The sequence below is a fragment of the Haloarcula montana genome (assembly GCF_035666295.1).
In the GTDB taxonomy this organism is placed as follows: domain Archaea; phylum Halobacteriota; class Halobacteria; order Halobacteriales; family Haloarculaceae; genus Haloarcula; species Haloarcula montana.
On sequence record NZ_CP142027.1, the window covers coordinates 2,820,451 to 2,875,949 of the forward strand.

Here is a 55,499-nt window from a genome sequence, read left to right on the forward strand (position 1 = left end):
ACGCTGGCGTGCAGGAGATCTCCCAGGCGACGGACGAGCAGGCCGACGCCGCCCAGCAAGTGGCTTCGATGACCGACGAAGTGGCCGACATCGCCGACGAGACCTCGGCCGAGACCGAACGAGTGGCCGCTGCTGCCGAGGAACAGGCGGCACAGGTACAGGAAGTCAGCCAGCGGATCGAGGCACTCTCCGACCAGGTGGCGGAACTCCGGACGGAACTCGATGCGTTCGAGACCAGCGACGCAGCGACGACGAGCGTCACGCCGGCGAGCGCCGACGGTGGCTACCCGGACGAGCGCACCGACTGAGACGAATCGTCCTCGGCGCTCCCCGTCAGCGCCTGGCCACACCGGCGGACGTGACGGGACCGTTCGACATCGACCACCCGAACGTTTAATTATCTGTCAACCCCCGATTCGGGTGTGGTTTACGAGACGGGCAACCGCACGGTCGACGACGCAGTCGCGCGCGTCCTCGACGGCGAGCGACTGGACCGCACGGACGGAATGGCACTCATCGCACAACCGGTCGATGCGCTCGCAGCGGGCGCGGACTACGTCCGGAGCCAGTTGGGCGACGGGTCCGTCGACGCGTGTTCGATCGTGAACGCGAAGGCGGGCAACTGCGCGGAGGACTGCGGGTTCTGTGCCCAGTCGGTCCACTTCGATACCGGCATCGACAACTACGGGTTCCTGGGTCCTGAGACGGTCCTCGAAGCCGCGAAACGGGCCGAACGTGACGGCTCCCAGCGGTTCGGGATCGTCGTCGCCGAGAAGGGCGTCTCCAAGGAACAGCGCCCGGAAGAGTGGGAGGACGTCCTGGAGGCGATCCGACTGGTTCGGGACGAGACAGACGTGGAAGTCGATGCCAGCCTCGGTATCCTCACCGAGGAGGAAGCCACGATCCTCGCCGAAGAGGGGCTCAACCACTACAATCACAACATCGAGACCTCGCCGCGGTACTTCCCCGAGATCGTCGACACCCACTCCTTCGAGGACCGGGTCCACACCCTGGAAGTGGCCAAGGAGGCCGGGATGGACCTCTGTGCTGGCGTCATCCTGGGGATGGGCGAGACGCCGACCGACCGCGTGGAAGCCGCGATCGCCTTACAGGAGATCGGCGTCTCCTCGCTGCCGGTCAACATTCTCAATCCGGTCGAAGGGACACCGCTCGCAGCGCGTGGGTTGCCAGACATCACGACCGAAGAGGTCATCAAGACCATCGCGGTCTACCGATTGCTCCACCCCGAGGCCCGCGTTCGGCTGACCGGCGGGCGCGAAGTGAATCTGGACACCGAGGGCCAGGTGGCCGCTCTGGAGGCCGGCGCCGACGGTATCCTCACCGGCGACTACCTCACGACCGAGGGCCAGTCCGCCGCCGACGATCTGGAGATCGTCGAGGCTGCGGGACTGGAACCCAACACCGAGACCAACGAGTTCGACCCCGAGGACGTGAAGGCACGCGCCGAGGAGGGGACCGACACCGAGACGGCCGCCGGCACCGCACAGACGAAATCAGAACTCCAATCCGACGACTGACTGACCGTCGACGACCGCTGGTGGCAATCGAGAGCAGACGGCAGTGGACTTCGAGACGGCCCGGACGACGATGGCGAGACTGGCGGCAGCGTAGACCAGCCAGTCCCGTTTCGGCGAACCGCGTTCGGACAAAGGGTCGAATGGGGGTGGATAGCCCCCAGCGTGTGACACTACGGAGCCTTGCGGCTCCAGACTGGATTATGACGGGCGATCGTATAAGTATCTGGTACGTTTCACGTGGAGATTGGTGGTAGACACCACCATACTACCCCAGCAGCGAGCGGGGGATGCGCAGCCGAAACGGGGGATCACTCCAGTGAGAGGAGCTTGTCGATATCGACGCCGTCAGTCAGTAGTTCCGCCATCCGCTCGACTGTGGCCTCGTTGCGGGTTCGTCCGGACCGAAGAACGTCTTCCAGTCGGTCGATCGTCCGTCGGGTGTCTGATTGGACCAGCAACACCGGGATGTCTTCTTCCTCGGCCCGACCGAGGACGGCGCTGGCCGGCCGGAACCCGCCGGTCAGTAACAGCGCCTTGATCCCCGAGGCCTCCAAGGCGGCCGTCTGGACCTCCGAGCGGTCGCCGCCGGTGACCATCACCGCGTCGCGGGTCCGCCGGAACTGGTCGAGCGCACTGTTGCCGCCCATCGCACCGACCGAGAACCGTTCGACGTGTGCGTCCATCGAGGCGCCCGTCGTGAGCACGTCGGCACCCACGCTCCGGGCGAGATCCTCGACGGTGACCCCCGCCAGTTCCTGTACCCGTGGGAGCGAGCCATACACCGGGACGCCCTTGCCTTCGAGGAACGGCAACACGTCGTCGACGAGTTCGCCCATCGCGGTGTCGGTGACGCCGTTGAAGAGGACGCCGGCCAGACGGTCACCGATGGTTTCTGCCGCTGCCAGCACCTCGTCGGCGTCGCCGGGGGTGGCGTAGCCACAGACCAGCAGGACGCGGGCGTCCATCGCCTCGGCGATGTCGACATCGGTCAGGTCGACGATGCCGCCGGTGTCGAGGCGGTCGCTCCCCTCGACGACCATCAGGTCGGTCTCGGCCGAGAGCGACTCGAAGTTGTCGAGGACGCGAGTCCGGAGTTCCTCGGGGTCTTCACGGCCCCGGATCGCCTCCTGGATGAACGTCGGCGAGTAGACGATCGGCTCCATCTCGTGCATCTCCGCGTCCAGGTCCAGCAGGCTGCGCGCGAGCATCGGGTCCTCGTCCCGGGTCTTCCCGACGGCGCTCTGGAGCCGCGTCCCCTTCGGTTTCATGTAGCCGACCTCGTGGCCGGCGTCGTGTGCGTGTTTCGCGAGCGCGAGCGTGATCGCGGTCTTGCCGATACCTTCCTCCGTAGACGTGACGAGCAGCGTGTTCTGGTCGGTCATAGTTCGTCCTGGTCGATGGTGAGTCGCAGGTCGACCGCCTGCACCCCGTCGGGGGTCGCGACGAGTGGGTTGATGTCCAGTTCGACGATGGCCGGGAAGTCAGTGACGAGCTGTGAGAGCCGCTGGACGGTCTCGACGAGGGCGTCCTCGTCGACGGGCTCCCGTCCGCGTGCGCCACGCAACAGCGGCGCCGATTCGATGTCGTCGAGCATCTCACGTGCCTCGGGTTCGCTCACCGGTGCGACCCGCACGGTGTTGTCTTCGAGTACCTCCACGAAAATACCACCGAGGCCGAAGAGGAGCAGCGGGCCGAACTGCGGGTCCCGGTTCATGCCAAGGATGGTTTCGGTGCCGGAGTCGAGATCGACCATCTCCTGGACCTGGACGCCCAGCACGGTCGCGTCCCGCTGGTAGTTGCGGGCACGGACCACGAGGTCCTCGAAGGTGTCCCGCACGTTCTCGGGGGAGACACCGACCTCGACGCCGCCGATGTCCGATTTGTGGAGGATGTCCGGGCTGACGATCTTCATGACCACGTCATCGCCGATCTCCTCGGCGATGGCCTGGGCCTCGGAAGGCGTCGTGACCACGTCACCCTGTGGCGTCGGGATACCGTAGGCGTCCAGCAGGTCCATCGCCTCGACGCCCAGCCGGTTGGTGTCCCGGCGCGTGGCGGATTCGAGAATCTCACGTGCGCGCTCGCGGTCCACGTCGAAGGCCGCCGGCTCCTCGAACTCCCGGGCCTGGATTCCTCGGTACTCCCGGAGGACGTCGAGGCTGTCGACGGCCCGTGCAGGGTCGAAGTAGTTCGGGATACCGGCCTCGCTTAGCACGTCTTGACCCGCGCCGACGGATTTCCCGCCCATCAGCGTCGTCGCGATGGGGACGCCCGACTCCTGTTGTTGTTCGACGACAACGCTTGCAAGTTCCTCGAACGACAACACCGCGGTCGGACAGGCGACGACGACGGCCATCGAGACGTTGTCGTCGGAAAGTACCGTCTCCAGCGCGATCTCGAAGCGCTCTGCGGGAGCGTCGCCGATGATGTCGACGGGGTTGTAGATGTTGGCCTCGTCGGGCATCACCTCGCCCAGGCGGTCCAGGGTGGCGTCCTCGAACTCCGCCAGCGAGAGCTCCGAATCGCCGACGGCGTCGGTCGTCATCACGCCCGGGCCACCGGCGTTCGTGACGATCGCGATCTCGTCGCCCTCCGGGAGCGGCTGGCCCGAGAGGATCTGCGCGTAGTCGAACAGTTGCTGGACGGATTCGACACGCACCGTGCCGGCCTGTTCGAGCCCGGCTTCGTAGGCGCGCTCGGAGCCGGCCATCGCCCCGGTGTGTGAGGCGGCGGCGGTCGCTCCGGCGTCAGTCCGGCCGGACTTGACGAGCACGATCGGCGTGTCCTGTGTCACCTCCCGGGCCGTCTCGATGAACTCCGTCCCGTCGCTGATGTCTTCGAGATAGCCCAGGATCACGTCGGTCTCGGGGTCCTCACCCCACTCGGCGATGAAATCGCCCTCGTCGAGGATCGCCTTGTTCCCCAGCGAGACGATATCCTTGAACCCCACGTCGCGTTCTGCGGCCCAGTCCAGGACGGCAGTGACGAAGGCCCCCGACTGGCTCATAAACGAGATGTCCCCTTCGGTGGCCATCTCGTTGCCGAAGGTCGCGTTCAGGCCGACGGGCGTCGACATCACGCCGAGACTATTGGGGCCGACGAGGTTGAGATCGTACTTCTCGGCAGCCGCTCTGAGTTCCCGCTCGCGAGCGGCCCCCTCGCTGCCAGTCTCTCCGAACCCTGCGGTGATGACGACCACGTTCTCGATGCCGGCCGCACCGGCGGTTTCGATGGCATCGACGGCGACGTCCGGCGGTACGACGACGACGGCGACGTCGACGGTCTCGGGCGACTCGACCGACGTGACCTCGTCGTAGCAGTGCAACCCCAGAGCGGACTCCTTGTAGGGGTTGACCGCGATGACCTCGCCGTCGAACGATTCGAGCAGGTTCGACGTGATCGCACGGCCCACCGACCCTTCCGAGTCTGTGGCGCCAATCACGGCGACTCGTTCCGGCGCAAACAGCGTCGATAGTCGTCCCATTCCTCTAGGTGGGGGTACCGGTGCCTCGTGGAAATAACTGCCGAGGTGTCCCACGTGTTGGGAACTATACTGGTAAATTCTGTACGTTTCGAGTCCGCAAGCGTCAGTCTCGTCGACGACGGGGACCTTTTGAGGGCGCTGTACGTACGGACCGCTATGACGGACGAAGGCCTGTTGGACCCGTTCCACCTCGCGGTCATCCGGAGCGTGGCGAACGAATCGGACGTTCCCGAACCGACCCTCCGTGACGCGCTCGAAGCACACCAACAGACGATGCGGGACGCTCCTGGTATCGACGAACTGGTCTACGAGTGGCGAAAGCGATTCGACGCGCCGGTGCTCGCACAATCGGAGTCAGTTTACATCGTCGCGGTCCGTCCGGGCGTCTGGGAGGAGTACGGGGAGTACCTCGATCTGGAGGAGGCCGTCCTCGGCGCGGTCGCGGCCGTCCATCAGGAACAGACGCTTCGAGACGACCGTGTCGCGTTCGAAGACATCGACCCCGACGCCGTTCCGTTGATCGTCGCTCGGCCAGCGTGAGTGGGCCACTCGACTCCAGTACTGGAAAGTATTATTATTGATACGCAAAATCTATTTTTCTCGTTCGCAAACGCTTAAGTGGTTGCCGGTCATACTTCAAATCGAACATGGCGACACAAGAACACGTCCGTCGAGAGTTCGGTGCTGTCGAAGAGAACGAACTCCGGCTCGACAAGGAGAAGTCCGAGCAGATCATCACCGCGCTCAACCAGGATCTCGCGGACACGTACACGCTGTACCACCAGCTCAAGAAACACCACTGGAACGTCGAGGGTGCCGAGTTCCGCGACCTCCATCTGTTCCTGGGCGATGCGGCCATGAACGCCGAGGGAGCCGCCGACGAACTCGCGGAACGCGCCCAGGCTCTCGGCGGCACGCCGATCGCCGGCGGCAAGGCCCAGGAGGAACACGCGACAGTCGAACCCGAGGGCGAGGATGTCTACGACATCCGGACGTCCCTGAAGAACGATCTGGAGCTGTTCGGCGACGTGATCGAGTCGCTGCGGGACCACATCGAACTGGCCGAGAACCTCGGCGACCACGCGACCGCTCAGATCCTCCGGGAGATCATCGTCCAGACTGAGGAAGACGCACACCACATCGAACACTACCTCGAAGACGACACGCTGGTCCAGTAAGCGCGATCCGGCGGACGGTTCGGTATCCACTGACCGGTTTTTCGGGAGACAGGGAGAAACGAGGAGCGCTATTGCCGGAGGTCGACGGTGAGGTCCGTCGCGATCCAGCCGTCGGTGTTTCCATCTTCGGTGAACACTGTGCGCTCTTGCCCGCAGTCCAGGGCTGTCACCAGCGGGTTCTCCGCCTCGTCGTCCTCGGATACGACGTCGTCCGTCTGTGGTGCCATTACCGGGATTAGGCAACCCTAAAGACATAAGGGTTTTGGTACACCTAGTCAGTCCCCGAGTACCGACAGGCGAACTTTTGTATTCGACCCTGTTAGGGCGACACATGAGTACCAGTCCGGACGAGGACATTACCGCCCTATTGACCGACCTCGTTTCGACGCTCCGGGAACTCGAGACGGAGGTCGAACCGACCACGGAGAGCGGTGTCCCGCGACCGCCGACGCCGGAGGAACTGCTGCGGTTCACGAGCGACGTGACTATTCCGGCCGCGATCCTCATCCTGAAGACGAACATCCAGGCGCTGAAACTCCTCCGTCGCGCCCTTCGGATGGCCGAGGGGCGACCCACCTCGACCGGCTCTGCCTCCACCGAGGTGAAAGACCGGGCGACGAAACTGAGCAAGGCGACACTCTCGCGTCTCGACGAGGCGCTCACCGACATCCAGAGCGCCGTCGAGGGTCGACCCGAGGACGAGGACGCGCGCGAACTACTGGAGGAGGCCCGTCAACTCCGTTCGGACCTCGAAGAGCGCCTCGACGAGGAGGCCCCGGAGACGAACGGTGGCGTTCCTGCGGACGACGAGACCGACGACGTCGCCGTCGATGTCGATGCGGAACTGCGCTCGATCAAGGACGACCTCGACGATCTCGACGACCCTGGCCGTGGCGAATCTACCGATGGTAACGACGACGAGGACGACGAAGCGGGTTCGTAAAGCCGGATTCTGGCGACTGCCTAAATATAATATAAAAAACATAATGTTTTATTATTATGGGACGTGACATACAGGTACCGATGCCGGAAACAGAGTGTCCTCCAACACGGCGTGTCGAACTGTTCGTCAGAGCCTCGCTGCCGACACCGTCCTGTGAGCGTCGGACGGCGATCGAGGCAGAACTCGAAGCGTTGGCACGGACCGACGCCGTCGACGAGACGGACACGACTGTCTGGGAGAAACGCGTTCCCGTCGAGGACTGTGAGGAACGGATCGAACGGGACCGCTACAACGAGTTCGCGGCGTGGGCGCGCGAGGAAGGCGTTCGGCTCGCGCCGTTTTTCGACACCCGGACGTGTTACAGCCTGCAGACCGGACGGAAACGCGAGGAACTGGTCATGCCGGTGATGTGTGTCGCGGTCTACGAGGACGGCGACCTCCGACAGGTCGCGCCCGTGGCCGGCGACGACGGTCCGATCTCGGTCGAGGACTGTCTCACCGACCTCACTGCCCACACGGAGACCAGGCGGCCGAACACGAGAACCGTCTCGACGGCCGACTGAGCATGCCTGGAGCGTACACCGATACGGCTATGCTCTCACCTGCCGTAGGACACTCAGGAATTGGTGTACGATACCATGACATATACTCGCCGAGCAGCGGTGTACATTCGCTCGCCCGCTCCGGCGGCCACTGAACAGCGCCAGGAGACAGTTCTCGCTCGGTTGCAGTCGCTCCGTACGGCCGGCGTACTCGAGGATTTCTCGGTAACCGACTGGGTCCGACAGGCTATCGACGGTGATCCGGCGCTCCCTACCGTGACGGCCCTCCAAGCGTGGGCAGACGACCACGGCGTCTCGCTGGCCCCTGCCTTCGACAGCCACGACCGCCACAACTGGTACACCGGGATCGACGATGCCGTGACTGCGCTCCCGGTCGTCTGTCTAGCTCTCTACGAGGACGACGAACTGACGGCGGTGTACCCACACGTCTGTGACGACGGCCCCCGCAGCGTCGCCGACGGGATGGAGCAACTCGAAGCGGAGGCAGCACCGGAGGATCGTGACCGAGTCGATCAGACCGGGTCCCAGCGGTAGCCGTCCCAGGGTTGGCTCTCGGGATTCGGACTCTTGAGGCCGACCTCGGGGTCGCGCAACTCTTCGACGTAGACCGGCTCGACGGTGTCACCGGTCTCGACCTCGTCGGTGGTGACCTGCCCGAGCGCGCGGACGAACTCGTCGTCGGTGTCCAGATCGGAGATGTCGAACTCGACGAACGCCAGCGTGTTTGGCTCCCGGACGCCCGGCGGCGTCGCCGTCGATTTCGTCCAGGTGACGACCTCGGCGGTCCGGTCCGAGAGGTCGAGGCTGTCGTCCTGTGGTTCGCCACAGTCGGGACAGCGCGGATGGGTCGGATACGACACGTGACCGTTCGGACAGATACCGGCTTCCAGGGTCATTCTGCGGCCTCCATGATGGTGGTGATGACACAGTTCCCGAAGCCGCCGACGTTACAGGCCAGCCCGGTCTCCGCGTCGACCTGGCGCGGGCCGGCCTCGCCGACGAGCTGTTCGTAGATCTCGACACCCTGTGCGACGCCGCTGGCACCCAGCGGGTGGCCCTTGGACTTAAGTCCGCCGGAGGTGTTGATCGGCAACTCGCCGTCTTTCGCCGTCGAGCCGTCCATGGCCATCTCCCAGGCGGTCCCCTGGTCGGCGACGCCGATCCCCTCCAGCTGGAGGAACTCAAGAATGGTGAACATGTCGTGGAGTTCGGCCACGTCGAGATCGTCGGGGCCGAGGTCGGCCATCTCGTAGGCCTCCTTGCTCGACTCGACGACCCCGCCCATGATCGTCGGATCGTCGCGTTCGTGGACGACGTGGGTGTCGGTTGCCCCGCCGATCCCGGAGACGACCGCGTACTCGTCGGCGATCTCCGCGGCCCGTTCTTCGGTCGTGAACATCATCGCCGCGCTCCCGTCCGTGATCGGACAGAAGTCGTACAGTCGGAGCGGGTCGGCGATGATCGGCGACTCCAGGGCCGTCTCGACGGTAATCTCTTTCTGGAACTGTGCGTTCGGGTTGTCGACGCCGTTCTCGTGGTTCTTGACGGCGACCCGGGCGAGTGACTCCCGGGGCGCGTCGAACCGTTCGAGGTAGTGGCGCGCGGTCAGACCCGCAAACGACGGCAGGGTGATCCCGTGTTTGTACTCGTCGGGGTGGGTGATCGAGGCGATGATATCCGTCGCCTCGCCCGTGGTCTTGTGGGTCATCTTCTCGCCGCCGACCAGCAGCGTCATCTCACTGGCGCCGGAGGCGATCGACTGCCAGGCCTCGTAGATCCCGGCCCCGCCTGAGGAGGAGGTCTGATCCACCCGTTCGCTGTACGCCGGCAGCAGCCCCAGATCGTGGGCGAGCGCATTCATGACGCCCGTCTTGCCCTCGAACTCGCCGCTTGCCATGTTCGAGACGTACAGGTGCTCTACTTCGTCGGATGTGACGCCGGCATCGTCCAGACACTCCTCGCCTGCCTGCGTGAGGAGTTCCTGGAGCCAGGCGTCACGCTGCCCGAACTTCGTCATCGACGCGCCGATTACTGCGACTCCCATGGCTACGTCCACTCAGGGGTCTGGTGTATTCGTTACGGTCCCTTCGGTGGTCATCCCGACGGGACGACGGCCAGCGGCCCCTCGGGTGTCTCCGCTCCAGATCTGAGGTGAACTGTCCACCCGTCTCTGGTCCGGGCGACGTGGCCAAACTGCGGCGGTGGCGACTGTCGACGGAGGAGTTCGACGGCGACGGGCAGGACGATACAGTCCCCGTCCCGGTCGTCGACGCGGTAGCCGTGCAGCGTCACGCGGTGCCCGTCGTCGGGGACCGGGTTGAGTTCGAACGAGCGGAGTATGTCCGTCGAGCGCAACACGGAGAGGGTGTCTCGAAGCGGTGTCTCCGTCCCGGGCGACCGCGGTAACCGGTCCGCGGTCGCCCGAAGCAAGTCGTACTGCTGTCTGGCCGTGTAGTGTGCGTCGATGGCTTCGGCGAGACTCTCGATCAGGAGCAAGGAGAGTCGGTCCCTGTCGGGGGTGTTCTCCGCGGCGTCCAGATACCGGTCCATGACGCTGCGCTGGACGCGGCCGTCCCGTCGGGACAGGATCTCTAGTAACGCGGCCGTGACCGAGTGACAGTACTCGGGGAGGTCCTCGGCCGGGAACTGCTCTTCGGTGGGGGACAGTCCCTGATCACAGACGATCAGATCTTGCACGTGGACCGCCGGATCGTACCGCCTGAGCGCGGTCCGGTAGGCGGTCGCGACACTGGCTGCCTCTGCTGCTGTTGCCCTCGTCGGGAACTGGAGCCCGCTGACGGGGATGGGGGAGTGGCCCGTCTTCGCACTGACGACTCGATAGGGACCGACGGCCACACTCAACTCCTCCAGTCGCGTCCGAATGTCCAACAGTGTGTGTCCGACCATCGCTACAGGACAAGTCCGTCCGACATATGCGCTGTTGCTCTGGCGCTGTCCGTCGTTCTCTCGGCGTCGGTACCAGCCGTCGGCGAGTCGGAGCAGTTCATCGGATATCACCCAGTTGGTTTCGCGTGTCCAGCAAAGCGGGTCCACTGAACACTCCCGCTCCCGTGGGAACAGTTCACTACCGATCCTGACAGTCCACTCCCGCTTGATCGAACGAAGCCACGGAGACCCATATTGTTTTAGGCTCACCTAACTATCTTAAGCTTTCTCAATCTTAGGCGTGCCTAATTCTCGGCCGTGACGGTCTCGGGAGACGGGAACCCACACAAGATTCTTTACCGACTGTCTGTCACTCACAGGCATGCAGGAAGCATGGGTCACTCTGCAGTGTCCCGATTGCGAGGCGAACTGGGAAGCTCAGGTCGGCGATCTCGCGGCGCCCGACGCCGACTTCGACTGTCACGGCTGTGAGACGGCCGCCCCGCTCGCGGAGTTCATGCAGACGACGAGAGATCTCGAAGTGCTTCAGGAGTTTCACTGATCAGCCGGTCGACCCCTGTGGAAACGATCGGCAACTGATTCTCGCGGTTCGACCGGTTACAGCGGGATGTTCCCGTGGTCCTTTGGCGGGGTCTCCTCGCGCTTGCGCTGGAGCAGGTCCAGATCCTCGATGAGTCGCTTCCGGGTGTCTTTCGGTTCGATGACGTCGTCGAGGTAGCCGCGCTTTGCCGGCCCATAGGGGTGGGCGAACTCCTCGCGGAACTCGTCCATCAGTTCCTGACGCTTGGCGTCGGGGTTGTCGGCGTTGGCGATCTCCTTCCGATAGAGGATGTTGACCGCACCACGGGGACCGAGCACTGCCATCTCCGACCCGGGCCAGGCGTAGTTGACATCGCTGCCCAGGAACTTCGAGGACATGACGATGTAGGCACCGCCGTAGGCCTTCCGGACGACCACCGAGAGCAGCGGCACCGTCGCCTCGGCGTAGGCGTAGATGAGTTTCGCGCCACGGCGGATGATCCCGTTGTGCTCCTGGTCGGTCCCGGGCATGAATCCAGGGACGTCGACGAAGGTGAGGATCGGGATGTTAAAGGAGTCACAGAACCGGACGAAGCGGGCGGCCTTCTCCGCGGCGTCGATGTCCAGGGTGCCGGCGCTGACCCGGGGCTGGTTGGCAACGACGCCGACAGCCTTGCCGTCCATCCGCGAAAATCCCGTGATGACGTTGCGCGCCCAGTTGTCGTGGACCTCGAAAAACGATCCCTCGTCGACGATGCTGTCGACGACCTGAGTCATGTCGTAGGGTTTCCGGGGAGCCGAGGGGACGATGTCGGTGACCTCGGGCACTTCGCGGTCGGGTTCGTCCCACGGGGTGACCGAGGGCGGGTCCTCCATGTTGTTCTGGGGGAGATACGAGAGCAACCGGCGGATGTTCTCTAAGACCTCCTCCTCGGAGGGGTACGAGAAGTGGGCCACGCCGGATTTCGTTGAGTGGGAACTGGCCCCACCGAGTTCCTCCTTCGAGACCTGCTCGCCGGTGACGGTCTCGATGACGTCGGGGCCGGTGATGAACATGTGGCTCGTGTCCTGGACCATGAACGTGAAGTCCGTCAGCGCGGGGCTGTAGGTCGCACCGCCGGCACACGGCCCCATGATCGCCGAGATCTGGGGAATGAGTCCGCTGGCCTTTGTGTTGCGCTCGAAGATTTTGGCGAAGCCGACGAGCGAGTCGACCCCCTCCTGGATGCGTGCGCCGCCGGAGTCGTTCAGGCCGATGACCGGGACGCCGTTCTGGATGGCCTTGTCCATCACCTTGCAGATCTTGTCGGCGACGACCTCGCCGACGGACCCCCCGAGGACGGTGAAGTCGTGGGCGAATAGGAACACCTTCCGGCCGTCGACCTCGCCGTAGCCGGTGACGACGGCGTCGCCGGGGTAGCGTTTGTCCTCCATCCCGAAGTTCGTTGAGCGGTGTTCGACGAAGGGATCGACCTCGTTGAACGTCCCCTCGTCGACGAGGAAATCGATCCGCTCGCGGGCGGTCATCTTGCCTTTCCCGTGTTGGGCCTCGATGCGAGCCTCTCCGCCCCCCAGGCGTGCCTCCTCTCGTTTCTCTCGGAGCTCTTCGACCGGATCTGTCGCTTCTTCGTCGTCTGGTTCTTCCTGTTGACTCATGTTACCACTCCATGCCGCCGTTGACCCCGAGTACTTGGCCTGTCATGTAACTGGACTCCTCGCTGGCGACGAACCGGACGATCCCACTGATATCCTCGACGCGGGCGAACCGGTCGAGCGGGATCTCCCGGAGGATCTTCTCCTGGACGCGCTGGGGGACCTCTTCGAGCATATCGGTCTTGACGAAGCCTGGTGCGACGCAGTTGGCGGTCGACCCCGTGTGTGCCAACTCCAGGGCGAGCGTCCGGGTAAAGCCAAAGAGTCCGGACTTCGTAGTCGCGTAGTTCGCCTGGCCGATGTTGCCCTGCTGACCGACGACACTGGAGATGTTGATAAGACGGCCGTGGTCGGCGTCACGGATATCGTCGTAGAACGCCTTCGTACAGTTGAACACGCCGCCGAGGTTCACGTCGATGACCGTCTCCCAGTCCTCGCGGGTCATGTTCTCGAACTTCTTGTCGATAGTGATGCCGGCGTTGTTGACGAGTACGTCCGCGCCGCCGAACTCGTCGGCCACGGCCGCTTGCATCGCCCGGACTTCCTCCAACTTCGAGACGTCGGCCTGGGCGGCGACGGCGGTGCCGCCGTCCTCGCGGATCTCGTCGACGACTGCCTCCGCCTCCCGCTCGGAAGATCGATAGTTCACCACGACGTTCGCGCCGTGGGCGCCGAGGTCCTTTGCGATGCCCCGGCCGATCCCCCGTGAGGAGCCCGTAACGACACAGGTCTGGTTGTCCAGATTCATAGCAGACTCGTCCGTCCTCGTTCGGTTCCCGTACTCATCTCTTACGTCTACAGGCAGAGCACAGCCAAATAATAGTTCGCCTCGAAAAGTATAGATTGTTGATAGTTTCGGCTGGGGACGATCGGAGGGGTACACACGTGGGCACCGATTCGATTGCGACAGACATTTTAGGGTTGCCTAAAGAGGTGGTACTACCGATGGATTCGGACATCTGTGTCGTCATCCCGACGATACGAAACCCCGACTGTTTGCGCACCTACGTACAGAACGCCCGCGATCACGGATTCGAGACCGATCGGCTCTTCTTCGTGCTCGTCACGGAGGAGTTCTGTGACACAGAGGGCATGGAAGCGATGCTCGACGAGGAAGGCGTCGACGGTGCTATCTTCGACGGTGCCGCCCGCGACGAGTGGTTCGCGGACCACGGCGCCGCCGAGTACGCGGATCTGATCCCCGAGGCCAGTCACGCACAGACCTCTTTCGGACTGCTGTATCTCTGGGCCAACAAGTTCGAGTACGGCGTGTTCATCGACGACGACACGGCTCCACACGAGGACGTGGACTTCTTCGGTACCCACATGGAAAACCTCGCGTTCGAGGGCCAGATCGAGACGGTCAGTTCCGACGAGCGCTGGGTCAACGTCCTCTACCAGAACGAGGACGAACACGGCCTCTACCCGCGTGGCTACCCCTACGCGGCGATGGACGAGACCGTCGAGACCGAGTCCACCTACGTCGACGACGTGGTCGCTTCCCAGGGGCTGTGGACCAACGTTCCCGACCTCGACGCCGTCCGTATCCTGATGGACGGCGACCTCCAGGGACAGGCCCAGACCCGGACCGAGGCGAGTGACTTCGGCACCGATTTCGTGGCCGCCGAGGGCAACTACCTCACCGTCTGCTCGATGAACCTGGCCTTCCGTCGGGAAATCGTTCCGGCGTTCTATCAACTGCCGATGGACGACAACGAGTGGGACGTGGGCCGGTTCGACGACATCTGGTCCGGACTGTTCCTCAAACGGGCCTGTGACGTGTTGGGCAAGCAGATATACAACGGCGATCCGCTCTGTGAACACAACAAGGCCCCGCGATCGACGTTCTCGGACCTGACAAACGAGGTCCACGGGCTGGAACTCAACGAACACGTCTGGGAGATCATCGACGCGGTCGGCGACGACGCCGATTCCTACGCCGAGGTGTTCGAAGCGATGGGTACCGCGATGGCCACCGGCGATTTCAGCGACTGGGAAAACGGTGCCTTCCTTAACTACTGCGGGGAGTTCATGCTCGACTGGCTGGACTGTCTCGACGTGGTCGAATCCACCGAAGCGGGCCGGGTCCCGGCGGCAGCGGACGACTAAAACACAAACCATTTAGGCAAACCTAAAGAAATATCGACAGATCATGACCGACAACACTCATCTCGATACGTCCCGGCGACGGTTCCTCGTCGCCAGCGGTGCGGCGGCGACGACCGCGCTGGCCGGTTGTTCGAGCATCTTCGGAAGCGAGACCAGCGGCTCTGACGGCGGAAGCGGCTCCGACGGTGGGAGCGGCTCCGGCGGTGGCTCCAGCAGTACCGACACCCCCGGCGGCGAAGTCACGCTCGCCAACTTCCGTGGCTCCGGTCCGCTCGTCGACCAGCGCGCGGCACCCGGCGGGACATCCATCGACGACCTTCCGGATCTGGATGGTGAACTGACGCTGTATCTCGGCGGGGGCGAAGGCGGTCTCTACGTCGAGCTGATCGACCTCTTCGAGCAGAAATATGACGGATTCACGGCGAATCATCGACTGGAACCCTCTAGCGATCTGGCGAACACGATCATCCAGGAGACGGAGGCAAACGCCAGCCCGGCCGACGTGTTCATGGCGGTCGACGCCGGTTCGCTCGGTGCCGTCGCCAACGCTGGGGCGACCGCACAACTCCCCTCCGAAGCGCTCTCGGCCGTCCGTGACGAGTTCAAGGACGACCAGGGACGGTGGGTCGGTATCGCCGGCCGTGCCCGTGCGATCCCCTACAACACCAACCAGCTCTCCGAGTCGGACATCCCGTCGACGGTCCAGGAGTTCCCGGAGACGGCCGCCCTCGAAGGAGCGATGGGCTGGGGTCCCAGTTACAGCGCGTTCCAGTCGTTCATCACGGCGATGCAACTGTTACGGGGCGAGGACGCGACCCGCTCGTGGCTCCAGGCGATGCAGGACCACGGGATCAGCCAGTACCCCGACGAGTTCCGGGTCTCGAACGCCGTCGCGGACGGCGAACTGGCCGCCGGGTTCGCCAACCACTACTACTCGCTTCGGGTCCGATCGGCCCGCCAGAACGCGCCGCTCTCGCTCGCGTTCACGGAGGGCGACGCGGGCGCGCTCGTCAACGTCTCGGGACTTGAGATCGTCGACGGGACCGACAACGCCGAACTCGCGGCGAACTTCGTCCGGCACGTCCTCTCGGCGGAGGCCCAGGAGTTCTTCGCCACGCGGACGTTCGCCTACCCGATGATCGACGGCGTCGCGCCGGTCGGGGACCTTCCGCGAGTCGACGACCTGAACCCCCCGGACATCGACCTGACGGAACTGGCCGACGTGGCGGGGACCGTCGATCTCCTGCGGGACGCGGGCGTCCTCTAAGCGATGGGAACGAGTGATCGATACGAACGGTTGAAAGAGCAAGCGAGCGCGACCGACAGCGACGGGACCGCCCCGACTCTGCTGTCGGTCGTCGCGCTCGCTATCTCGCTCGTCGTCCTCTCGCCGCTGGTGTGGCTCTTCCTCCAGGCCGGCGAGATCGAGTTCGCGCGAGCGGTCGAGTTGCTGACGAGCGAGACAACCGTCTCGGTCACTCTCAACACTGTGGCCCTCGTCGGCGGTGTCACCCTCTTCGCGATCGCACTCGGGGTGCCGCTGGCGATCCTGACCGTCCAGACCGACCTCCCGTTCAAACGGTTCTGGACGATCACGTCCGCGCTTCCGCTGGTCGTTCCCAGCTACATCGGCGCGTTCGCGTTCGTCTCGGCGTTCGGGCCACACGGGGAACTGGCCGATCTGCTGGCACCGCTGGGGATCGAGCAGATCCCGACGATCTACGGGCTCCACGGGGCGATCCTCGTGTTGACCCTGTTTACGTACCCCTACGTCTTTCTGACCACCCGCGCCTCGCTGCTGTCGTTCGACGGCACCGTCGTCGAGGCCGCCCGCTCGCTGAACCACACACGCTGGCAGGCGTTCCGGCGGGTGACGTTCCCACAGATCGCGCCCGGAATCGCCGCCGGGGCGCTGCTCGTCGCGCTGTATACCCTCTCGGACTTCGGGACGCCGGCGATCATGCAGTACGACGTGTTCACCCGGATGATCTACAACGAGTTCGGCGCCCGCCGGCTGGACTACGCCTCGGTGCTGTCGATGCTGTTGCTCGTGATGGCACTGGGGATCCTCGCCGTCGAATCTCGGCTCAGCGCCGACCGTGACGGCGCCTACGTCAACAGCGGCGGCCGGCGGCCCGGGGAGATCAAACTCGGGATCTGGAAGGTCCCCGCGGTGTTGTTCTGTGCCGGCATCGCCGCGCTGTGTCTGGCGCTACCGGTCGGTATCCTGCTGCAGTGGCTCGTCCGCTCCGGAACCGGCTACAGCGGTGGCGGATTCAGTTTCCAGGTGACCTACGCCTGGAACTCGCTGTGGCTTGCCGCTGCGGCCGCCGGCGTCTGTGTCGTCGCCGCGCTCCCGCTGGCATACCTCTCTGCCCGGGGTAGCGGTGCCAGTTCGGCCCTGCCCGAGCGCGCGAGCTACGTCGGCTACGCGGTTCCGGGTGTCGTCCTCGGTCTGGCGCTGGTGTATCTGGGACTCCGGTACGTCCCCTTCCTCTACCAGAGTGTCATCCTGCTGGTGTTTGCCTACGTCGTCCGGTTCCTCCCCCAGGCGGTCGGGTCGACCGAATCGTCGATCCTCCAGGTGGACCCCAGTTACATCGAGGCGGCCCGCTCGCTGGGGTACAACCCGCTGTCGGCGTTCCGGAAGGTCGTCTTGCCGCTGGTCGCGCCCGGAATCGCCGCCGGCGCGGCGCTCGTGTTCCTGACGACGATGAAGGAATTGCCGGCAACGCTGATGTTACGCCCGACCGGGTTCGAAACGTTCGTCACGTACATCTGGCTCGTCCAGGGGGCAGGCTACTACGGACAGGCGGCGGTCCCGGCGCTGGTTCTGGTCGCCGTCTCCGGGCTCTCGATGCTGGTCATCCTCAGACAGGAGGGAAGCTAACTATGTCCAACCACTCTACCCAACAGCTCTCCGAGTTCGAGAGCGTCGAAGCGGCGGTCGAAGACCCCGACAGAACGGTCCTACAGATCGACGACGTCACCAAGGACTACGGCGCCGAGATCGCCGTCGAGGACCTCTCGCTGTCGGTCAAAGACGGCGAACTGCTCACGCTCCTGGGTCCGTCCGGCTGTGGGAAGACGACGACGCTGCGGATGATCGCCGGCCTCGAACGACCGACCGCGGGGACGATCGACATTGCCGGTGAGACGGCGGCCGACTCCTCGACGTTCGAGAAGCCCGAGGATCGGAACGTCGGCATCGTCTTCCAGGACTACGCGCTGTTCCCGCATCTGACCGTCGCCGAGAACATCGCGTTCGGGCTGACCGACCTGGACGAGACGGCGACCGACCAGCGGGTGTCAGAACTGCTGGAACTGGTCGATCTGGAGGCTCACCACGACAAGATGCCCAGCCAGCTCTCGGGCGGGCAACAACAGCGGGTCGCACTGGCGCGGTCGCTGGCTCCGGAGCCGGACGTCTTGCTACTGGACGAACCCTTCTCGAACCTCGACGTGCGTCTCCGCGTGGAGATGCGCGAGGAGGTTCGCCGTATCCTCAAGCGGGCCGGCGTCACTGCGATCTCCGTGACCCACGACCAGGAGGAAGCCCTCTCGATCAGCGACCGGGTCGCGATCATGAACGACGGCCAGATCGCCCAGATCGGCGACCCGGCCGAGGTGTTCGAGAACCCCGAAAGCCGCTTCGTCGCGAGTTTCCTCGGCCAGGCGAGTTTCCTCTCGGCACGCGTCGTCGAGGGCAAGATCGAGACGGGACTCGGATCGTTCGAGACGACCCTGCTGAACGGACCGGTCGAGGCCTACGACGGCGCGATGGTCGACGTGTTGGTCCGGCCGGACGACCTCAAGGCGGTGCCGACCAGCGAGGCGAAGGCGGACGGCTACGTCGTCCACCGCCAGTACAACGGCCCGTCGTTCGTCTATCGCGTCGAGTTGCACTCGGGCGACGTGGTCCACTGTATGCACAATCACGTCGAGACGTTCGAGGCCGGCCAGCCCGTCGAGATCGACCTCGCAGCCGATCACGAACTGGCCTGGTATCCCACGGAATGAGCCGACTGCGGAACCCGCGCGTCCAGGCGATGCTCCTGGCCGCCGCCGGCGGTCTCCTGGTCTTCCTGCTCGCGACGGTCGTCTTCCCGTATCACACGTCGAACCACGACGAGGCGGTCTATCTCCAGCAGGCGGCGATGTTGCTGGAGGGGAAGCTGTATCTCCATCCACCGGTCGAGGAGACGTTTCGCCCGTGGTTCTTCGTCGAGGACGGGGACCGCCTCTACTCGAAGTACGCACCCGTGCCGGCGGCGATGTTCGCCGTGGGGAAACTGCTCGGCGGCTATCGCGTCGCGCTCGGCCTGATCGCGACGGGTGTGCTGGCGTTGACCTACCAGACGACACGCGAGGTGTTCGACGGCCGGACCGGCGTCCTTGCGACCGGGTTCGTGCTCGGGTCGCCACTCTTTCTGGTGAACGCGTCGGTGTTTCTCTCCTACATCCCGACGACGTTCTGGAACGTGGCTTTCGCCGCGGCGTACCTCCACGCCGATCGGACGGGGAGCCGACGGACCGGGGCGATCGCGGGGGCGGCTATCGGGATCGCCTTCTTCGCCAGGCCGTACACGTCGGTGCTGTTCGCTGCGCCCTTCATCTGTCACGCACTGTGGTCGCTGCGGACGCTGGAGCGCCCCGTCGTCGAACGCGTCGGGCTCACCGGCGTTTTCGGCCTGGCCGGTGTCGCCGTCGCGTTGGGCTACAACGCCGTCGTCACCGGATCGCCGTTCGTGTTCCCCTACCAGGCCTTCGCCCCGCAGGACGGTCTGGGGTTCGGCTACCACGAGATCGCGGGCTACTCCCGGGAGTTCACGCCGGCGTTGTCACTGCAGGCGAACGCCGAACTCCTCTCGAAACTGTTCACCCGGTGGCTCGTCGCCGGCCCGCTCGGGACGCTCGCGGCCGCGCTCGGGCTCGGCGTCGCCTACAGGCGGGGAACTGACGCGCGGACGATCGCGCTCGCGGGCGTGCTGGTGACGGTCACGCTCGGGAACTTCTACTTTTGGGGGACGATGAACATGCTCGGGGACGTGGCGGACCCGACGGACGGCCTCGTGGGCTTCCTGGGACCGTTCTACCACGTCGATCTGCTCGTCCCGCTGTCGGCGTTTGGCGCGGTTGGAGTGCGGGCCACGTGGGACTGGTCCCGAGCGGCGATCAGCGATCGCGTCGCACCGGCCCGACGCCGCGGTGCGGTCGCGGCCCTTCTCCTCGTCCTCGCAGCCGTCGTCGGTCCCGTGAGCGTCGCCGCAGCGAACGAGCCCCTGAGCGACAACTACGAGGTGACCCAGCAGTACGAGGTCGCCTACGAGCCCTTCGAGGAACGTGATTTCACCGACAGCGTCGTCTTCCTCCCGACCACCTACGGCGACTGGCTCAACCACCCGTTCCAACCGTTGCGCAACGATCCCGGGTTCGACGGCGAGACGGTGTACGCGATGCAACACCGGCAGTTCGCCGTCGTCGACGCCTATCCCGATCGACAGTACCATCGATACGTTTACCGTGGCGAATGGGTTCCGTTCCTGGGCCGGTCAGTCGAACCCCGGGTCCAGCGTGTCCGCGTGGCCGAGGGAAGCGCCGTGACGACGAGCCTCTCCGCGACGCTCCCGCCACAGACGGAACTGGTCTCGATGCGCCTCTCGGCGGACGGAGAGAGCGACTACGCGACCGTGGCGGGCAACGAGTCGGTCTCGCTGTCGCTCCGGACCGACGAGAACTTGACGACGCTGACCGGCCCGCGCGTCCAGCGACCGATCGGGATTCCGACGCCGGAGCGTGGGTCCGTCGAGCTATACATGTTCGTCGACTACGGCTCCGGTGTCGGCGTGACCTACAGAGTCGACCTCCCGGTCGACCGGACGGGGGAGGGGGTCCGGACGCTCACACCGAAACTGGAGGTCTGTTACAACGAGTTCCGCTGTGGCGGGGAAGCGGCCTATATCCCTGGCAGCTACCGACAGCCGATCAGTCTGAACGCGACGATGGAGACAGCATGACTGAACTCACCCGACGCGACGCGTTGGCAGCACTGACCGCGGCCGGAATCACGGTCGGCGGCGGCGCAGCGGCGCTCTCGTGGGCGGGCGACGACGGTGACGGTACTGAAACCGACGGAGAACCCGACGACTCACCGGTCGGTCCCCACGAACGCGCGACGATCAGGGCGGTCGCCCACGTCGTCTACCCCTCGGAACTCTCCGGCATCGACGGCTTCGTCGACGACTATCTCGCGGGTCGCGTGGCCGACGATGCCGAACGCGCCGGGGCAATCGCCGACGCTGTCGACGCGCTCGATGCCTACACGCGCGATTGGGAGGAAAAGCCGTTCACGGAACTCGATCGGCCGACACAGGACGAGATGCTCCGGGCGATGGGTGTCCAGATCGCTGAACCGGACCCGGGCGGCGAACCCCGACAGCGGGTCCGGTACTATCTGGTCAACGACCTACTGTTCGCGCTGTATGCCTCCCCGACCGGCGGGAAACTGGTGGGGATCGAGAACCCGCAAGGGTATCCGGGCGGGACAGAGAGCTACCGGCGACCGCCCGAATGAGTTATCGGAGTCGCTCTTCGACTGCGACCCGGACGATCGACCCGGCGATCTCGGCGCCACCCGAGAACGGGTCGAGTTTCGTCTCACCTTTCCGTTCGTCGTACTCGATCGGTATCTCGCGGACGTCGTAGCCACGCATCAGGGGTCGCATGAGCAGTTCCGCCGAGAGACCGGTGTTCTCCGTCCAGCGGATCTTCTGGACGATTTCACGCCGGTAGGCCCGCATCCCGGTCGTCATGTCGTGTGCCCGCTTGCCCATCAGGACGCTCCCGGCGAGTGCGAACAGTTCGTTGCCCAGGCGGTTCATCGCCGGCATCTCCTCGGCGCCGTGATAGAGCCGATCGCCGCTGACCACGTCGGCCCCGTCGTTGATCTCGTCCAGGAAATCGGGAAGTCGCTCCATCGGGTAGGTGTCGTCACAGTCGGTCGTGATGACGACGGGCCGATCCGGCGTCAGGACGGCCTCGCGGACCGCGACACCGTATCCCTGTGGCTCCTGTTCGATGACCGTCGCACCGTGGTCCCGTGCGATCTCCGGGGTCCGGTCGCTGGAGCCGTCGACACAGACCACGTCCGCCTTGCCGTCGGTTACGCTCTCGATGTCCGAGAGGACCGTCCCGATCGCGTCGGCCTCGTTGTACGTCCCCATTACGACTGCCAGATCGTCGAACGTGTACTCCGCTGGCGCTGTCCGATGGCGCTGTTGGCTCATTGAGTGACTGTGTGGACTATGCAGCCTTGAATGTTTAGGTTCGCCGAAATTCTAGTCAACGAAATGACTTTCTTCCGGCGGGGTGGCGTCGGCCCACACCGTCTCGAAGAGGTCCTGTCCCCACTGGATCGCCGCGTCGTCCTCCGAGACCAGCGTCGCTCGCGCCCACTGCCCGTTCCGTTCGGGCAGTGTGAGGATCGTCCACTCCTCGGAGACTCCCAGTGCGAACGGTACGTCGGCGATACGGACAGCGGTCGATTCCCATGACGAGTGGGGGTGTCGTTCGGGACTGGGTCCCTCGACGAGGTCCGTACTCAAGACGAGCCGTGCGTCCTCGTGGTCCGGCATCGCATCGCCGTAAGCTTCGTGGTAGACTGGCGAGACGATATCACAGGCCTCGACGGCGTCGATCCGGCTGGCGATCTGTCTGACCTGTCTGTTGAGGTCCGACTCGTGGGCCCGCAGGATCTCGTAGTCGCCCAACTCCGGCAGCCGACAGCGGTACACCTGCGGGAGCACCCTCGTATCGTGGTCGTTCCAGTAGTCCTCGTCGTCTGCCAGCAGCGACTCGGTGTCACGTATCCGACCGAGTGCGTCCGCGACGAGTTGGCCGCCACCTGTCAGCCTCCAGCCGTCCCGGTGGGAATCGACGAGCCCCTTCTCTTCCAGGTTCGACAGCGCGTCGTACACCGCGGACTCACTGGCATCGAGCGTTTCGAGCAACTCGCCTGTCGTCCTCGACATCTCACCGAGTGCACAGACGAGATCCTCACGAACCGACGACGTACAGACGTACCGTATCGGCCGCTGTCCGGACATAGCCACGTCGTCGTTTACGTCGATCCGACAGTACATATCACTTTCCACTCAGGTCGGAATCCCTCGTGCTGGATCGACTGTTCCCCGCTGAGATACTGTGGGATTTTTCACCGATCGCTGTGCAGCCACGGTTGCTGTCCGGAGCCACGCCGGGTCCCTGCTGTCGTATGCGACCGCTGTCGGTGTGGTCCCAGACAGCCTGACATCCCCACACGATGCCTCTGACCGAGGCTCGCTTCGAGCCTCGTCGTGGGCCTCCCACCCCCACGTCCGTTTCAAGCCCGATAGCCGATGTGTTACTTTCCGGGTGGTTCGTCACGACCGATACGGATCTCGTAGGCCTCGATGTCCTCGTAGGCGGCCACCTGTCCACCAACGTCGACCGGGCCGTCCGCCGTCTCGACGACCATCGTCGCGATTTCCCTGTTCGAGCCGAACGACGCTTCGGTGACGCGGCCGCTGATAACCCAGTGATCCCCCGTCTCGACGTCCCGTCCCTCGATCGTCGCGTAGAACTCGCCTTCGATCGAAGTCACATCGGAGATCGCACGACGGATGGTCCCATACCGGCGCGGGAACGGGATGTCGCTGTCGTCGGTTGCGATGATCTCACCGGTCGTCCACAGCACGGTATTGAGGAAGCCGGAGACCAGAAAGCCCAGTTCCGAGCGGTTGAAAACGACGCCGTAGCGGTCCGTGTTCCCGCTAATGCTCTCCCGTGTCGCATACATCGAGTAGTTTCCGTCGGCGACCGCGACGACCGGCGTCGTGACACCGCGACGACCCATGGCGGTCGTCGCGACCGACGTGTAATCGAACTCGTCCGGGTCCGGGGCCTGATCCGCCGGCGAGATGAGGATTTCCGTCGCGATACCGGAGTCGCGTTTGGCGGCCAGTCGCTCCTCGAAGCGACCGAGGAGCGACGGCGTCAGCGACAACAGGAGTTCGTACTCGGCCGCGTCGATGATGTCTTCGAGGTACCGGAGAATCGTCGGGCGGGATTTCACGAGTGAGACTGCCTCTGGTTCACGAGCCGGTGCCGTGTACCGATCCGCGAGGTCGTCGACGAGCGAATCGAGCGACTCCTGGATATCACCGAACGCCTCACGGGGGTCGATCGCACGGACCTTCATCGGACGTGACTCTTCCAGTTCGACGAGGCCGACAGCGCTCAGACTTCGAGCGGTATCGTACACCCGTGGCTGTGGGATATCGGTGTGTTCGGCGATCTCGGAAGCTGTGAGCTCGCCGTGTTCGAGAACACAGATGTAGGCGGCCATCTCGTATTCGCCCAGATCGAACCGTGTGATAACACGTTCGAGCGCAGCTTCGAGACTGTCGTCGGGCATATCCGAGGGTTCACCGGAAAGCTACAAAGAAGTTCTCACCTGCTACTGAATCCGGGGCGACTCCGCGGCGTCGAGTTCACGGTTCCGAAGCGCTTTGCCGCTGGACGCCTCGAAGACGTGGATCGCGTCTTCCGGGAACCCGACGACGATCCGCTGACCCGCGTTGACGCTTTTCATTCCGTCGATGACTGCCTTGAACGTCCCGTTTTCGGGGTCGTTCCCCTCGAACACGAGGTGAACGACGTTCTCGTCGCCCTTCGGTTCGACGACATCGACGATCGCGTGGTAGTCGGTGTCCGACTCAACGCTGGATTTGAGCACGACGTCTTCCGGCCGGATACCCAGTGTCAGATCCGTGGTGTTGCCCAGTTTCGAGACAGTCGTATCCGAGAGCGGGTACTCGAAGTCGTCGGCGACCAGGATCGAGCCGTGGCGCTCGATGTCGAAGAAGTTCATCGACGGTTCGCCGATGAATCCGGCGACAAAGAGGTTGTTCGGCTGGTGGTAACACTCCAGTGGGGTGCCACACTGCTGGAGGATACCCTCGTCGAGGATAGCGATCCGATCGGACATCGTCATCGCTTCGACCTGGTCGTGAGTGACGTACACCGTCGTCGTCCCGAGGTTGTTCTGGATCTGCTGGAGCTCGGTCCGCATCTCTGCCCGGAGCTTCGCATCCAGGTTCGCCAGGGGCTCGTCCATCAGGAACACTTCGGGTTCGCGCACGATCGCCCGACCCAGTGCGACTCGCTGTTGTTGGCCTCCGGAGAGTTCGGAGGGTTCGCGGTTGAGGAGATCGCCGATCCCCAGTAGCTCCGCGGTCTCCTCGACCCGGCGGCTGATCTCGTCGTCGGGCATGTCCGTCGCCTCTTCCAGTCCGAACGCCATGTTCCCCTTGACGCTCATGTGTGGGTACAGCGCGTAGGACTGGAACACCATCGCGATGTCTCGGTCGGTCGCCGGGATATCGTTGAGGACCGTCTCACCCAGCCGAATTTCGCCGTCAGAGATGTCTTCCAGGCCCGCGATCATCCGGAGTGTCGTGGATTTCCCACAGCCGGACGGGCCGACCAGTACCAGAAACTCACCGTCGCCGATCTCTACTGAGACGTCGTCGACAGCGACGATCCGCTCGCCGTCGTCGTCGAATACTTTCGTTACCTTATCGAGTGTCAAGCGTGCCATCGCTTACCTCCCCAGTTACCGTACCGCGTATTTGATATTTCGGGACCGTCCCGAGCGCGTTCGTCTACAAGGCTCTCTGGACACCGTATAATGCTACCGCTCTCCGATCGAGCGATAAAAAGTCCGGTGAACGAGGTGCCGTCGTTAGCTCCAGGCGTTGACCATCTGGTTGAGGACCTCTTCGTTCGAGGCACCACTGATGAACGAGGAGACGGCCGAGTTCGCGCCGGAGGCGACTTCGGGCGGTGCCGCCAGACCGTGTGCCAGCGACCGGGGCTGTGCGTCGCTGTTCTGGAAGTCTTCGATCTGGTCGGCCGAGAAGTCGTTGAACGGCTCGGTCGAGGCGTCGCCACGGGGCGGAATCGCACCCTTACCGGGGCAGAAGATCTCCTGTGCCTCTGTCGTCCCGACGAACCGGCACCACAGCGTCGTCGCTTCCGGTGACGGGTTGTCGACCGGGTACGGGAACGAGTCCATGTTCAGCGAGTAGTAGCCTTCCGTACCGGGGTACGGGATGTAGTCCCAGTCCTCGCCGTAGTTGAACCCGTCAGTCGTGACGTAGGTCCCTGCCGCCCAGTCACCCTGGTGGATAAAGCCGGCGTTACCGTTGATGATCTCGGAGTTCCCTTCGGTCCAGGAGATCGAACCGGCGTCGCTGGGGTAGAATTCGCTGTAGTCCCGAACGATGTCGAGTGCCTCCGCGAGCGAGTCGCGGTTGGCCTCGATCTGGCCCTCCTCGAAGGTCTGGGCGTACGTCTCGGCGTCGGTGACACCGAGGTACACCGTCGCGAACAGCTGGACGGTCGACCACGGCGCGTTGGTTTGGTGGGCCATCCCCGTGTAGCCTGCTTCCGAAACGGCCTGGAGCGCGTCGGTAACGTCCGACGGTGAACTCAGACTGGACGGATCGACACCAGCGTCCTCGATGACGCTGACGTTGTAGAACAGGTTGTTGATCCGGTGGATGTTCAACGGCACCGTCACGTAGTTCCCGGCCGGCTGTGCCGCGGCCTGGGGACCCGCGAGGTACCCATCCTTCATGCTGTTCTCGTTCCAGACGGACTCCTCGATATCTTCGAGCAGGTTGGCATCGGTATACGGCGTCAGTGCCGCACCGGGCCAGTTCTGCCAGGTACTCGGGTGGTTGCCGTTCTGGATCCGGGTCCGGATGTTCGACTGGAGGTTCTGCCCGGCACCGCCGGCGATGAGGTTGTCGTCGAAGTCGACGTACGGATACTTCTCGGTGAAGGCGTCCATCACCGATTGGATGGCCTCCAGACCGTCGCCCTCTCCCCACCAGTGGGCGACTTCCAACGCGTTTGTCTGTGTCTGCTCGTCTCCGCCGGAGTCACCGTCGCCGGAGCTGCCATCTCCGGAGCCACCGTCACCGGAACTCCCGTCTCCTGAGCTGCCGTCACCGGAGCCACCGTCCCCACCGGAGCCACCGTCACCACCACAGCCAGCCAGTGATGCAGCGCCAGCAGCACCCGCGATGCGCAGCGCGTTTCGTCTCGAAATCCGCTTGTCAGAGTTGTCGTCAGTCATGGTTGCACCAATACCTCACGATTTCATATTGAGGAATTTCACTTAATACTTCTGTATGACAACAACAGCCGTTTGACTTACAGAAATGACCACCAGATACCGCTGCCATCTTGCGGTTTTAATTGGTATTCGGTATCGAAATAATCCTTCTTCGCCGTGTCCTGGAATCGGCCCGAATCGATAATTCCACTTCGAAAAACACCGAATTATCTGCCTGGATAGGGGTATCCTGCTCGCGCGCGTTCACAACGAGTCGAACTCAACGACCGCCTTGATCTGGTCGTCGTCGTTCTCGAAAGCGGGTGCGACATCGGTCGGCTCCGCGACCGTCGTTATCAGGTCGTCGAGCAACCAGTTCGGTGCCTCGGAGAGCGTCTCCACGGCGTCCTCGAAGTGGGTGATGTGTGAGTTGACAGTCCCGATGAGACACTTGTTGTGCAGGACGATCTCGTTGTGAAGCGACCCGCCGTCGATCTCGAAGTCCCACGGTTCGGGGATACCGAGCAGGGCACCGACCCCGTTCGGCGCGAGTGCCTGCACGGTCTGGACGGAGTGGGGGGCGAACCCGGTCGCCTCGTAGATATAGTCGACCGACTCGTGGGCCTCCGGAATCTCGTCGACAGCCGTCTCCCGGGAATCGATGTAGGTCGAACCGAGTTCGTCGATGATCTCGATTGTCGGGTCCGGCCGATCGCGCCGGCCGACACAGTAGGTTCGGTCGAACTTCTGTTGGAGCATCCAGAGCGTGAGCAGTCCCAGCGACCCGTTGCCGAGGACACACGCCGACTCCGGTCGCCACTCGAACGGTTCCCGCGTCGAGAACGCGTGTTCGTTGGCCTTCTCGGTGATCGAGACCGGTTCGACGAACAGGCCGTACTCGGCCAACTCCGCCGGGATCGGAACGAGAAAGTCCGCGGGCGACGTGAAATACTCGGCCATGTACCCGTGTTCCCCGACGATTCCGCGTTCGAAATACTCGCCTTCGGGTGCCATATCCGGTTCCCCACGCCGGAAGTACTCGTTGGTCTCGCCGTTCGGTTTGCGTCGCACGGTCGGGACGACGACCTGTCCTTCGTCGAATCCCGTTCCGTTTGGCTCTTCGACGACGCCGACCGCCTCGTGGCCCAGCACCATGTGGTCTTCCCCATCCGGATACCCACCGTGAGAGCCACCGATGACTTCGTGATCTGTTCCGTCGACACCGACCCGTAGCGTCCGGACGAGCGCCTCACCCTTCTCTGGTGTTGGCCGTTCCTTCTCGAGCAGTACGGGTTGGTCCCCGTCCCGCCGAACACCGATTGCCTTCATAATACACCGGATTGTGAGAGCATGAGGGATTAAGTCTTTCTTCAGCGTTTGTTATTCGATCCGAACGGCCTCGCCGGCCTCGCTGGAGCGGTAGATCCCGTCGATGACTTTCTGGACAGTGAGGGCCTCCTCGACGGTGTTTCGCTCGGGGGCTTGCCCCTCCGCGACGGCCTCGACGAACCGGGTCGTCTCGGCGACGTGTGCCCCGCCGTCTCGTGTCTCGATCTCTGTGGTCCTGTGATGGTCTCCCCCCTGGCTGCTGCTCTCGTAGAGCGTCAGCTCACCCGATGCCAGATCGAGGCCGGCACCTGCCTCGTCGCCACGAACGTAGTACTGCTGGCTGTTCGGTCGGTTGCTCGCCCAGGCGACCTCTAGCGAGATCGTTGTGCCGTCCGCACACCGGACGAGTGCGCTAACGGAGTCATCGACGTCGAAGCCACTCGCTCCCTGGTCCTCGCCCCACATCTTGACGTACGAGTAGTCGTCGTCGGTGCCGAAGTTCGCCCGCGTGACCCCGGAAACCTCGGTGACTTCGGGATACCCCGACAGATAGAGCGAGAGATCGAGTGCGTGGACACCGATATCGATGAGCGAGCCACCACCCGACACCGACTTCTGGGTGAACCACGAGCCTCGGGCGGGGATCCCCCGACGGCGGATGTAGTCCGCTTCCACGTGGTTCACGTCGCCGAGTTCGCCTCGGCGGCGGTAGCCGTCGAGTACCTCGACCGGTTCCGCGAACCGTTTGTGGAACCCGACCATACAGAACCCCTCGGCGTCTTCGGCGGCCTCCGCGATACGGGTCGCACTCTCCAAGGTGTGGGCCAGTGGTTTCTCGACGAGTACGTCGAGTCCGGCGGCGAGCGCGTCGACGACGTATTCCTCGTGAAACCGGTTCGGTGTCGTCACGAGGACGGCGTCGATCTCCGCGAACATCTCCTCGTGGTCCTCGTAGACGTCTACGCCGTACGTGTCGGCGAACGCGGCTCGGGCGTCCGGATCGATATCGACGCCGGCGACGAGCGTCTCTTCGAGCCCACTCGCTTCGAGCGCGTCACAGTGGATATTCGCGATGTTTCCGAGACCGACGATTCCGAGTCGAACTGAAGACGGGTCACTCATGTCTGGACGGTGGTTGTGTGGACTAGGTTGGGAAAGCGCTACCGGGTCAGTACAGCTGTCGTTCCTTTTCCTCTCGTTCCTCGTCGTGCTGTTGCTGTGCCTTCTGACGGCGGCGGCCACGTCTGTATTGGATGACGCCCGGGATGATCGTGTTTTTCAGATCCAGAACGAACGACACGAAGCCGTACGCCCAGAAGAAAAACAGGACCAGCATCAGGCTCCACCAGAGGGTACCAGGCATTGTGTGTTAGTCGTCGGATTCCGCCTCGCTGCCGGCTGTCGCGCCGCCGGCTCCGATCGGTTCGAGCTTGTGGACGATCGCCTCACCCGAGGCCGAGTCGAACAGGTGGACGTTCCGCCTGTCGATGACGACCTCGACGTTTTCGTCCTCGGCGATCTCCGAATCGGGGTCGATGCTCATCAACAACTGGTCGTCGGTCGTCCGCTCCTGGTCCATCGAGGTCTCCCCTTCGCCCAACAGCAGGTAGGCGAAGATCTCGTCGCCCATCGGTTCCAGGATGTCCGTCCGTGTGGGGATCGCCGTCGACGGGTCGGGAACCTCGCTTCTTTCGGTGGCCGGATAGATGTCTTCCGGTCGGATGCCGATCGTCAGATCGTCACCGACACCGACGCCCTCGACGGTCGTCGGATCGAACTCTAGCGTAAAGTTCGGCGTTTCCAGCGCGTTCTCCGAGGCCGTCGCCGAGACGAAGTTCATCGACGGCGAGCCGATGAACCCGGCCACGAACAGGTTGTCGGGCTCGTTGTAACAGGTCAGCGGCGGCGCGATCTGCTGGAGACTCCCCGCGTTGAGGACGGCGATGCGGTCCGAGAGCGTCATCGCCTCCTCCTGGTCGTGGGTGACGTAGATGATCGTGGTGTCCAGTTCCTTGTGCAGGCGCTGGAGTTCCGTCCGCATGTGGACTTTCAGCTTCGCGTCTAAGTTCGCCAGTGGCTCGTCCATCAGGAACACGTCCGGTTCGCGGACGATCGCCCGGGCGATCGCGACACGCTGGCGCTGGCCGCCGGACATCTCTTCGGGCATCCGCCCGAGCATCCCCTCTAACTGGACGATGTCGGCCGCTCGCTCGACGCGGCGATCGATCTCGTCCTGTGGGTAGTCTCGGAGTCGGAGTCCGAAGCTGATGTTGTCGTAGACGTCCATGTGGGGAAACAGCGCGATGTTCTGGAACACCATCGCGATGCCCCGGTCTTTGGGCGGGAGGTTCGTCACCTCCCGATCGCCGATGAATATCTGCCCCTCGGAGGGGATGGTCAGCCCGGCGATCGTTTCCATGGTCGTCGATTTCCCACAGCCGGATGGACCGACGAAACAGATGAACTCGCCGTGGTCGATGTCGAGGTTCATGTCGTCGACCGCGGTGACTACTTCACCTTGATCGTCGTAGCGTTTCGTGACGTGTTCGAGTTTGACTCGTGCCATTGTGTTACTCCTTGAGTGCTCCTGAGGTCAGTCCGCTGACGATGCGTTCCTGTGCGACGACGACGAGGATGACGACGGGGAGGACCCCGACGATACTCGCGGCCGCCATGAGGTTGTACTGGGTGGTGTACTGGGTCTGGTAGCTGAGTATCCCACCGACGATCGGTGACCACTTCGCCGCCTCGGGAGAGGTGGCCATGATCGAACTGAAGAAATACTCGTTGTACACCGCGATGAAGGTCAGCACGGACGCCGTCGCCACACCCGGCGCCGACAGCGGCATGATGACCCGGAACAGCGCGCCGAGTCGCGTCGTTCCTTCGACGCGTGCTGCGTCCTCTAACCCGTCGGGAATCTGTCCGTAGAAGGTCGTGAGGATGAAGATCGACAGCGGCATGAACAGTGCGCTGAAGGGAAGGATCATCGATCCCGGTGTGTTCAACAGTCTTGGCGGCGTGAACAGCGGGATCTGCGTGAACGGCACCAACAGCGGTTCGTTGCCGGCGAAGGCCTTGAACAGCGGGATGACGAACGCCGCCGGCGGGAAGTAGCTGATCGCCAGGATACCCAGCATCAGGAGCGCACGGCCGGGGAAGCGGAGTCGGCCGAAGACGTATCCCGCGAGACTCGCGACGATCAAGACGATGATGGTCGTGGTGACCGCCAGGGCGAAGCTGTTCAACATATACAGGTGGAACGGTACCTGCTCGAAGACCGAGATGAACGCTTCGGGATTGAACCCCTTCGGCGTCGGCAGGGGGATGGTGAACCCACCGATCTGGGGCAGGAAACTCCCGGCCAGGAGGTTCCCTTCGGGCGTGACTGCCAGGACGGCGAGCCAGTAGAAGGGGAACAGCGTCGTCACGAGGAAAAACACCATCGCGGCGTAGAACAGCGACCTGTAGAGGCCGTCTGGGTTGGCTATCGTTCGCTTGGCCCAGCCACTGATCCCGCCTTCGTCACTCGCGTCGGTGTTGCCAGTTGTCGTTGCCATGTTAGATCGCGTCCTCCCCTTGCCAGAGGATAATTCCCATCACAACTATTCCGATAATCGCCGCAGTGACGAACGCGATGGAGGCGGACACGCCCTCACGGGTCGTGAACGTCGCGACGACCATACAGGACAGCGACGGAACGACGGTACAACTCGATACGGTATCGATGATACCGTAGACCCGCATCGCCTGCACGGAGCGGAACAGCACGGCGATCCCGATAGTGGGCAGGATGAGCGGGAAGGTGATGTACTTGAACTGCTGCCACTTGGTCGCGCCCGCGACCTTCGCGACGTTGTAGAGCCCGCGGTCGATGCTTTGGAGCCCGGCGAGTATCAGTAGCGCCATGAACGCCGAGGTCTTCCAGATGTCGGCGACGATGATGATAAACACCGCACTGGCGGTGTCGTTGAGCGTGTTCGTCGGCGCGAGTAGCCCCAGATCCGCGAGGAACGGCGTCGCGAACCCGATGTTGGAGTTGAACATCAGGAAGAAGATCATCCCCTGAATGACGACCGGGACGGCCCACGGGATGATGATGGCCGCACGAATCCACCGACGCCCGTAGAAGTCCTGGTCGAGGATGAGCGCCTGTCCTAGCCCGATGAGGGTCTCGAAGAGGACGCTCACCACGGCGAAGATGATCGTGACGACCAGGGCGCTGTTGAGCATCCCGGTCAGTGTTAGCTCGGTCGGGAGGAACGAGGTCCCACCGGGGAGGTACCGATCCAGCCCACCGGTGAACAGGTCGACGTAGTTCCCGACGCCGACGAAGGTCGTCGACGAGAAGTCCGTCGAGAGACGGAACAGCGACAGCTCGAACGTCCTGAGCAGTGGGTATAGCGCGACGATACCCAACAGGACGAACACTGGGACCAGTAAGAGGTAGGCGTACTGCGTGTCGCTCAAGTTTTCCATCCAACGCATCACTTGCACTAACGCGCCGGAACGCCGGGACTCACGCCCCGTGTCGGCAGTATCAGTGCTCATTTCCGTGTATCCCTCCTATAGGTTCCATAATCAATAATAACGCAGTATTGGTTTAAAGCTAGGCGAGGCCCCAGTGGTTACGACTCGGTCTCCACGAGGCTCTCACGTAGCGTGTCCATCGCCGACTGTGAGTCGGTCTCCTGACCGACCGCGCGGTTGGCCTGCTGGGCGATGTTGCTCGACTGGTCGCTCCAGACGGCGGTCACGGGACGTGGCATCGTGTTGTTCCCGGCGACCTGCAGCGTGTCCATGTACCGACCGACGACAGGGACGTTCCGTGCTTCGTCGGAGTTGAACAGCTCCGGCCGCGGGGGCAGCCAGCCCTGGATGGACAGCAGCCTGAGCTGGAAGTCCGGCTGCATCGCGGTACGGATGACCTCCGTGACCGCAGAGTCCTTGCTGCTGTTGGGATTGACCGTCATGTGCCAGCCACCCAGCGCGGAGGTCGTGCCACCGGTCCCGGGCTGTGCGGCCTCGGATTCGGACACGGCGTACGGGATCGGCATCGCACCCAGGTCCTCGCCAAGTGCCGGGTCTTCCGTCTCTTCCGGGTTCCGACCACAGAGCGCGAGCGAGTACGGCCAGTTACGGTGGAAGACGGCGTTGCCGCTCGCGAACGGCGCACGGGACGGCTCCTCGTTCCATCCGAGGATCTCCGTCGGGGTGAACCCGCCGCCGTACCCCTCGAAGTCGCCGCCGAAGTCCTCGTCGTGGACGAACTTCCGCATCATGTTGAGCGAGTTGACGACCTCGGGCTCGTTGACCGTGATCGGCCGGTCGCCGATCGGCCCGAAGAGGTTGTCCCGGCCGCCGAAGTAGGCGCCGCCCCACGAGGACATGACCTCGTTGAACGTACAGCAGGAGGTTCCCTCGTAGATGTCCCACTGTGTGGTGAATCCGAAGTCCACGTCGGCATTGTCGAAGGTGTCGGCCGCGATGTTGGACCACTCCTCCCAGGTCATCGGCTCGGTCGCCCAGTTGTTCGATTCGGGACTGTAGCCGGCGTCCTCGACGAGGTCCTTGCGGTACTGCATCGTCGGGAAGTCGGGGAACACCGGGACACCGAAGAGGTTCCCGTTGCTCGGGTTCCGCGCCGTATCGGTGAACGCCGAGAAGTAGTTGTCCTGGACATCCGTCAGGAGTTCCTCGGGCAGGGTCTCGGTGAGGTTCTGGAGTTGTCCCCGCTGGATGAAGATGTTCGTCCAGCCGTTGTCCATCAGGAACATGTCCGGCGACGTCTCGCCGGCGCTCAGGAGGCGATTGTAGTTCGACCGTGCCGCACCGGTGTCCTGGTCACGCGGGACGAACTCGATCTCGACGTTGTCCGGAAGGCCGTTGTCCCGCAGTGCCTGCTTGATGGCGTCGCCGTTGTTCTGGACTGCGACGGGGTCGAAACCCCACTCGACCGTCGTCGTTTCGTTGCCACCGCTGCCGCCGCTGCTGCCGCCGTCACCGCCGTCCCCGCCAGAACCTCCGTCTCCACCGTCTCCGCCGGAGCCCCCGTCACTCGCACAGCCAGCCAGTCCTGCGACCACACCGGTTGCCCCAGCCGCTTGGACAAACCGTCGTCGCGAAATACCGTTCGTTCCACTGTCACCTGTTGTGCCGTTGTCCGACATGTCTATCCTGGTTCTTACTGGGTTAGCACTTAAAGGTTATCCATAATTAACCACAGGTGTTGTTAATCGACTGTGAACGGACCATCAAACATGAATATATCTGATAGATACACCCCGATCTCAACTATCAGTATATAAAAACTCGGTAATGCACAACGATCGTTTGGGATAGAATCCCGCTCAAACGCGTAAACTGTGGGAGCGTTTTTCGGTCGTCCTACTCGTACTGTATATCCGTGACCGTGATGTTGGTCGCCTCGATCTCTTCGATCACGGCCCCCCAGCCACCGATCTCGTATGTCCGATCGTCGGTGACGACCGTCGCCGCGACACGGCCCGCTAACTGTGCCAGCGGGACCGGTTCGACTCGGCCCATGTTCTTCCCGGTGTAGTCGACGTCTGTGATGATCCCGGTGATCTCGACCGATTCGTTGGTCTGGGTCTTGTACCCCGCGACGACGACTTCGATCCGAGCACCTTCGTCCAGTAACGGTTCGATATCCCGAACCGCGTGGCGGAGATCGACGTACGTCGTCGGCGTCTCCGGGCTCCGGCGTGTGTAGATCGTATCCCAGATCTCCCAGAGACACGTCAGGAAGAACCAGTGGAAGACGTACGTATGAGTTCGATCGTTGACGAGGACACCGTAGTTGCTGATCGAGTGTCGGTGTGGAGCGAAACACGTCCACGCCCGGTCGACCAGGACCAGAAACGGTGCGGGGATCGAGCGATGGCGGGCCTCGGTACAGACACCCTCTAGTTCCTCGTGTGTCGGAATCTCCGCATCCGGTTTGGTACAGATACTGAGTTTGATGTCGACGCCGCGTTCGCTGGCCTCCCTGAGGGCCGGTTCGAGTTCGTAGAACTGCTGGGTATTGACCCCTATCTGGATCTGGTTCTCCGCCCCCTCGATCAGTTCACGGGCACGGTTGAGAACCGTCTCGAACCGTTTGACGATACTGACTTCGTGATCGCTGATCTCGGGTTGGTCCCACCGCTCCTCGATGGTTTCGGCGGCGTCGAGGTACTTGTTCGAGCGCGAGCGCAGGTCTTCGAGTACTTCCTTTGGGTCTCTGGCACGCGCCGTCAGACTGTCCTGCTGGAACGTCTCGATATAGCCTTTCGATTCGAGGTCCCGGAGCACGTCGTAGATCCGTGGGTCCGGAACGTCACACGATTCCGCGACGTCTGTCGCGGACGCCGTTCCCAATTCGAGCAAGGCGACGTACGCCTCGGCCTGGTAAGGGGAGAGTCCAGCGTCTTCCAGTACGTCGGTGAGTTCGTCGTCGTTCATCTGTGTGTCATCTGCGTAGTGTCCTGTTGCGAACGCGAATCGCTCTCAGTCTTTCCCTGGGACCGGCCATTGCGGGTATTTCGGTTCCGCGATGCGGGCACACTCCTCGTCGCTCAGCGACAGCGTGACCGCATCGATGTCTTCCTCCAGGTGATCGATCGTTCGAGGGCCGATGATCGGCGCGTCGACCACGTCCTGTTCGAGGAGCCAGGCGAGACTTACCTGTGCCGGTGTAGCGTCGTTCTCGGCTGCGATATCCCGAACCGCGTCGAGCACTGCCCAGTTTTCCTCGGTGAACCGGTCCGCGGTGTAGTCGTCGTCGGTGGCACGTCCTGCGGTCGGCTCGTCGCCACGGTCGTACTTGCCTGCCAGGAACCCCCCACCGAGCGGCGACCAGGGGATCACACCGATCTCCTCGCTCTCACAGACCGGCAGGAGGTTCGCCTCCTCGTGTCGGTCGACGGCGTTGTACTCCGGTTGCATACAGACGAACCGCTCGTAGCCCTCGATATCCGCGGTGTACAGCGCCTTCTGGAACTGCCAGTTGGCCATCGTACTGGCGCCGATGTACCGGACGTACCCCTCGTCGACGAGATACGTAAGCGCCTCTAGCGTCTCCTCGATCGGCGTCTCCTCGTCCCAGCGGTGGATCTGGTAGAGGTCGAGGTACTCCACGCCGAGCCGATCGAGGCTGGCGTGGCACTGGTCGATGATGTGTTTCTTCGAGAGGCCGCCGCCGTTCGGGCCGTCGTGCATGTCGAAAAAGACCTTGGTGGCGACGACCAGTTCGTCCCGGCGATACGAATCGAGGACCGAGCCGACGATCTCCTCGCTCTCGCCGGCCGAGTAGGCGTTTGCGGTATCGACGAAATTGATCCCGAGATCCAGTGCTCGCCGGAGAAGCTCCCGGCTCGCCTCGGCGTCGTTCATCATCCAGGGTTCGCTGCTTCCGAAGTTCATCGTCCCCAGACAGAGTGTAGACACCTCTAGGCCCGTCGAACCGAGAGTCGTATACCTCATCTCCGAATCCGGCATGAGAGCATGTAACAACACCTGTTGTTAAAAAGTTTGGTGAGTTCGTCACTAGCTGCTTGTGTGGGGAGATTGATAAGGGACGTGTTGTAAGTGCAGGACACGATGGCATTTCTCGATTCGGTACGCGACGAGACACATACCGGGAAGAACAGATGCTGGCCGTGTACGATCGTCAACGTCGCTATTCTTGGGTTACTAATACTATTTCTGGCGGTTCGTCGACGGCGATTGGTGGCTGCTGTCGTGGCGACGCTGGGGCTCGGTGTGATCGCTCTGCGGGGTTATCTCGTCCCGTACACCCCTGTGTTCGCTCCCCGTCTGGTCGCGGCCTCACCACTGCCCGACGAGTGGTTCCACGACGACTACAGCGTACCTGTCCACGAACCGGAGGCTATCGCTGAACAGTCTCCCGACGATACGACAGACGACCGAGAGCCCACCGAAGACACGTCGCTCGTGGCCGCTGTCGACCTGGACGGTGAAACGGTGATGGCGGCACTGGCCGAGGCAGGCGTCCTAGACGCGGACGGAGAGATGCTGTTTCTCGCTGACGATATCGAGACCGCCTGGCACGAGCGGATGGCCGATCTGTCGACGCTTTCGCTGGACGCCCTCGCAGACGATGTCCGAGAGACCTTTCCCCACATCCAACACGCCGAAGGACTCCACACCAACGGGCGGGAATGGGTCGTCGTCGGTGAGGGACAGGGTACCCTCGTCGGGAAACCGGTCGTTGTCGCGGAACTCGCCGCGTACCGAGTGCTGTCGGATGTCGTCGACGACGACCGGATTCGAACCGCCGCCGCCGAAACGTTCCGGATGTTTCTCGACGACTGCCCGGTCTGTGGGTCGTCCCTCGTCGAATCGACGGAGGTCGGCTGCTGTGGGAGCTACACGACCCCACGCGAGTCGCCCGACGAGACCCTCGTCTGTCCGTCGTGTAAACAGCGGATATACCGGTTCCCGACCGAGTGAGTACGGGAGTATCGCGTACGAACAGACCAAACGGAGTGCGGGAAGGGTCCCGCCGGCCGGATTGGTGGCAACCATGCGCGACGGCCTGGCAGACCCGTCGCGGATACGTCGGTCGATCGTTGGCCGGGCGTGCGACAGTATGGGGGGAAGAGTCCTGGCATAGGGGGATGACGATGGCACGTCGCCGGACTCGTTGGGGCCATCAGTGTCGTCCGAGCACGCGGACGACGGGACACGACCCAGCCACTATCGAGTAACAACGGGTGTTGTAAATAGTTTGTGGGGAACGGTTAGCCGATAGCACATGCTATTAAACCCTCCCACACGCAGGAGGGCATATGAAGAACACGGACGACCTCGTCGCGAGCGCGGCCGACCTCGCGGAACGAGGGCTCTCCAAAGGTGAGATCGCAGACGAACTCAACGTCTCGCGTGAGACCGCTAGCTGGCTGGTGGAACGCAGCGGAACGGGTACGGAGCCGACCTCGTCGCCGTCGGGTGGCCCCCACGACATCCACGTCGACTGGTCCGCGCTAGGACGGGACTCCTCGCGGCTGTATCACGCCGGTGCCGCCATGGCTGACCTGGCCGCCAAGCAGGGCCAAGACGTCGACTTGACCATCGGAATCGAGAAGGCGGGCGCTCCCTTGGCGACCACCGTCGCACACGAACTCGACACCGATCTGGGGACCTATGCGCCGACCAAACACCAGTGGGACGACGACGACAGCGAGGCCGCAGACGGCTCGTTCTCGCGGAACTTCGCCGAGATTCGCAACCGAGACTGCTACATCGTCGACGACACCATCACCAGCGGGAAGACGATGTCCGAGACCATCAGCGCCATCCGCCAGCAGGGGGGCAATCCGGTCGCCTGCGTCGTCCTGGCCGACAAACGCGGCGTCGAGGATATCCAGGGCGTCCCCGTCTACTCGCTGTTGCAGGTCATCCGTGTCGGTAGCGACGACGGCGCGGAGTGATCGGCGAACGCCACCTGAGGGTGACGGCGGTCTCCCCGGAGACGTGTTTTCGCGGTCCCCAGCGGTATCAGCCGGACTGACAGCGCTTACAGTGTCGCGGTTTCGTCGGCGACGGCATGGACGCCAATTACACGCCAGCAGTTGCCGCGGGCGAGGACCCGTTCGATGTCGACGTCGACGACCGACCCCTCCGGGAGCGAGTTGATCAGTTCCCGGACGACGGGCGAGGCATATTCGACGAGTTGATACGTAGAGCCGATGTCCTCGACGATCGCGACCGCCGAATCGCTCTCGGCCGGTTGCTTGGTGATCGTAATGCGGACCGACTGCCGCTTCCGTCGACTGCTTCCGGTCACACGTACTCCCTGACGGGTCGGCCCCGGATTCCCCGTCGGGCTGCTACTCTCGGTGTCACGTCGCCGGCCGTCCGTGTCCGCCGAGCGATCCCGGCTCTCTCCCGGCCGTGCCGTCGACCCGAATAGCCGTGCCATGGTTGACTGGGATGTGAGGCCGGACTTCCTTCGTTATGGACTCCCTACGCCCGTGGTATGACCGCCGTACCGCCAGTACTGGGAACGAGAACGGGCAGGTCACCGTTGTCCGACCCTACACCTCGAAGACGGTCGCTTCGAAGGGTGCCAGCGTGAGCGTCGGTAGGTCGGTCGCGGGGTCGTCGTAGTTCGAGACGAGGAGCCGACCGTCGGACTCACCGAGATCGACGGTCCGGGGCTCGTCGCTGAAGTTCAACACGACGAGGACGCGTTCGTCGTCTAGGCTCTGGGTAAAGGCAAAGACGTGTTCGTGGTCGGGCAGGAACATCTCGAACTCGCCGTAGACGAACACGTCCCGCTCGTTCCGGAGGTCAACGAGGTCACGGTAGTACTCGAAAACCGAATCGTCGGCCGTTCGGTCGGCTGCGACGTTGATCTCGGTGTAGTTGTCGTTGACCTTGAGCCACGGTTTGCCGTCGGTGAAGCCGGCGGAGTCGCTGTCGTCCCACTGGACCGGCGTTCGTGCGTTGTCGCGGGATCGAGCGTTGACGAACCCACGGAGTTCTTGGTAGTCGTCGATGTCGTGTTCCGCCATTAGCAGTTCGACGTGGTTGATCGTGTCCACGTCGACGACTTCTCCCAGGTGTTGCCAGTCGACGTTGGTCATCCCGATCTCGTCGCCCTGGTAGACGTAGGGCGTCCCCGAGAGCGTCAGGAGGAAGGTACCCAACAGTTTCGCGGACTCGACGCGGTACTGGCCGTCGTCGCCGAAACGGGAGACGATCCGGGGCTGGTCGTGGTTCCCCAGGTAGTTGCTGTTCCACCCCTCCTCGGCGAGGCCACGTTGCCAGCGGCCGACGAACTCCTTGAGGTCGCGCAGGTCCCACGCCTCGTAGTCCTCGTGGAGGTCCCACCGGCCGCCGTCGTGGTCGAGGTTCATATGCTCGAAGGTGAATATCATCCCGAGTCCGTCGCCGTCCGCACCGGTGTACTGCTTGGCCTCCTCGATGTCGACGCCGGGCATCTCCCCGACGGTCATCACGTCGCGGCCGGCCAGCACCTCGTCGTACATCTCCTGCAGGAACTCGTGGATGCGCGGGCCGTTCATGAAGTGTTCGACGCCGGTCTGCCAGTCACCCTCCTCGCCGTCAGGGAGCCCACGAGTCTTCGAGATGAGGTTGATGACGTCCATGCGGAAGCCGTCGACGCCCTTCTCCAGCCACCAGTTCATCATCTCGTAGACGTCTTCCCGGACCTGGGGGTTCTCCCAGTTGAGGTCCGGTTGCTTCTCGTCGAAGAGATGGAGGTAGTACTGCTGGCGCTCCTCGTCCCAGGACCACGTTTGGCCGCCGAAGAAGGACTCCCAGTTGTTCGGCGGGCCGCCGTCCTCGGCTGGATCGCGCCAGTAGTAGTAGTCCTCGTAGCCGTCCTCGCGGCGGCGGGACTTCTCGAACCACTCGTGTTCGTCGCTGGTGTGGTTGACCACCAGGTCCATCACGACTTTGATGTCCCGGGCGTGGAGTTCGTCCCGCAGGCGCTCCCAGTCGCTCATGTCGCCGAACCTGTCGTCGATTGCTCGGTAGTCGCTGATGTCGTAGCCGTTGTCGGCGTGTGGCGACGCGTAGACTGGCGAGAGCCAGACCACGTCGATCCCCAGGTCGTCGAGGTGGTCGACCCGATCGATGATCCCCTGGATGTCGCCGACGCCGTCGCCGTCGCTGTCGTTGAAACTCTTGGGGTAGATCTGGTAGACGACCGCCTCCTTCCACCAGGTCCGGTCCTCGCTCGTCCTGTCGGGCGTCTGGGCACTCTCGTTCATAGCACCCGGTCTTGCACCGTGGACGGTAAAAGTATATCGAGTCTGATATTTATTGGACTATTCGAACAAACGACTGATACTGCTTATTGTAGATTATTTCCGGATCGCGCCGACACCGGGGACGGCGCGTACCGGTAAATCGCTACAATACTCACTATCAGCCCCTCACCGAGAGAGCACGCCGTGACGTGACAGTGTCAGATCGTATCCGACGGCCTCGACGGTTCGGGTGGGCCACTCCCCGGTCGTCGAGAGCGTCTCGACGCCGTCAGCGGTGACCAGATGCGTGTCCTCACTCTTTGCGCCCTGAACGGTCGGGTTCCAGGCGTATCCCTGCGGGAGGACGACGGGGGCGTCGTTCGACGGTGTCGCGATCCACTCCCGGCCGGCGAAGCCGGCGGCACCGCCCTGGTGGTGGTTTCGCCACTCGCCGCCCCAGCCGACGGCGTCGTAGGCCGCCTGGACGGCCTCGAAGACATCGGCCGCGGTGCCCCCTTCTCGCCCGACTTCGCGCGTCGCGGCCAGCGCGGTCGCCTCGACGCGCATCGCCGCCTCCGTCCGGTCGGCGAGCCAGTCGGGTGCGTCGAACGCGACTGTCCGGGTACAACTGGTGTACAGTCCTTCGCGGGTGGCGGTCACCGACAGGAGAGCGTAGTCGCCCAGGGGTTCGTCTTTGGGCGTGTAGTGGCGGTACGACTGTGCGCGCTCGCTCCCGCCGACGAGGACGACCGGGGTCGCGATCCCCTCGCGTTCGAGTTCCCGCCGGAGGGCGGCAGTCACGTCTAGTTCGGTGTCGCCCGGCTCGGTCCCGCGGGCGACGGACTCGACCGCCGCAGCCACGTCGGCACTCAGTTTCCGGTAGGTCTCGGCCTGCTGATCGGTCAGTGGCTGCCGGAGTACCCCCGCATCGACGGATTCGAACCCCTCGACGTCGAAGTCGGCCGCCGCCGGTGTCGGGCTGACGCTCTCGACGACCTCGGCCAGCCCCCGAGCGTGCCAGTCGAAGGTCTCGATCGGGACGCCGTCGGCTAGTTCCTCGTCGCGCAGGCGCGGTGCCTCGATGTTGTCCGTGACGACCTGGACCTCGTCGCCGTCGTAGCCGGCCGCGGCGACGCCGACGTCGCCCCCTCGGTCGACGACGTTGTCCCCGCCGTCAGTCAGCCAGGCGAAGGAGTTCGGTCGCGCGAACCAGACCGCTTCCAGCCCGTTGTCGTCGAGATACGCGTCCAGTCGGTCGGTGAGTGACATACCACCGCTATCAGAAAGACCGGTAATAAAGACTGCCGACGACTACAGGTCGAAGCTCTCGTCGCCGTCCAGGACGACGACCTCGGTGTTGCTGCCGACCCCTTTGACCTCCTTGACGAAGTCCTCGGTCTCGATTTCGATGGGCGGGAACGTGTCGTAGTGCATCGGGAACGCGTAGTCGAGATCGAGCCAGTCGACGGCGATAGCGGCCTGCATCGGCCCCATCGTGAAGTGGTCGCCGACCGGGAGCGCGGCCGCGTCGGGTTCGAGGAACGGGCCGATGACGTCGCGCATCTCGGTCATCAGGCCGGTGTCACCGGCGTGGTAGAAGGTGGTCGACTCCTCGTCGCTGACCTGCGTGGGTTTGGTATCGGAGATGACGAAGCCGCCGGGCATCCCACCCGTCGCCCCGTAGCCGGTCTCCATCCCGTTGGTGTGGTCGGCCCGGTGCATCGTCACGAAGGCGTCGCCGATCTCGACGGTACCGCCGAGGTTCATCCCCATGCCGCCGACGGCGTCGAACTCGCCGAAGGTGTCCTGGCAGTAGCCGACGACCTCCGGCGTGGCGACGAGCGTCGTCCCCTCGTAGCGGTCCACGTCACCGATGTGGTCGGCGTGGCCGTGTGTCAACAGGACGTAATCGGGGTCCAGTTCCTCGGGGTCCGTGTCGGTCTTGGGGTTGTCGAAAAAGGGATCGATGAGCAGGTCCGTCTCGTCTACCGTCACGTGCCAGGTCGAGTGGCCGTACCAGGTTAGTTCCATGAGCGGACGGACGTACTCCCGGCTGACACTTAAGACTGTACCGCAACCAGGTGGGCACCGGTGGGTTCTTCGCCCGGGCGCCGGACGTACGCCCATGAAGCTCGATTCGCCGTCTCGCAGGAGGTTTCTCGGTGCGTTGGGGGCCGCCGCGGCCGGTATCGCGGGCTGTCAGTCCCCTGGCCGTTCGGACCCAGATCCGGACCCGGGTTCGACGGGAGCGGACGATCAGACGGGCTCGGCCGGTGAGAGCGCGGTTTCAGAGGCTTACGGGTCGGCCGCCGACGCCGTCGCGTCGATCAGGGTCTACGCGGACGACGGCGGCGGCTCACAGGGCAGCGGCTTCCTCGTCGACGACCGACACCTGGTTACCAACGAACACGTCGTCGCCGGCGGGAGCGACTACCACGTCCGGTTCGCGGACACCGGCTGGCGGGAGGTCTCGCTGGTCGGGGCAGACGTCTACAGCGACCTCGCGGTCCTCCGGATCGACGACTCTCCGTCGGGGACCGCACCGCTGTCGTTCGTCGACAGCGACCCGCCGGTCGGGACGCAGGTCGTCGCTATCGGCAACCCCTTCGGGCTGGCCGGCTCTGTCTCGGCCGGCATCGTCAGCGGCGTCGATCGGACCTTAGAGAGCGCGAACAACTTCTCGATCGCCGACGCCGTCCAGACCGACGCCGCGGTCAACCCCGGCAACAGCGGCGGCCCGCTCGTCACAGTTGACGGGGATGTCGTCGGCGTCATCAGCGCCGGTGGCGGAGACAACGTCGCCTTCGCCGTCTCGGCCGCACTGACCCAGCGAGTCGTCCCGACACTCGTCGGCGGGGACGAGTACGAACACTCCTACATGGGTGTCGTGCTCCAGGACGTGACCCCCCGACTGGCCGAAGCCGGTCGTATCGACCCGGAAGCGGGCGTCTATATCGACCAGGTCGTCGAGGGCGGCCCGTCCGACGGCGTGTTACAGGGGAGCGACCGGCGTGTCGACCAGTCCGGCGTCGAGGTCGGGGTCGGCGGGGACGTGATCAGGCGCCTGAACGACACCCGAACGCCGACGCGCCAGGAACTGTCGACCTTCCTGGCGCTGGAGACCAGTCCCGGGGACACGATCGATGTCACGCTCGACCGGGACGGCCAGCGTCAGAGGGTCCAGTTACCGCTCGGAACGCGGCCCGACCCCTGAGTGCGGGTCGCAACGCTTACGACAACCGGCTTGTATCACTAGTTAATAAATGCCGAACGACAGACGCCAGACCGTCCTGTGGGCCAGCTTTCTGATCCTGTTTGCCGTCTTCGTCGGTGCTGTCGGTCTCCCGACGGCTCCGATCGTCGGCGTCGTGCCGGCGTGGGCGGTCGTCGTCGTCGCCGCGATCGTGGCGATGGCGGCCGTCGCGGCGGCCGTCGCACGGGCCGGCTGGCCGGCACAACCGGGTGAGTCACCGCGATGAGTGCCGTCGCACTGGCGCTGATGGGTGTCTATCTCCTCGTGACGCTCGGAATCGGCGTCTACGGCTACCGGCGTACCGGTGGCTCCCCGCAGGAGTATTTCCTCGCCGGCGGCTCGCTTGGCCGGGTCGTCTTCCCGCTGACGATGTTCGCGACGCTGATGAGCGCGTTCGTCTTCCTCGGTAGCGCCGGCTTCGGGTACCGACACGGGCTGGGGTGGCTGGCGCTGTTGGGTGTCGAGGCGCTGGCCGTCGTCCCGCTGGCGGTCGTCGGGCTGCGGGCGTTCCGGCTCTCACGCCGAGAGGGGTATATCACGCCGACCGAGATGCTCGGCGATCTCCTCGACAGCGACGCGGTGAAACTGCTCGTCGTCGTCGTCCAGTTCGCCTGGGCGGTCCCCTACGTAGCGATCCAGGCGATGGGCGGCGGGCTGATCTTCCGGACGATCTCGGGCGGTACCGTCCCCTTTACCGCCGGCGCGGCGATCGTCACCGTCGTCACCGCCGTCTACCTCGGGATGGGTGGACTCCGCAGCGTCGCCTGGTCGGATGTCCTCCAGGGCGTCACCGTCGTCGTCTTGCTCGTGGCGGCGTTCGTCTTCGTGGTCCCCGCGGTCGAACCGCTCGCGCTTACCCGGCGGATCGCCACGGAGACCGACCGACTCACGCAGGCCGGCCAGGTCGGCTTCTTCACCCCGCGCGTGTGGTTCTCGTTCCTGCTGATGAACACGATGGCGGTCGTCGCCTACCCGCAACTGTTCCAGCGGTTTTTCGCGGCCACCGACGAGCGGTCGTTCCGCGCGCTGCTGGCGTGGTGGCCCGTGATGGTGCTGATCGCGGCCGTCGTCCCGGTCCTGTTGGGCGTCTGGGGTGGAACTGTCCTCCCCGATCTGGGGACCCCGGATCAGGTCGTCCCGGCGCTCCTCCAGGCGTACGCGCCGCCGGTCGTGGTCGGCGTCGTCATGGGCGGCGCGCTGGCGGCGATGATGAGCACGGCCGACTCGCTCGTGTTGACCCTGTCGTCGCTGGTGACCCGGGACATCTACCACGACCACCTGGCCGGCCCTGACGCCGACGAGCGGACGGAACTGTGGGTGAGCCGCGGGGCAGCCGCCGTGTTGCTTGCCGGCGGGTTCGTCCTGGCTCACGCCGCGACCGGCAGGCTCCCCGGTATCGCCGCGGTGGGGACCATCGTCGACCTCTCGGTCTACTTCATCCAGGGGAACGCCCTGCTGTTGCCGGTGTTCCTGGCGGCGCTCTACTGGCGGCAGGCGACGGCGGCCGGCGCCGTCGCGGCCGTGCTCGTCGGTCAGGGGTACTTCCTGGGTGCGACCTTCGCCGGGCTCCCGACCTTTCGGTTCCTGCCGTTCGTCCCCGCCCTCGTCGTGACCGTGCTGGCGCTGGGCGTCGGATCGCTGGCGACCGACCGAACCCGAACCCTACACTCCGAGCCCGAGGCATGAACCCACACGTCCCGACCGAGATGGACCGAGACGAGTGGACCCGACACGTCGTCGAGACGCACTTCGATCCCGAGAGCGGGACGCCGTATTGGCTGGAGTGGGCGGCCGACCGGGGGATCGACGTGCGATCGGCCGTCGACGGGTTCGCCGACCTTGAAGCGGTCTTCGGATCGTTCGACGAGGACATCCTCCGATCGCTCCCGGTCGAGCGGTTCCATCCGCAGTCGCTGTCCGGCCCCCGCCGGGTGTACGAGACCGGCGGGACGACCGGCCCGCCAAAGCGGATCGTGATGGCCGACTACTGGCGCCAGCAGGCGGCGTGGGCCGACCGGGTCCTCCCCGAGGCGTTTCCCCGCGGGAACCTCCTGATGCTCGGACCGCCCGGCGGCGCGAACAACGCCGGCGTGTTCGTCGAACACCTGGCAGACCTGTGGGGGACGCTGCCCTTCTTCGTCAACATGGACCCGCGGTGGGCCAAGCGACTCGCCGACGACCCGCGTCGGTTCGACGAGTACGTCGACCACCTTCTTGAACAGGCCCGGGGCGTCGTCTCGACCCAGGACGTGACAGTGCTGTTTACGACCGCACGACTGCTCGAACGGCCTGCCGTCCGTGACCTGGTCGCCGATTCGGGGATCGACGCGGTCTACCACGGCGGGACGGCGCTCGATCCCGACACTCACGAGGTCTTCCGGGAGGAGTGGTACGCCGACGTGGCCGTCGCCGGCGAGTACGGCAACACGCTGATGGGCGTTGCACAGGAGGCACCGCCGCGGCTCCGTCCCCCGGCCGACCGGCACTACAGCCTGGATTACGTCCCCTGCGAGCCGTATTTCGTCCCCGAGGTGGTCGACGACGACGGCGGCCCCGTTGCCTACGGCGAGCGTGGTCGCGTCCGGTTGACCGTCCTCAGCGATGAGCTGTTCCTCCCGAAGCTCCTCGAACGGGACAGTGCCGTCCGAGTCCGCGGCGAGGCCCCACTGGAGTGGGACTGGCTCCGGAACCCCGGCACCGCACAGGCGGCCACAGCCGAGACGACCGAGGGCGTCTACTGATGGCCGAACTGACCGTCCCGGTCGTCTCCGGTGGCGAGCGAACGACACGCCGGACCCGGACGCTCACCGGCGTCGGTGGCGATCTGGCGGCGGTCGCACAGGCCCCGCGCGTCCGGGTCCACGACGCGGTCGAGACCGCTCGGGAGTCGGGCTTCGACGACCTCCGGGCGATCCCGGTCCGGGAGTTGCTCGATCGTCTGGCCGACGCCGGTCGCCGGTTCGCCGGACACGGACCGACCGGCGACCTGGCGCCAGTCGGGGAGTACGCGGCGCGGGTCGCCCGAGCGAGCGGGCTCCCGGTCGGCTGGGTCCGGACGAGCGTCCACTGGCTCGCCCACGGGCTCCGACACGCCGCCGAAAGCCTCCGGGCACAGTCGCCGACCGGCGACCTCGCGGTGTACGACGACCCGTCGTACGTCCGTGAACGGGACGTCGGTCTGGCCTTCGCCCCGCGAATCCGTGTCCTCGGTGGCGTCATGCCGGCGAACGATCCAGCGGTCTACGCCTGGCCGGCGCTGGCGGTGGGAATGAAGATCCCGATCGTCCTTCGGCCCTCGCGTCGGGACCCGTTCACGGCCGTCCGTCTCGCCCGGGCGCTGCTGGCTGCGGGGGTCCCGGAGACGGCCGTCCACGTTCTCCCGGGCGACCGCTCGGTCGGCGAGACGGTCGCCACGCGGTCCGACCACGCACTCGTCTTCGGTAGCCAGGCGGTGACGGACCGATACCACGACGACCCGGCGGTCGAGACGTACGGTCCCGGACAGTCGGTCGCAGTCCTCGCTCGCCGGCCCACCGACCGGGAACTCGACAGCCTCGCCCGCGGGATCGTCCGGGCCGGCGGCCGGACCTGCTTCAACCTGACACGGATCGTCGCCGTCGAGGCGTGTGACGCCGACGAACTCGCGGCTGCGCTGGCCGAGCGCGTCGTCGGGGCCACCGACGGGCCGGTCACCGACCCCGCGACCGACGTGCCCTCGTTCACCGACGGCGATCGGGCAGGACGGGTCGACGACCTGGCCGAGGACGCGGGTCGGGACGTGACGGCACCGCTTCGGAACGGCCCGCGATTACGCGACTACGGTGATCACGCACGCTTGGCCCCGACCGTCGTCCGAAGCGACGAGTTCGTCGAGGAGCTTCCCTTCCAGTTCGCCGGCGTCACCGACCGGTCGCCGTCGTCGCCGGCCGACCTCCTCGCGTCGCTCGACAGCGCGTATCTCGGTGTCGCCGTCGGCGACGACTACGAGGCGGCCATGGCCCGCTCACCGCACGTCCGGAAGGTCTACGGCGGCGGCTATCCGTCGAGTGTCGATCTCCGCGAGACCCACGAGACGTTCCTGGCTGCGTTCTGTTACGAGACGACGACCTACGATCCGTCCTGAGACCGTCGGTACGTCCGCTGATCCCTCGCGCTCGCCATCGTGGCCTCAGTTGACGACGACGAACTGGTAGTTCAGCACGACCGCGAAGCTCACCCACAGGAGATACGGGACGAGCAACCCGCCCGCGCGGCGGTCGATCCGCCAGAACGCCCACAGCGTCGGGACCAACACCAGCCACAGTCCGCCGACGACGGCGAGGGCGACGGTGAGGTCCTGTGCCGTGAAGAACGTCGGCGACCAGGCGACGTTGACCGCCATCTGGGCGACGAACAGCCTGATCGCGACCGCGCCCCGGTGTGTCGCCCGGGCGTCACGCCAGACGAGATACAGCGCCACGCCGAGCAGCGTGAACAACAGCGGCCAGACCACGCCGAACACCCATGATGGCGGGTACAGTGCCGGTTTGGCGATCGACTGGAACCACGCCGAATCCGGTCCGCCGAGTGCCGCCGGGAGCGCGCCGACGGCATTGACGAGGACGACGGCGGCGACAACACCCGGCAGATCCTCCCTGCTCAGCGCCGTCCGACGCCCACCGGCCTCGCTGTGGTCACTCATGGGCAGGGTACGTGACGGCCCCGGATAGGGGTTCTCTCTCGTCAGTCCAGCGCCATCCCGCCGTCGACGTGCAGGACTTCGCCGGTGATGAACTCGTGGCCGAGCAGGAACCGAACGGCGCGTGCGACCTCTGCGGGCTGGGCAGCGTACCGATCCAGCAGCGTCTCGACCGTCTCGTGGCCGCGGAACCGCCGCTCCTCCAGCGATTCGACGATGGCGTCGTTCATCGGCGTCTCCACCGGTCCGGGTGCGACGACGCTCGCTCGGACTCCCTCGGGGCCGAGTTCCCGAGCTAGCCCCCTGATATACCCCTCCAGCCCGCTCTTCGAGGCGGCGTAGGCCGTATCGACCGTCCCCAGCGACGCCGCGACGCTGGAGACGGCGACGACGGCGCCACCGTCGCTTTCCCCACTGTCGGTCCCGGTCCGCATCCGCTCGACGGCCGGCCCGAGGACGTTCGCGGCACCGGCGACGTTGACAGCCAGGTGCCGATCCAGGTCCGCGGCGCTCTGGTCCTCGATCGCGCCGGGATCGGTGTACCCGGCACAGGTGACGACCGCACAGAGCGGCCCCAGTTCCGCCCCGGCGTCGATGAGGTCGCCGGCGGCGGACGGGTCGGTCACGTCCGCGGCCAGGGCACGGGCCGTCACGCCGTGGGACTCGGCACGGTCGACCGCGTCGGTCGCACCGTCCCGGTCCGTGTGATACCCGACTACGACGTTCGCACCGGCGCGGGCCAGTTCCTCGACGACAGCACGACCGATCGCCCCCGAGCCGCCCGAGACAACCGCGACGCTGTCTGTCAGGTCCATGGCGGCCATCGGGAACGCGCCACAAAAGCGGTTGCGTTCACTCCAGCGGTTCGGCCGCGTCCTGTTCGACGAGTGGATCGGCGTTGTCGGCCGGCAGCGTCACGACGTCGTCGGCCGAGAGGTCGTACTCGCGCTGGTCGACGCCGAAGATCTCGCCCACGTCGGCCGTGATCCGGACCGTCCGTCGGTCGACGGTCGTCTCGCCACCGTCCGGCTCGGGCCGCGGATCGCCCTCGGATTGTGGGTCGGACTCCGGAGAGGAAGCGTCTTCGGCGTCCCCCTCGTCGGCGACGACCGCAGCCTCGTGTGGGGGCCGATCGGCTCCGTCGTCGGCCGTCGAGGGAGCACCGGTCCCGTCGTCGGACTGACCTGGTCCTCCCCCCATCAGATCGGCCGCGTCGACGCCGGGCTCCGAGTCGGCCGGCTCCGTCGGGTCCGGCTCGGGCGTGTCACGGTCAGCCGGTGTCTGCTTTGGTGGCTCGTTACTCACGTCGACAGTCGCGTTCGCCTCGGACTGTTGTCCGTCGACCGCGCCGGTGGGAGCCTCCCCGGCGATGACATCCAGCACGTGCTGGCGGTTGTCTTCGATCGCCGTCACGAGCGTCTCGAACAGTCCCCGTTCCTCCTGGGTCAGTCCGCCGTCCTCGGTCGGCATATCGGCCGCCGCCAGCGATGCCATCTTGACGATCTTGCCCACGCGACGCTCGTAGATCGCTTCGACGGTCTGTTCGGCGGTCTTGATGTCGTCGGTGAGGCGGTTGACCTCCGGGGAGTCGAAGGGGTCGTCGGCCCGGTCGGCCGCGCGTTCGCGCTCCTCGCGCAGTTGGTTGACGAACTGGCCAGCCTCCTCGTAGAACGTCGGGCGGAGCTGCTGGAGCTGGTCGGTCTGGCGCTCGCGGGACTGGACTGACTGGAGTTCGTCGAGATTCATTCCTGGCTCTTTTCAGCGCGCCCGCGGGCCATCAGGAAGACGCCCACGGCCTCTGGTACCGTTACCTCTCTTTCCTCCAGTGTAAAACTATCGCCGTCGAGCTCGACCAGGCCGCCGTCTGTCACTTCGACGGTGATCTCGTGGCCGCGGAACGTCTCCGGGACGGCGTCGACCAGCGGGTCGAAGTCGCCGAGTTCGTCGCGTTCGATCCGTCTGACGGCCAGTCCGCTCCCGCCGTGGAGCGATCCCGGGAGCCTGATGAGCCGGTTCGTATCCGTCGTCACCGGCTCGTCGATCGGCGCGTTGTCGGCCGCGACCGCCTCGTGGACGACCAGTTTCGCGATCTGGAACACCGCCGGGTGAACGTCGATGTTCCCGGCTTCGAGTTCGTCGTAGTTGGTACGGGCTGCGGTCAGCGCAGCCTTCGCTTTCCCCTCGCCGATCCGGTCGTACTCCCGGAGCCGGGCGACGGCGTCGTCTTCGTCCATCGCGAGTAGGTCGTCGAACAGCGAGAGGAGCTGGCGGTGTGCCCGTGCGCTCCACCCGCCGCTCGTATCGAGCAGCCGTTTTTGGGCTGGACTGGACCGCCCCGCAGTCCCGGCGACGGCCTCGGCGGAAACGAGTTCGTCGAACTCCAGCCCGATCCCGCGGACGTAGTCGACGATCTCCCGGCGAGCGTTCCGTTCCAGCGTCTGGATCCCCTCGTCCCGGACGTGGACGTGGTACCCACGACCCCCCGAGAAGACGATAGTCAGGTCCTCGAAGCCGAAGTCGTCTTCGAGAAAGTCCAGCAGCCGACGGAGCGCGTCCTGGCACTTCGCGAGCATCTCGGCGTAGCTGTCCTCTCCCAGCGTGACCGACGGGAGGTGGTCGGCGTCCAGATCGAACACGAGGTCCGAGGAGCGCCACCCCTTCTCGCTCATCTGTGAGGCGCCGGGGTCGTCGTACCGACCCGCCGAGAAGTAGACGTGCCGTGGACGGTCCCGCCCCAGGAACCCCTCGATGTCGCCCAGGTCCAGCAGCGACTCGTGGCGGATCATCGTCTCCCCTGGTCCCTCCGTCCAGGGGATGTACCCCCACTCGCGCTCGTTTGCGGCCGGCGGCGGCGTCACCGACGCCTGTCGGTAGTGGTCGCCGAAGCGGCCTTTGAGATAGGTGCGCGTCCGCTGTTCCATCGGCTACCGGGTTGGGGTGGTCGATTCAAAAGGGTTCCCTTACCTTCGCAGCAGGCTGGTCAGTTTCTCCGTGATGGAGTCCTCGCCGAGTTTCAGGTAGTAGGCGTCGCCGCCGTCCTCGTAGTAGTCGTCGATCCGCCGGCGGATCTCGAAGCCGATGTGGGTGTAGAACTCGATAGCCTCGCGGTTGGTCGTCCGCGCGTGACAGGTCACGCTCCCGTAGTCCTCGGCGACGCGGGCGACCAGGCGTTTCCCGAAGCCGTGGCCTCGGTACTCGCTGTCGACGGCCAGAAAGAGGATGTATCCGTCGCGCCGGACCGACGCGAAACCGACGAGGCGGTCCTCCGAGCGGTCGATGTAGAGATACACGCGCGACCGTCGGTAGGCGCTCTGGAAGAAGCCCCGCCGCTGTCTGAGGACACCTTCGGACTCACGGATCGACTCCTTGAGGCGCCAGGCTGCACCGACGTAGTCGTCGTCTCCCCTGTCGACGACCTGTGTTTCGACGTTGACGCTCACTGCCACGTCTGTAACGGTGGCACGAATATAATTCCACCGACGACGCCTCAGACACGGGATTTCACAGCGCTGTCGGAACGACATCGCTCACCGATACCTGGCGGTCAGACAGGGTTAGGTGTCTCCGGCACGACGATCGAGTATGTCTACTGTGCAGTCTACCGGTGATCTCGACCCGGTGAGTCTGTGGCTGGCACTCGCCCGGAGCCACCCCGCACACGTCGACTACGTCACTGACGGCCCGGGAGCCGCGATCGACGCCATCCAGTTCGTTATCGGCGTGCTCTCGAACCCGTTCAACGCGGCCCTGCTCGCCCTCTCGGCGCTGGCGGTGACCGGCGGGCTGGCGGCCTATCTCTGGGTGCGGCCGACGATCACCGATATCGTCATCCTCCGGGAGAAACTCGCCGGCTACACGGACCTCGTCCCCTGGATGATCCGACTGAGCGTCGGGCTCCCGCTGGTCGGTGCAGGGTTTCAGGGCTACCTGTTCGCGCCCACGGTCGCTTTCGATACGGGCGCGAATCCCCTCGTCAGGCTGTTGTTTATCGGGGTCGGGTTCCTCCTCCTGTTCGGGCTGGCGACCCGGATCGTCGCTACCATCGGCCTCGGAACCTACGGTTCTGCGCTGCTTGTCGACCCTGGGGTCGTCCTCGCGATGGAGTTCGTCCCCGCGTTCCTCGCGCTGGTGATCCTCGGCGGCGGGCGGCCCAGCGCCGACGACATGCTTCAAGCCGTCGCCAGCACCGAGGGGACCTACTACGGTCGTGTCGACCCGGTGCATCTCCTCAAAGGATATCTCGACGGTGCGACACGACCCTACCGACGCTACGTCCCGACGATCGTTCGGGTCGGGATGGGCGTGTCGTTTATCTACCTCGGCCTGATCCAGAAACTCGCCCAACCGGGGAGCGGCCTGCTCGTGGTCGCGAAGTACGACCTCACGGCGGTCGTCCCGGTCGATCCGGGACTGTGGGTGGTCGGCGCCGGGCTGACCGAGATCGCTGTCGGAGCGGCACTGATCGTCGGCCTGTTCACCCGCGGGGCCGCTGCGGCGTCGTTCGTCCTGTTCACGACGACCCTCTTCGGACTCCCCGACGACCCGGTATTGGCACACGTCGCCCTCTTCGGTCTCGCCTCGGCCGTGTTCACCATGGGGTCGGGACCGCTCTCGCTCGACTACGCGATCGGACGCCCGGCGGAGGACCCCGAGAACAGGAGCGGGTTCGCGGCCGACTGATCGGCTCAGCCACCGGACCACTCGTCGAGCTGTGTTCGGTTTTCGCTCGTGTTGTAGTAGATCGTCACCGTATCTTGCTGGGCCACGCCCGCGCCATAGGCGTTGCCCGAACTCAGTTGGGCGATATCCCCCGGACCGATGCGTGCCGACTCGTTGGTGTTTGCGACCTCGGCCCAACTGACGCTGTTCTGTGGCCCCTCGATTTCGAGATTCCCGGCTTCGAGTTCGTCACCTTGGGTGTGTGTGATAAGCAGGAGGCTGCTGTCCTCAACGTGGTCGAACGAGAAGTTCGCCTGGGGGCCGGCATCTGCCTGTGTGTCGAATACCAGCACGCTCAGGCCGACCGTGGCGGTCATCACGATCGTCATGCCGATGAGCACCGCGACACCGATCGATTCCGACATCCCGACCGAGTCACGCCAGAACTGGCCTCCCATTGGTGGTGTCGAGTACGTGAGCCCACGTAAAGTCTGTTCGGTCCAGGGGGGAAGACACATATCGGTCCGGGACACAGCCATCCACATGATAGACGAGACCGTCGAGCAGATCGAGGAGATGCAGACACACAGCTCATCGGTCGTCGCCGTCAAAGCCGCGGAGGCCCTGGAGACGCTCACCCAGCGTGACTATCCGACTGTCGACGAGTACCTCCGGGCGCTGGAGCGAAACAGCAGCGCGCTCCGCCGTGCTAACCCCTCGCACGCCTCACTGTACACGACACAGCGACGGATCGTCCGGGAAGTGACGGAGGCCGACCCCGGGGACATCGAGACCGCCAAGGACCTGACCCGGAAGGCAGTCGACGCCGTCGTCGAGGACGTCGAGACGGCCAAGGAGGAGGCGGCCGCGCGTGCGGCCGACCTCATCGCCGACCACGACGTGTTGTTCACCCACGAGTACTCCACAACTGTCCTCGACGCCATCGACGTGGCGCTTTCCGACGGGGCGTCCTTCGAAGTGTACGTCACCGAGTCACGACCGCGGTATATCGGCCGGAAGGCGGCCCGAAAGCTCGCCGACCGGGACGGCGTCGACGTAACGCTCATCGTCGACAGTGCCGCCGGCCACTACCTCTCGGAGGCCGACCGCGTCCTCGTAGGCATGGACTGTATCGTCGACGAGACACTGTACAACCGGGTCGGAACGTACCCGATCGCGGCGACGGCGGCCGACGTGGGCGTGCCGGTCACCGTGATCGGTGCTGCCGCGAAGTTCGCGGACGGCGCGTTCGCGTTCGAGAACGATTTCCGCTCGCCGACGGAAGTCATGCGGGAACCGGCAGAAGGGTTCGATATCGCCAATCCCGCCTACGACGCGACACCGACGCGGTTGCTCGACTCGGTTGTCACCGACGAGGGGATCATCGAGTACTGAGTTACCGGTCTGTCACGACCGCGTCACAGTTCGGACAGTATCGCCGCTCGTGGCTCCCCTGCTGACTGATCTCCCAGTCACCACCCACCGGATTCTCGTACCCACACTCCGTACAGAACAGCACGCTCTTGGAGCGAGCGCGGGACGGGCGCCTCGTCTGAGCCCGGTCGATCGAGTAGGTATCGGTGGCAGTCATCAATGAAGTACAGGGGCTCTACGGGGAAATACCTGTTGGATAATTGTTTAATTATTCACTCGGTTGTGGCCCAATCATAGAATAATATTCCTGATGAACCGAGCTACATGGAGTTACATATACATTCGGTCGTCGGGTACCCCGGTATCCCGTTCCGAATCGAGCCGTTCGGCGAGTGCTTGGTAGTGT

The 55,499-nt window shown here is 64.6% G+C and carries 57 protein-coding genes (2 of these 57 only partly in view); 23 read left to right on the forward strand and 34 right to left on the reverse strand.

All coding sequences use genetic code 11. The annotated features are described in order from the left end of the window. Both VJ109_RS14935 and bioB read left to right on the forward strand, forming a co-directional pair. Positions 1 to 308 carry the 3' portion of a methyl-accepting chemotaxis protein gene (locus VJ109_RS14935; RefSeq protein ID WP_324757802.1) on the forward strand. It extends 2,062 nt beyond the left edge of the window, so only the last 308 of its 2,370 coding nucleotides appear in the window; its start codon lies off the left edge, out of view; its stop codon occupies positions 306 to 308. A 114-nt stretch (positions 309 to 422) separates the two neighbouring features. Next, entirely contained in the window at positions 423 to 1,538 is a 1,116-nt protein-coding gene (bioB, locus tag VJ109_RS14940) for a biotin synthase BioB (protein WP_324757804.1), read from the forward strand. Between the two features lie 308 nt (positions 1,539 to 1,846). On the opposite strand, the gene VJ109_RS14945 is transcribed toward bioB, so the two are convergent. Then, positions 1,847 to 2,920, reverse strand: coding sequence for a phosphotransacetylase family protein (locus VJ109_RS14945; protein ID WP_324757805.1), 1,074 nt, complete (start codon positions 2,918 to 2,920; stop codon positions 1,847 to 1,849). After that, positions 2,917 to 5,022, reverse strand: a complete 2,106-nt coding sequence (gene acs / locus VJ109_RS14950; RefSeq protein ID WP_324757807.1) for an acetate--CoA ligase alpha subunit — start codon at positions 5,020 to 5,022, stop codon at positions 2,917 to 2,919. The genes VJ109_RS14945 and acs overlap by 4 nt, the downstream gene beginning before the upstream one ends. 156 nt (positions 5,023 to 5,178) lie before the next feature. Here acs and VJ109_RS14955 point away from each other — a divergent pair, with 156 nt between their 5' ends. Next, positions 5,179 to 5,562: a DUF8048 family protein gene (locus VJ109_RS14955; RefSeq protein ID WP_324757808.1), complete on the forward strand. Its 384-nt coding sequence runs from the start codon at positions 5,179 to 5,181 to the stop codon at positions 5,560 to 5,562. A gap of 107 nt (positions 5,563 to 5,669) precedes the next feature. Then, positions 5,670 to 6,200 carry a DNA starvation/stationary phase protection protein DpsA gene (dpsA, locus tag VJ109_RS14960; protein ID WP_324757809.1) on the forward strand — a complete coding sequence of 177 codons (531 nt, stop codon included), beginning with the start codon at positions 5,670 to 5,672 and terminating at the stop codon, positions 6,198 to 6,200. Positions 6,201 to 6,268: 68 nt separating this feature from the next. Here dpsA and VJ109_RS14965 read toward each other — a convergent pair whose 3' ends face one another. Further along, positions 6,269 to 6,427, reverse strand: coding sequence for a hypothetical protein (locus VJ109_RS14965; RefSeq protein WP_324757810.1), 159 nt, complete (start codon positions 6,425 to 6,427; stop codon positions 6,269 to 6,271). A 104-nt stretch (positions 6,428 to 6,531) separates the two neighbouring features. On the opposite strand from VJ109_RS14965, the gene VJ109_RS14970 reads away from it, so the two are divergent. From VJ109_RS14970 to VJ109_RS14980, 3 genes are all read left to right on the forward strand, one after another. Beyond that, a complete protein-coding gene (locus tag VJ109_RS14970) occupies positions 6,532 to 7,143 on the forward strand; it encodes a DUF7547 family protein (RefSeq protein WP_324757811.1) in 612 nt (203 codons plus the stop codon). Between the two features lie 80 nt (positions 7,144 to 7,223). Continuing rightward, entirely contained in the window at positions 7,224 to 7,706 is a 483-nt protein-coding gene (locus VJ109_RS14975; protein WP_324757812.1) for an HTH domain-containing protein, read from the forward strand. A 75-nt stretch (positions 7,707 to 7,781) separates the two neighbouring features. Next, positions 7,782 to 8,240 (forward strand): HTH domain-containing protein, encoded by a 459-nt coding sequence (locus VJ109_RS14980; protein ID WP_324757813.1) that lies wholly within the window; start codon positions 7,782 to 7,784, stop codon positions 8,238 to 8,240. On the opposite strand, the gene VJ109_RS14985 is transcribed toward VJ109_RS14980, so the two are convergent. The 3 genes from VJ109_RS14985 to VJ109_RS14995 are packed head-to-tail and all read right to left on the reverse strand — an operon-like array spanning position 8,219 to position 10,613. Beyond that, on the reverse strand, positions 8,219 to 8,602 hold the full coding sequence (locus VJ109_RS14985; protein WP_324757814.1) for a Zn-ribbon domain-containing OB-fold protein: 384 nt from the start codon (positions 8,600 to 8,602) through the stop codon (positions 8,219 to 8,221). The genes VJ109_RS14980 and VJ109_RS14985 overlap by 22 nt on opposite strands. After that, the gene (locus VJ109_RS14990) at positions 8,599 to 9,750 is read right to left on the reverse strand and encodes a thiolase family protein (protein ID WP_324757815.1); all 1,152 of its coding nucleotides are present in this window, start codon (positions 9,748 to 9,750) and stop codon (positions 8,599 to 8,601) included. The genes VJ109_RS14985 and VJ109_RS14990 overlap by 4 nt, the downstream gene beginning before the upstream one ends. Positions 9,751 to 9,800: 50 nt before the next feature. After that, on the reverse strand, positions 9,801 to 10,613 hold the full coding sequence (locus tag VJ109_RS14995; RefSeq protein WP_324757816.1) for a DUF7551 domain-containing protein: 813 nt from the start codon (positions 10,611 to 10,613) through the stop codon (positions 9,801 to 9,803). Positions 10,614 to 10,974: 361 nt separating this feature from the next. On the opposite strand from VJ109_RS14995, the gene VJ109_RS15000 reads away from it, so the two are divergent. Further along, positions 10,975 to 11,154: a DUF7836 family putative zinc-binding protein gene (locus VJ109_RS15000; RefSeq protein ID WP_324757817.1), complete on the forward strand. Its 180-nt coding sequence runs from the start codon at positions 10,975 to 10,977 to the stop codon at positions 11,152 to 11,154. 56 nt (positions 11,155 to 11,210) lie between these two features. Here the strand turns inward: VJ109_RS15000 and VJ109_RS15005 are convergent, their stop codons facing one another. Next, a complete protein-coding gene (locus VJ109_RS15005) occupies positions 11,211 to 12,788 on the reverse strand; it encodes an acyl-CoA carboxylase subunit beta (RefSeq protein WP_324757818.1) in 1,578 nt (525 codons plus the stop codon). Position 12,789: 1 nt separating this feature from the next. Next, positions 12,790 to 13,533: a beta-ketoacyl-ACP reductase gene (locus tag VJ109_RS15010; RefSeq protein ID WP_324757819.1), complete on the reverse strand. Its 744-nt coding sequence runs from the start codon at positions 13,531 to 13,533 to the stop codon at positions 12,790 to 12,792. A gap of 197 nt (positions 13,534 to 13,730) precedes the next feature. Between VJ109_RS15010 and VJ109_RS15015 the strand changes: the two genes are divergently transcribed. The 6 genes from VJ109_RS15015 to VJ109_RS15040 are packed head-to-tail and all read left to right on the forward strand — an operon-like array spanning position 13,731 to position 21,468. After that, entirely contained in the window at positions 13,731 to 14,894 is a 1,164-nt protein-coding gene (locus VJ109_RS15015) for an alpha-1 4-glucan-protein synthase (RefSeq protein WP_324757821.1), read from the forward strand. 43 nt (positions 14,895 to 14,937) lie between these two features. Further along, complete coding sequence (locus VJ109_RS15020; protein WP_324757823.1) at positions 14,938 to 16,161, forward strand: extracellular solute-binding protein; 1,224 nt, start codon at positions 14,938 to 14,940, stop codon at positions 16,159 to 16,161. Positions 16,162 to 16,164: 3 nt separating this feature from the next. Then, complete coding sequence (locus VJ109_RS15025; protein WP_324757825.1) at positions 16,165 to 17,784, forward strand: ABC transporter permease; 1,620 nt, start codon at positions 16,165 to 16,167, stop codon at positions 17,782 to 17,784. Positions 17,785 to 17,786: 2 nt separating this feature from the next. Then, a complete protein-coding gene (locus VJ109_RS15030; protein ID WP_324757827.1) occupies positions 17,787 to 18,914 on the forward strand; it encodes an ABC transporter ATP-binding protein in 1,128 nt (375 codons plus the stop codon). Then, the gene (locus tag VJ109_RS15035) at positions 18,911 to 20,911 is read left to right on the forward strand and encodes an ArnT family glycosyltransferase (RefSeq protein WP_324757829.1); all 2,001 of its coding nucleotides are present in this window, start codon (positions 18,911 to 18,913) and stop codon (positions 20,909 to 20,911) included. Before VJ109_RS15030 ends, VJ109_RS15035 begins: the two co-directional genes overlap by 4 nt. Continuing rightward, entirely contained in the window at positions 20,908 to 21,468 is a 561-nt protein-coding gene (locus VJ109_RS15040) for a gluconate 2-dehydrogenase subunit 3 family protein (protein ID WP_324757831.1), read from the forward strand. Before VJ109_RS15035 ends, VJ109_RS15040 begins: the two co-directional genes overlap by 4 nt. A 1-nt stretch (position 21,469) precedes the next feature. On the opposite strand, the gene VJ109_RS15045 is transcribed toward VJ109_RS15040, so the two are convergent. The 14 genes from VJ109_RS15045 to VJ109_RS15110 all read right to left on the reverse strand — a co-directional run bounded on the left by VJ109_RS15045 (position 21,470) and on the right by VJ109_RS15110 (position 36,885). Next, positions 21,470 to 22,180 (reverse strand): dolichyl-phosphate hexose transferase, encoded by a 711-nt coding sequence (locus tag VJ109_RS15045; protein WP_324757832.1) that lies wholly within the window; start codon positions 22,178 to 22,180, stop codon positions 21,470 to 21,472. A 51-nt stretch (positions 22,181 to 22,231) separates the two neighbouring features. Next, complete coding sequence (locus tag VJ109_RS15050) at positions 22,232 to 23,035, reverse strand: helix-turn-helix transcriptional regulator (protein ID WP_324757833.1); 804 nt, start codon at positions 23,033 to 23,035, stop codon at positions 22,232 to 22,234. Between the two features lie 260 nt (positions 23,036 to 23,295). Then, a complete protein-coding gene (gene trmB / locus VJ109_RS15055) occupies positions 23,296 to 24,348 on the reverse strand; it encodes an HTH-type sugar sensing transcriptional regulator TrmB (RefSeq protein WP_324757835.1) in 1,053 nt (350 codons plus the stop codon). A gap of 42 nt (positions 24,349 to 24,390) precedes the next feature. Further along, entirely contained in the window at positions 24,391 to 25,533 is a 1,143-nt protein-coding gene (locus tag VJ109_RS15060) for an ABC transporter ATP-binding protein (protein WP_324757836.1), read from the reverse strand. Between the two features lie 144 nt (positions 25,534 to 25,677). Beyond that, positions 25,678 to 27,078: an ABC transporter substrate-binding protein gene (locus VJ109_RS15065; protein ID WP_324757838.1), complete on the reverse strand. Its 1,401-nt coding sequence runs from the start codon at positions 27,076 to 27,078 to the stop codon at positions 25,678 to 25,680. 243 nt (positions 27,079 to 27,321) lie between these two features. Continuing rightward, positions 27,322 to 28,386: a glucose 1-dehydrogenase gene (locus VJ109_RS15070; protein WP_324757840.1), complete on the reverse strand. Its 1,065-nt coding sequence runs from the start codon at positions 28,384 to 28,386 to the stop codon at positions 27,322 to 27,324. A gap of 51 nt (positions 28,387 to 28,437) precedes the next feature. Next, on the reverse strand, positions 28,438 to 29,508 hold the full coding sequence (locus VJ109_RS15075; RefSeq protein WP_324757841.1) for a Gfo/Idh/MocA family protein: 1,071 nt from the start codon (positions 29,506 to 29,508) through the stop codon (positions 28,438 to 28,440). A gap of 46 nt (positions 29,509 to 29,554) precedes the next feature. After that, a complete protein-coding gene (locus tag VJ109_RS15080) occupies positions 29,555 to 29,749 on the reverse strand; it encodes a DUF8005 family protein (RefSeq protein WP_324757842.1) in 195 nt (64 codons plus the stop codon). A gap of 6 nt (positions 29,750 to 29,755) precedes the next feature. Then, on the reverse strand, positions 29,756 to 30,952 hold the full coding sequence (locus VJ109_RS15085; RefSeq protein WP_324757843.1) for an ABC transporter ATP-binding protein: 1,197 nt from the start codon (positions 30,950 to 30,952) through the stop codon (positions 29,756 to 29,758). Positions 30,953 to 30,956: 4 nt separating this feature from the next. Then, complete coding sequence (locus tag VJ109_RS15090; RefSeq protein ID WP_324757844.1) at positions 30,957 to 31,946, reverse strand: carbohydrate ABC transporter permease; 990 nt, start codon at positions 31,944 to 31,946, stop codon at positions 30,957 to 30,959. Position 31,947: 1 nt separating this feature from the next. Beyond that, positions 31,948 to 32,937 carry a carbohydrate ABC transporter permease gene (locus VJ109_RS15095; RefSeq protein ID WP_324757845.1) on the reverse strand — a complete coding sequence of 330 codons (990 nt, stop codon included), beginning with the start codon at positions 32,935 to 32,937 and terminating at the stop codon, positions 31,948 to 31,950. A 77-nt stretch (positions 32,938 to 33,014) separates the two neighbouring features. Further along, positions 33,015 to 34,556 (reverse strand): substrate-binding domain-containing protein, encoded by a 1,542-nt coding sequence (locus tag VJ109_RS15100; RefSeq protein WP_324757846.1) that lies wholly within the window; start codon positions 34,554 to 34,556, stop codon positions 33,015 to 33,017. Between the two features lie 217 nt (positions 34,557 to 34,773). After that, on the reverse strand, positions 34,774 to 35,850 hold the full coding sequence (locus tag VJ109_RS15105) for a TrmB family transcriptional regulator (RefSeq protein WP_276221553.1): 1,077 nt from the start codon (positions 35,848 to 35,850) through the stop codon (positions 34,774 to 34,776). 45 nt (positions 35,851 to 35,895) lie between these two features. Further along, positions 35,896 to 36,885, reverse strand: coding sequence for an aldo/keto reductase (locus tag VJ109_RS15110; RefSeq protein ID WP_324757847.1), 990 nt, complete (start codon positions 36,883 to 36,885; stop codon positions 35,896 to 35,898). A gap of 102 nt (positions 36,886 to 36,987) precedes the next feature. Here VJ109_RS15110 and VJ109_RS15115 point away from each other — a divergent pair, with 102 nt between their 5' ends. Both VJ109_RS15115 and gfcR read left to right on the forward strand, forming a co-directional pair. Then, positions 36,988 to 37,860 (forward strand): DUF8054 domain-containing protein, encoded by an 873-nt coding sequence (locus VJ109_RS15115; protein WP_491745812.1) that lies wholly within the window; start codon positions 36,988 to 36,990, stop codon positions 37,858 to 37,860. 338 nt (positions 37,861 to 38,198) lie between these two features. Then, a complete protein-coding gene (gene gfcR, locus VJ109_RS15120; RefSeq protein WP_324757849.1) occupies positions 38,199 to 38,840 on the forward strand; it encodes a transcriptional regulator GfcR in 642 nt (213 codons plus the stop codon). Between the two features lie 86 nt (positions 38,841 to 38,926). Here the strand turns inward: gfcR and VJ109_RS15125 are convergent, their stop codons facing one another. From VJ109_RS15125 to VJ109_RS15140, 4 genes are all read right to left on the reverse strand, one after another. Further along, positions 38,927 to 39,196 (reverse strand): DUF7999 family protein, encoded by a 270-nt coding sequence (locus tag VJ109_RS15125; RefSeq protein WP_324757850.1) that lies wholly within the window; start codon positions 39,194 to 39,196, stop codon positions 38,927 to 38,929. 250 nt (positions 39,197 to 39,446) lie between these two features. Continuing rightward, complete coding sequence (locus tag VJ109_RS15130) at positions 39,447 to 41,150, reverse strand: glycoside hydrolase family 13 protein (RefSeq protein WP_324757851.1); 1,704 nt, start codon at positions 41,148 to 41,150, stop codon at positions 39,447 to 39,449. 165 nt (positions 41,151 to 41,315) lie between these two features. Then, positions 41,316 to 42,398, reverse strand: coding sequence for a M24 family metallopeptidase (locus VJ109_RS15135; RefSeq protein ID WP_324757852.1), 1,083 nt, complete (start codon positions 42,396 to 42,398; stop codon positions 41,316 to 41,318). Positions 42,399 to 42,440: 42 nt separating this feature from the next. Next, on the reverse strand, positions 42,441 to 43,160 hold the full coding sequence (locus tag VJ109_RS15140) for a metal-dependent hydrolase (RefSeq protein WP_324757853.1): 720 nt from the start codon (positions 43,158 to 43,160) through the stop codon (positions 42,441 to 42,443). Between the two features lie 94 nt (positions 43,161 to 43,254). On the opposite strand from VJ109_RS15140, the gene VJ109_RS15145 reads away from it, so the two are divergent. The 5 genes from VJ109_RS15145 to VJ109_RS15165 are packed head-to-tail and all read left to right on the forward strand — an operon-like array spanning position 43,255 to position 48,505. Then, positions 43,255 to 44,343, forward strand: coding sequence for a S1C family serine protease (locus VJ109_RS15145; protein WP_324757854.1), 1,089 nt, complete (start codon positions 43,255 to 43,257; stop codon positions 44,341 to 44,343). Between the two features lie 49 nt (positions 44,344 to 44,392). Continuing rightward, a complete protein-coding gene (locus VJ109_RS15150; RefSeq protein ID WP_324757856.1) occupies positions 44,393 to 44,608 on the forward strand; it encodes a hypothetical protein in 216 nt (71 codons plus the stop codon). After that, the gene (locus VJ109_RS15155) at positions 44,605 to 46,068 is read left to right on the forward strand and encodes a sodium:solute symporter family protein (RefSeq protein ID WP_324757858.1); all 1,464 of its coding nucleotides are present in this window, start codon (positions 44,605 to 44,607) and stop codon (positions 46,066 to 46,068) included. Before VJ109_RS15150 ends, VJ109_RS15155 begins: the two co-directional genes overlap by 4 nt. After that, on the forward strand, positions 46,065 to 47,123 hold the full coding sequence (locus VJ109_RS15160) for an acyl-CoA synthetase family protein (protein ID WP_324757859.1): 1,059 nt from the start codon (positions 46,065 to 46,067) through the stop codon (positions 47,121 to 47,123). Before VJ109_RS15155 ends, VJ109_RS15160 begins: the two co-directional genes overlap by 4 nt. After that, positions 47,123 to 48,505, forward strand: a complete 1,383-nt coding sequence (locus VJ109_RS15165; protein WP_324757860.1) for an aldehyde dehydrogenase family protein — start codon at positions 47,123 to 47,125, stop codon at positions 48,503 to 48,505. Before VJ109_RS15160 ends, VJ109_RS15165 begins: the two co-directional genes overlap by 1 nt. Before the next feature lie 45 nt (positions 48,506 to 48,550). Here the strand turns inward: VJ109_RS15165 and VJ109_RS15170 are convergent, their stop codons facing one another. Genes VJ109_RS15170 through VJ109_RS15190 form a run of 5 tightly spaced genes read right to left on the reverse strand, consistent with a single transcriptional unit; the run spans position 48,551 to position 52,500 of the window. Beyond that, positions 48,551 to 49,063 (reverse strand): TspO/MBR family protein, encoded by a 513-nt coding sequence (locus VJ109_RS15170; RefSeq protein ID WP_324757862.1) that lies wholly within the window; start codon positions 49,061 to 49,063, stop codon positions 48,551 to 48,553. Positions 49,064 to 49,104: 41 nt separating this feature from the next. Continuing rightward, the gene (locus tag VJ109_RS15175; protein WP_324757864.1) at positions 49,105 to 49,875 is read right to left on the reverse strand and encodes an SDR family NAD(P)-dependent oxidoreductase; all 771 of its coding nucleotides are present in this window, start codon (positions 49,873 to 49,875) and stop codon (positions 49,105 to 49,107) included. 37 nt (positions 49,876 to 49,912) lie between these two features. Then, positions 49,913 to 50,806 (reverse strand): hypothetical protein, encoded by an 894-nt coding sequence (locus VJ109_RS15180; RefSeq protein ID WP_324757866.1) that lies wholly within the window; start codon positions 50,804 to 50,806, stop codon positions 49,913 to 49,915. After that, the gene (gene priS, locus VJ109_RS15185) at positions 50,803 to 51,981 is read right to left on the reverse strand and encodes a DNA primase small subunit PriS (protein WP_324757868.1); all 1,179 of its coding nucleotides are present in this window, start codon (positions 51,979 to 51,981) and stop codon (positions 50,803 to 50,805) included. Before priS ends, VJ109_RS15180 begins: the two co-directional genes overlap by 4 nt. Before the next feature lie 39 nt (positions 51,982 to 52,020). Further along, on the reverse strand, positions 52,021 to 52,500 hold the full coding sequence (locus VJ109_RS15190) for a GNAT family N-acetyltransferase (RefSeq protein ID WP_324757870.1): 480 nt from the start codon (positions 52,498 to 52,500) through the stop codon (positions 52,021 to 52,023). 142 nt (positions 52,501 to 52,642) lie between these two features. On the opposite strand from VJ109_RS15190, the gene VJ109_RS15195 reads away from it, so the two are divergent. Next, positions 52,643 to 53,740, forward strand: a complete 1,098-nt coding sequence (locus VJ109_RS15195) for a DoxX family protein (protein WP_324757872.1) — start codon at positions 52,643 to 52,645, stop codon at positions 53,738 to 53,740. 5 nt (positions 53,741 to 53,745) lie between these two features. On the opposite strand, the gene VJ109_RS15200 is transcribed toward VJ109_RS15195, so the two are convergent. Beyond that, positions 53,746 to 54,177, reverse strand: coding sequence for a type IV pilin N-terminal domain-containing protein (locus VJ109_RS15200; RefSeq protein ID WP_324757874.1), 432 nt, complete (start codon positions 54,175 to 54,177; stop codon positions 53,746 to 53,748). Between the two features lie 85 nt (positions 54,178 to 54,262). On the opposite strand from VJ109_RS15200, the gene VJ109_RS15205 reads away from it, so the two are divergent. Continuing rightward, positions 54,263 to 55,114, forward strand: a complete 852-nt coding sequence (locus tag VJ109_RS15205; protein WP_324757875.1) for an eIF2B alpha/beta/delta subunit family protein — start codon at positions 54,263 to 54,265, stop codon at positions 55,112 to 55,114. A 1-nt stretch (position 55,115) separates the two neighbouring features. On the opposite strand, the gene VJ109_RS15210 is transcribed toward VJ109_RS15205, so the two are convergent. Continuing rightward, entirely contained in the window at positions 55,116 to 55,310 is a 195-nt protein-coding gene (locus VJ109_RS15210) for a DUF8106 domain-containing protein (RefSeq protein ID WP_324757876.1), read from the reverse strand. Positions 55,311 to 55,423: 113 nt separating this feature from the next. After that, positions 55,424 to 55,499, reverse strand: partial view of a proteasome assembly chaperone family protein gene (locus tag VJ109_RS15215; RefSeq protein WP_324757877.1) — the 3' end only. Its footprint extends 659 nt past the window's final position; 76 of the gene's 735 nt are visible here — the last part of the coding sequence; its start codon lies off the right edge, out of view; the stop codon is at positions 55,424 to 55,426.

Bases quoted from the DNA above. Each gene is read 5' to 3' on its own strand.
- VJ109_RS15040 (WP_324757831.1), top strand. From the start codon at position 20,908: ATGACTGAACTCACCCGACGCGACGCGTTGGCAGCACTGACCGCGGCC.
- VJ109_RS15080 (WP_324757842.1), bottom strand. From the start codon at position 29,749: ATGCCTGGTACCCTCTGGTGGAGCCTGATGCTGGTCCTGTTTTTCTTC.
- VJ109_RS15030 (WP_324757827.1), top strand. From the start codon at position 17,787: ATGTCCAACCACTCTACCCAACAGCTCTCCGAGTTCGAGAGCGTCGAA.
- VJ109_RS15085 (WP_324757843.1), bottom strand. From the start codon at position 30,952: ATGGCACGAGTCAAACTCGAACACGTCACGAAACGCTACGACGATCAA.
- VJ109_RS15000 (WP_324757817.1), top strand. From the start codon at position 10,975: ATGCAGGAAGCATGGGTCACTCTGCAGTGTCCCGATTGCGAGGCGAAC.
- VJ109_RS14970 (WP_324757811.1), top strand. From the start codon at position 6,532: ATGAGTACCAGTCCGGACGAGGACATTACCGCCCTATTGACCGACCTC.
- VJ109_RS15130 (WP_324757851.1), bottom strand. From the start codon at position 41,150: ATGAACGAGAGTGCCCAGACGCCCGACAGGACGAGCGAGGACCGGACC.
- VJ109_RS15135 (WP_324757852.1), bottom strand. From the start codon at position 42,398: ATGTCACTCACCGACCGACTGGACGCGTATCTCGACGACAACGGGCTG.
- acs (WP_324757807.1), bottom strand. From the start codon at position 5,022: ATGGGACGACTATCGACGCTGTTTGCGCCGGAACGAGTCGCCGTGATT.
- VJ109_RS15095 (WP_324757845.1), bottom strand. From the start codon at position 32,937: ATGAGCACTGATACTGCCGACACGGGGCGTGAGTCCCGGCGTTCCGGC.
- VJ109_RS15035 (WP_324757829.1), top strand. From the start codon at position 18,911: ATGAGCCGACTGCGGAACCCGCGCGTCCAGGCGATGCTCCTGGCCGCC.
- VJ109_RS15025 (WP_324757825.1), top strand. From the start codon at position 16,165: ATGGGAACGAGTGATCGATACGAACGGTTGAAAGAGCAAGCGAGCGCG.
- VJ109_RS15060 (WP_324757836.1), bottom strand. From the start codon at position 25,533: ATGGCACGCTTGACACTCGATAAGGTAACGAAAGTATTCGACGACGAC.
- VJ109_RS15145 (WP_324757854.1), top strand. From the start codon at position 43,255: ATGAAGCTCGATTCGCCGTCTCGCAGGAGGTTTCTCGGTGCGTTGGGG.
- VJ109_RS14980 (WP_324757813.1), top strand. From the start codon at position 7,782: ATGACATATACTCGCCGAGCAGCGGTGTACATTCGCTCGCCCGCTCCG.
- VJ109_RS15195 (WP_324757872.1), top strand. From the start codon at position 52,643: ATGTCTACTGTGCAGTCTACCGGTGATCTCGACCCGGTGAGTCTGTGG.
- VJ109_RS15090 (WP_324757844.1), bottom strand. From the start codon at position 31,946: ATGGCAACGACAACTGGCAACACCGACGCGAGTGACGAAGGCGGGATC.
- VJ109_RS15075 (WP_324757841.1), bottom strand. From the start codon at position 29,508: ATGAGTGACCCGTCTTCAGTTCGACTCGGAATCGTCGGTCTCGGAAAC.
- VJ109_RS15170 (WP_324757862.1), bottom strand. From the start codon at position 49,063: ATGAGTGACCACAGCGAGGCCGGTGGGCGTCGGACGGCGCTGAGCAGG.
- VJ109_RS15160 (WP_324757859.1), top strand. From the start codon at position 46,065: ATGAACCCACACGTCCCGACCGAGATGGACCGAGACGAGTGGACCCGA.
- trmB (WP_324757835.1), bottom strand. From the start codon at position 24,348: ATGCCCGACGACAGTCTCGAAGCTGCGCTCGAACGTGTTATCACACGG.
- VJ109_RS15105 (WP_276221553.1), bottom strand. From the start codon at position 35,850: ATGAACGACGACGAACTCACCGACGTACTGGAAGACGCTGGACTCTCC.
- VJ109_RS15070 (WP_324757840.1), bottom strand. From the start codon at position 28,386: ATGAAGGCAATCGGTGTTCGGCGGGACGGGGACCAACCCGTACTGCTC.
- VJ109_RS15155 (WP_324757858.1), top strand. From the start codon at position 44,605: ATGAGTGCCGTCGCACTGGCGCTGATGGGTGTCTATCTCCTCGTGACG.
- VJ109_RS14995 (WP_324757816.1), bottom strand. From the start codon at position 10,613: ATGGTCGGACACACACTGTTGGACATTCGGACGCGACTGGAGGAGTTG.
- VJ109_RS15015 (WP_324757821.1), top strand. From the start codon at position 13,731: ATGGATTCGGACATCTGTGTCGTCATCCCGACGATACGAAACCCCGAC.
- VJ109_RS15100 (WP_324757846.1), bottom strand. From the start codon at position 34,556: ATGTCGGACAACGGCACAACAGGTGACAGTGGAACGAACGGTATTTCG.
- VJ109_RS14990 (WP_324757815.1), bottom strand. From the start codon at position 9,750: ATGGGAGTCGCAGTAATCGGCGCGTCGATGACGAAGTTCGGGCAGCGT.
- VJ109_RS15045 (WP_324757832.1), bottom strand. From the start codon at position 22,180: ATGAGCCAACAGCGCCATCGGACAGCGCCAGCGGAGTACACGTTCGAC.
- VJ109_RS15200 (WP_324757874.1), bottom strand. From the start codon at position 54,177: ATGGGAGGCCAGTTCTGGCGTGACTCGGTCGGGATGTCGGAATCGATC.
- VJ109_RS15210 (WP_324757876.1), bottom strand. From the start codon at position 55,310: ATGACTGCCACCGATACCTACTCGATCGACCGGGCTCAGACGAGGCGC.
- VJ109_RS14945 (WP_324757805.1), bottom strand. From the start codon at position 2,920: ATGACCGACCAGAACACGCTGCTCGTCACGTCTACGGAGGAAGGTATC.
- VJ109_RS15050 (WP_324757833.1), bottom strand. From the start codon at position 23,035: ATGTACTGTCGGATCGACGTAAACGACGACGTGGCTATGTCCGGACAG.
- VJ109_RS15205 (WP_324757875.1), top strand. From the start codon at position 54,263: ATGATAGACGAGACCGTCGAGCAGATCGAGGAGATGCAGACACACAGC.
- VJ109_RS15065 (WP_324757838.1), bottom strand. From the start codon at position 27,078: ATGACTGACGACAACTCTGACAAGCGGATTTCGAGACGAAACGCGCTG.
- gfcR (WP_324757849.1), top strand. From the start codon at position 38,199: ATGAAGAACACGGACGACCTCGTCGCGAGCGCGGCCGACCTCGCGGAA.
- VJ109_RS15140 (WP_324757853.1), bottom strand. From the start codon at position 43,160: ATGGAACTAACCTGGTACGGCCACTCGACCTGGCACGTGACGGTAGAC.
- VJ109_RS14985 (WP_324757814.1), bottom strand. From the start codon at position 8,602: ATGACCCTGGAAGCCGGTATCTGTCCGAACGGTCACGTGTCGTATCCG.
- dpsA (WP_324757809.1), top strand. From the start codon at position 5,670: ATGGCGACACAAGAACACGTCCGTCGAGAGTTCGGTGCTGTCGAAGAG.
- VJ109_RS15020 (WP_324757823.1), top strand. From the start codon at position 14,938: ATGACCGACAACACTCATCTCGATACGTCCCGGCGACGGTTCCTCGTC.
- VJ109_RS15180 (WP_324757866.1), bottom strand. From the start codon at position 50,806: ATGAATCTCGACGAACTCCAGTCAGTCCAGTCCCGCGAGCGCCAGACC.
- VJ109_RS15165 (WP_324757860.1), top strand. From the start codon at position 47,123: ATGGCCGAACTGACCGTCCCGGTCGTCTCCGGTGGCGAGCGAACGACA.
- VJ109_RS14975 (WP_324757812.1), top strand. From the start codon at position 7,224: ATGCCGGAAACAGAGTGTCCTCCAACACGGCGTGTCGAACTGTTCGTC.
- VJ109_RS15010 (WP_324757819.1), bottom strand. From the start codon at position 13,533: ATGAATCTGGACAACCAGACCTGTGTCGTTACGGGCTCCTCACGGGGG.
- VJ109_RS15175 (WP_324757864.1), bottom strand. From the start codon at position 49,875: ATGGACCTGACAGACAGCGTCGCGGTTGTCTCGGGCGGCTCGGGGGCG.
- VJ109_RS15150 (WP_324757856.1), top strand. From the start codon at position 44,393: ATGCCGAACGACAGACGCCAGACCGTCCTGTGGGCCAGCTTTCTGATC.
- VJ109_RS15005 (WP_324757818.1), bottom strand. From the start codon at position 12,788: ATGAGTCAACAGGAAGAACCAGACGACGAAGAAGCGACAGATCCGGTC.
- priS (WP_324757868.1), bottom strand. From the start codon at position 51,981: ATGGAACAGCGGACGCGCACCTATCTCAAAGGCCGCTTCGGCGACCAC.
- VJ109_RS15110 (WP_324757847.1), bottom strand. From the start codon at position 36,885: ATGCCGGATTCGGAGATGAGGTATACGACTCTCGGTTCGACGGGCCTA.
- VJ109_RS14965 (WP_324757810.1), bottom strand. From the start codon at position 6,427: ATGGCACCACAGACGGACGACGTCGTATCCGAGGACGACGAGGCGGAG.
- VJ109_RS14955 (WP_324757808.1), top strand. From the start codon at position 5,179: ATGACGGACGAAGGCCTGTTGGACCCGTTCCACCTCGCGGTCATCCGG.
- VJ109_RS15115 (WP_491745812.1), top strand. From the start codon at position 36,988: ATGGCATTTCTCGATTCGGTACGCGACGAGACACATACCGGGAAGAAC.